This is a genomic window from Aeromonas sp. ANP5, assembly GCF_963870295.1.
Classification (GTDB): domain Bacteria; phylum Pseudomonadota; class Gammaproteobacteria; order Enterobacterales; family Aeromonadaceae; genus Aeromonas; species Aeromonas veronii.
This window is the reverse complement of record NZ_CAWMRY010000038.1, coordinates 1-48,294: the sequence shown is the minus strand read 5'-3', so window position 1 is coordinate 48,294 and position 48,294 is coordinate 1. Positions and strand designations below refer to the sequence as shown.

Genomic DNA, 48,294 nt, shown 5'->3' with positions numbered 1-48,294 from the left:
GCAAAAATGCATTCGTTTGCTGAAAAAGCGAACTGAACGCCCCAAAACAGCCCCTTGGCACCTCTTTTACGCCGCTTTTTTGCTCAACTCTTCGCTTTGTGCCCGGATATAGTTGACCCAGCTGGTTGCCTTCTGCTGCCAGTTATCCTGTTGCTGCAGCTCACGGGCCAGTTCCAGCGCCTGGGCATACTGCTCCTTATTAAGGTGTGCCTGCACCAGCAGCGCTTTGGCACGATTACCTTGCTCGCCTTTTACCGACTTGATGGCGGCGAGCTGGATCATGGCAGCATCAGTCTTGCCCTGTTGCAGCATCAGTTCGGCGGCGCGCATGGCAGCTTTGGGCTGACCGTGCTGGTTGGCGAGCAGCTGCCAGCTATCGACCGCTTGTGACCACTCCCGGGCACCTTCCCACAATTGGGCAAGCAATTGGCGGTTTTCAGCACTTTGCTTCATCTGTCCCTTGGCCATGGCCGCTTCCAGCAGACGGGCACCACGATAAGGCAGCCCTTGCCAGGCATAGAGGCGGATCAGCTGATTGCGGGCAGACGCATCATCCATCAGTTTTCTGTCGATGGCAGTTTGCAGCAATGCCAACGCCTGATCCCCACGTTTGGCGGAGAGGTTGAGCGACACCGCCTGCTGCCACCATTTGCTCTCTGTCGGCTCGTGACGGATCAGCTCGGCCGCCTGATCGGCAGCCACGCCATAACGTTGCTGAGCGGTGAGGGCGGATAGACGAATAATGGCGGCCTGTTTCTGCCAACCCTTTTTCAACAACTGTTCGCTCTGACTGGCGGCGTCACCGTACTGCTTGTTGTGGTAATAGAGGCCGGCCAGACGCAGGCGCAGCCCATCGTCTTGCTTGAGCGCCAGCGCCGCCTTGTAGCTGGCGATGGCACCAGACCAGTTGGATTGCTGGGCCTGAATATCGCCGCGCAGTCGCAGCAGCTGGAGCTGTTGTTGCTCGGGCCACTCTTTATAGGCAAGGGCCTGTTCGACATAACGGCTCGCCTGGGCGGTCTGTTGCAGATTGGCCGCCAGCGAGGCTTGCAACTGCGCCAGCCAGGCACGCTCGGCATCGCTATTTGGCTTGAGGCCGGACGCCTTGCTCTGGGCTTGTTGCCACTGACCGGACTGATAGAGCTTCATCACGGGTTCAAGCTGACGGGAGAAGTGAGGGCTGACCTCCATCGCCAGACAGGCTTGGCCGACCAGGGCCAGCAGACAGATCCAGATCCGCAACATAGTTATGACTCCAGTTTGAATTTGAGCGTGATGACTTGCACCAGCTTGTCGGTGGCGCCCGGTCTCGGCTGATAGCGCCACTTGTTGATCGCCTGAATGGCCGCCCGCTCGAACTGACGCTTGGGCTTGGCCTCGACCACTTCCACATCCTGCACGCCACCTTCCGCATTCACGCTAAAGCGCAGGGTGACGAATCCTTCGATCCCTGACTGTTGGGCACGATAGGGGTAGACCGGCTCGATCCGTTGCAACGGCATCAGCATGTCACCTGCGCCGATACCCGCACCCTGCTGCTGGCCGTGGTAGTTGCCACTCAATACCGGTGCGGTACTGGTCGCCACACCGGGGGCATAGACCTGCACCGCGCTGAGGCTGGAGACCAGATCCAGACTCGGCTCAACGGCCGCCAAGGGGGCCGCGGCAGGCATCGGCAGCGGTGCGGAGGCCAATGCCGCAGGAGGCTCTGGCAGAGGCTCGGGTTCCTGCGGTACCGGGCGCTCGCGTACCTGCACCTCGGTCACCTCGTTCTGCATATTGATGACGATGGGCTTCTGTTCGCTCGCCACCTTCTCGCCCCGGGGCGGTTCAACCAGCGTGGCCATGAACAGCAGGATGCCCAGACTGAGGGCGATCCCCAGCCCCAGGCTCATCAGCTTGTATTTCATTTCGGCGCCACCGCCACGGCGATATTGGCGATACCCGCCGCCTTGGCCTCATCCATCACCCGCACCACCTTGCCATGGGGCACTCGCTCGTCGGCCTGGATCACCAGGCTGGCATCGGGCTGCTCCGCCAGCAGACGGGCGATGGTGGCCTGCACCCGCTCCACATCGATCTGCTTGCGGTCGAGGAAGATCTGACCCTGAGCCCCGATCGCCAGCATGATGCTGGAAGATTTCTGCGCCTTGGCCTGACTGGCCTGGGGCCTGTGTACCTCGAGCCCGGCTTCGCGCACGAAGGAGGTTGTGACAATAAAGAAGATCAGCATGATGAACACGATATCCAGCATGGGGGTCATGTCGATCTGCACTTCGTCACGCTGGCGTTTGGATTGCCGTCTCATTGCATTACCTTCTCTTCTCGCAGGCCGTCCCGGGTCTTGGCCAGCGCACGCTTGGCCTGACTCTCGAGCCGACTGAGTAACAACACGCCGGAGAGCGCCACCACCATGCCTGCCATGGTGGGGATGGTGGCGCGGGAGATCCCGCCCGCCATGCTCTCCGGGTTAAAGCGGTTGGCCGCAGCCAACGCATCGAATACGCCGATCATGCCGGTCACAGTGCCCAGCAACCCCAGCATGGGGCAGAGCACCACCAGGGTGCGGATGAAGATCAGATGACGGTTCAGTTCCAGCTCCGCCTGCGCCAGCCAGCGGCTGCGGATCGCCCGGGCGTGCCAACTGTGGCGTTCGCTGCGGGCCTGCCAGCGACCGAGCAGCTGTTGCTGCAACGGGCCGAAACCCAGATTGAGGTAGAGCAGCCGCTCGATCATCAAAATCCACATCAGCACCAGCAGGGCCAGAATGACCCAGAGCACAGGGCCGCCACGGCCCATGAAGCTCTGCAGCTGTTGCCAGATGTCGAGCATCATGCTGCTCGCTCCATCCCGCAGTTATTGCTCTCGGCACGCTCGGCCAGAATGCCGGCCACCTGCTGCTCCAGTACATTGGAGAGCTCGGTGAAGCGGGACTGCAGCAGGCTGTGGGCCAGGATCAACGGAATGGCCGCCACCAGCCCCTGTACCGTGGTGACCAGTGCCATGGAGATGCCGCCCGCCATGATCTTGGGATCGCCGGTACCAAACTGGGTGATCGCCTGGAAGGTGCCGATCATACCGGTCACGGTACCGAGCAGCCCCAGCATGGGGGCGATGGCCGCGATCACCTTGACCATGCCGATGCCGCGCTCCATGCGAGGAGTCTCCTGCAGGATCGCCTCATCAAGACGCAATTCGAGGGTCTCCATGCTCAGCTCGGGGTGTTTGTCTGCCACCGTCAGCACCCGGCCAAGGGCGTTGTCGGCGTGATACTCGCCGCTCTTGAGTTGGCGGCGCACCCGACCCAGTTCGCGGGAGAGGCTCCACAGCCGTACCGCAGCGATACCCAAACCGATGGCGGCCAGCAGCACGATAATGGCGCCGACCTGACCACCTTGTTGTACCTGCTGCCAGAAGGTGGGCGCCTGTGCCAGCATCGCCAGCAGAGTGCCATGCGAAGGATCCAGCGGCAGCGCTTCCCCTTCCTGACCCTGATAAGCCGCAACGGCAGAGAGCACGCTACCGGGCAGACCCAGTACCGGGCTCAAGCCTTCGGCGGTCGGTTGCAGGAAGCCTTCACTCCCCAGCAGGGCAAAACTGCCAACCCGGGTCAGCGACTGCTCGCTGGCAGCCCCCTGGGCATCGAGCACCTTGCCGTTGAACTGAGCAATCCGGCCAGATTCACGGATCTCCTGCAGCAGCGTGGCGGGCAGCAGGGCGAGAGCTGCGCGATCCGGCACCTGTTTATCCTGTGCCATGGCTTTCAGCGGGGCAAGACGCTCCGGGTACTGGCCCTCGACGGCGGATTCGCTCAGCAGCTTGACCGCATCGCTGGCGCCCTGACGGGTGACCGCGAAGATCTCGTTCATGTCGCCGGAGGCTTGCTCCCACTGGGCGTTGAGCTCGACCAGCTGCTTCTCGTTGCTGGCGAACTTGCCGGCCAGCTCCTTGCTCAAGCGCTGAGCCTCGGCCAGTCTGGCGCGGGCAGTGCCGAGCTCCTTGGCAACGGTCGCCAGATCTTGCTGAGCCTGCTGTTCACGAGCCTGTTCCTGCTGCTGCCACTCATCGGCGACAGCGGCGTTGGTACCGCAGGAGAGGGCAATAAGGAGGGGGAACCACTTCATGGTGACTCTCATGATTGGGCCTCCTGACTGCGGCTGACAGAGAGGGGGACATTGAGCAACTGGGGAACTTTCTTGTCGGCGGCCACATCCATCGCCTCGGCGATAGGGGAGAGCCACTGGCTGTCGAGGGCTTGCCACTGCTTCGCCTCGGCAGACCAGCGCCATGCCTGACTGCGATCGGCCGTCATCGCCAGCAGGGAGACCCGACCCAGCGCCAGCACATCGACCCGACGCGGAGCACCATCCAGCTCCAGCTCGGCGGAATAGCTGTCCATCCGGCTGCCGTACTCGGCTTCAATCTGATAGGCCTGCAGCAGCTGACGGAATTTCTCTGCCTCGCTAACGTCTGCGCGAGCCAGGGTCGCTTTCAACTGTTCAACCCGCGCCAGCCGATCTTCCTTGCGCAGCGGAATGTCATTTTGCACCAGCTGTTCCAGATCTGCCTGCATCTGCAACATCAGCGGGATCAAGCCCTGACGGGTCTCTTGCACCGCTTCCAGCTGCTGGCTCAATTTACCCAGCTCATTTTGCTGATCGGCCACCAGAGATTGCATGTAGCGGTTGTAGGCTTCGAGGTCACGCAGTTGCAGCTGGGCGTTTTGCAGCTCCAGTCGTGCGGCAACGGCGGCATCGGCGGCTTTTTCCACTCGCTGCTGGGAGGCTTTCCCGGCAGCTATGCTGTTCTTGAGGGCGGGAGCAACCAGCTCATCCCCGATGGCAGCAAAGTGGACTGACAGTGGCAGCAGGGCCACACCCCATAATTTGTTCATTGAAATACATCTTACTAATGATAACTATTATCATTATCTCAAATGCAGGGCGGACTGGCAACGAGAGGATTTTCTTGGCCTTTATGCACAAAAACAGGATAATTTTTAAGCACGCACGGAATAAGTGGCGCCAATAGCCACAGCACAAATATAAATAACGATAAAAAATCTTTTCGATCAGTGTGATAGAGATCGAAAAAGGAGAAAGTAATGCTCAACGATGCGATCTGGGAACATATCGACAAGTTCACCAAGGCAACAAAAACCAGCGATATCCAGCAACTGCTGGAGCGCTTCAGTCATCAAATGGGCTTCGATTACTTTCGGCTGCTGATTATTTTCCCCATCAGCATGCAAAAATCCCACGTGGCACTGTTCAACAACTGTCCGACCACCTGGTTTGACGCCTACAGCGAAAACCAGTATCTGACCCAGGATCCGGTGGTCTATCTGGGGCTGAAACAGACCCAGCCGATCTTCTGGAACAAGCTCGACTGCGACTCTCCCTGGCTGCCCAGCGCCAGCCGCGACGTGATGAACCTGGCCGCCGATTTCGGGGTACGCAATGGAGTCTCCTTTCCGCTGCACACCCCGCAGGGGGAGCACGGCATCCTCTCATTCATCACCAAGGAGAAATCCAACTCCGACCTGATGTTTGAAAATGTCCCGCTGCTGTCGTTCTGCGCCAGCTATATCTTCAACTCCGCGCTGCAACTGATCAAAAGCAGACCGGATATGATGAAATACCTGACCGAACTGTCGGACCGGGAGAAGGAGTGCCTGTTCTGGGCCAGCGAGGGCAAGACCTCCTGGGAGATCGCCACCATCCTCGGCATCAGTGAGCGGACGGTCAACTTTCACCTGACCCAGGTGACCAACAAGACCGACTCGAAGAACCGCAGTCAGGCCATCGCCAAAGGGATCACCAGCGGCATCATAGTGCCCTCCCTCGACGAGGTCACCATCACCAACCTGCGGCTGTCGTAACCCCTCAGCAGCAACAAAAAGAGCCGCAATTGCGGCTCTTTGTCATTTGAGAGAGTGACTTACTCTACGGTCACCGATTTTGCCAGGTTGCGCGGCTGGTCAACGTCAGTGCCCTTGATCAAGGCAACGTGGTAGGAGAGCAGCTGCAGCGGCACGGTATAGACGATGGGGGCGATCACCTCTTCCACATGGTTGAGGTTCATGACCCGCATGGTCTCGTCGCTCTTGAAGCCGGTATCGGCATCGGCGAACACGTAGAGGATACCGCCACGGGCGCGCACCTCTTCCACGTTGGACTTGAGCTTCTCCAGCAGATCGTTGTTCGGCGCCACCACAATGATGGGCATCTCGGCATCGATCAGCGCCAGCGGGCCGTGCTTCAGTTCGCCAGCGGCATAGGCTTCGGCGTGGATGTAGGAGATCTCTTTGAGCTTGAGCGCCCCCTCCATGGCGATGGGGTACTGGCTGCCACGGCCGAGGAACAGGCTGTGCTGCTTGTCGGCAAACTCTTCGGCCAGGGTTTCGATATCCTTGGCCAGCGCCAGGCTCTCTTTAATACGCAGCGGCAGGGCTTGCAGCGCCTTGACCAGTTCAGCCTCGGCGGCGGCGCTCAGGTGGCCACGGCAGTGACCGACCGAGGCCACCAGCATCAGCAGGCCAGCCAGCTGGGTGGTGAATGCCTTGGTGGAGGCCACACCAATTTCTGCCCCCGCGCGGGTCATAAAGGCCAGATCCGATTCACGCACCAGCGAGGAGCCCGGCACGTTGCAGATAGCCAGCGAGCTCATGTAGCCGGATTCCTTGGCCAGACGCAGCGCCGCCAGGGTATCGGCGGTCTCGCCGCTCTGGGAGAGGGTCACCAGCAGGCTGTTGGGGCGCACTACCGACTTGCGATAGCGGAACTCGGAGGCGATCTCTACATCGCAGGAGACGCCAGCGATCTCTTCGAACCAGTAGCGAGCCACCATGCCGGAGTGATAGGAGGTGCCACAGGCGACGATCTGCACGTGCTCCACCTTGTCAAAGATGGCGCGCGCGCCGTTACCGAACGATTCGACCACCACGTGATCGCTGCCCAGACGCCCTTCCAGGGTGTTGGTGATCGCTTTGGGCTGCTCGTGGATCTCCTTGAGCATGTAGTGACGGTATTCACCCTTGTCACCGGCATCGTGGGAGAGCTCGGACTCCTGCTCTTCGCGCACCACGGCGTTGCCGTTGGTATCGAAGATATGCACATCGCGACGGGTCACTTCGGCCACATCACCCTCTTCCAGGAAGATGAAGCGACGGGTCACCGGCAGCAGCGCCATCTGGTCGGAGGCGATAAAGTTCTCGCCGATACCGCGGCCGATCACCAGCGGTGAACCGGAACGGGCCACCACCACGCGGCTGTCGTCGCGGCTGTCCATCACCACGGTACCGTAGGCACCGCGCAGCTGCTTCACCGCAGTTTGCATGGCGGCCAGCAGGCTGCCGGCGCTCTTCAGCTCATGATGGACCAGATGGGCAATCACCTCGGTATCAGTGTCGGAGCTGAACACATAACCCAGCGCCTTCAACTCTTCCCGCAGCTCTTCGTGGTTCTCGATGATGCCGTTGTGTACCACCACGATATGCTCGGAGACGTGGGGGTGGGCATTGCGCTCGGAGGGCTCGCCGTGAGTGGCCCAGCGGGTATGGGCGATGCCGGTACCACCATGAACGGACTGCTCGTCGAGCGCCTTGGCCAGCTCGGCCACCTTGCCCAGACGGCGAACCCGCTGCAACGGCTGGTTGGCGCTGAACACGGCCACACCGGCGGAGTCATAACCGCGGTACTCCAGACGGCGCAGGCCCTCTACCAGAATTTCAGCCACATCACGTTGGGCGACAGCCCCGACGATGCCACACATACACTTCTCCTTGAGATGCAAATCGTAAAGTCAGTTGGATGGTTCAGAGCTCGATGTCAGCAAGTGACCGGGGCGCAGATAAGCGTCACCCCCTGGGCTTGAATCTGTTCTCTGGCCTCGCTGGCCAGCCCCTCGTCGGTCACCAGGGTATGGATGCTCGACCAGGGAAGTTCGAGATTGGGGATCTTGCGGCCGATCTTTTCCGATTCGACCATCACAATGACCTCCCGCGACACCTCTGCCATCACCCGCGACAGGCCCACCAGCTCGTTGAAGGTGGTGGTGCCACGCTCCGGGTCGATGCCGTCGGCACCGATAAAGAGCTGGTCAAAGTCGTAGGAGCGCAGCACCTGTTCCGCCACCTGCCCCTGGAAGGATTCGGAGTGAGGGTCCCAAGTGCCACCGGTCATTAACAGGGTAGGCTCATTTTCCAGCTCGCGCAGGGCACCGGCCACATTGAGGGAGTTGGTCATCACGATGAGGCCGCGCTTGTTGCCCAGCATGGGGATCATGGCGCTGGTGGTGCTGCCGCTGTCGATGATGACGCGGTTGTGATCACGCAGCCGCTCGGCCGCCGCACGGGCAATGGCTAACTTTCGGTTCGAAACTTGTTCAGGATTGGCCTCGACCACCATCTCGCTCGGCAAGGGGACGGCGCCACCGTAACGACGCAGCAGCAGACCGCCGGTCTCCAGTACCGCCAGATCTTTACGGATGGTCACTTCGGAGGTAGAAAAGTGTTTGGCGAGGGCGTCGACACTCACTTCACCCTGCTCTTGTACCAGGGTCACTATGGTGTGGCGGCGTTGTTGAGTATTACGTTTGGTCATTTTTAAGTTTCGATTCGAAAGAACATCGAAATGTTAGCCCCTTTTTTGGAAAAATAAAACAGCAAATAGGATCCGATTTGGTTCGATGCCAGAATGGGGTGCCAATTTGCGACGAGGATGCCATGCAAAAGAGAGTCATCTGGCTGGTGGAGGATGAGGCCAGCATCGCCGACACCCTGATTTACGCCCTGCAGACCGACGGGTTCGAGGTGGAGTGGTTCATGCTGGGCCAACAGTTGCTGACACGACTGGAACAGACGCGACCCGACTTCCTGATCCTCGATGTGGGGCTACCCGACATCAGCGGCTTCGAACTCTGCAAGCAGGTGAGGGCGCTGACCGATATTCCCCTGATGTTCCTCACCGCCCGCAGCGAGGAGATAGACCGACTGATCGGGCTGGAGATAGGTGCCGACGACTATGTGGCCAAACCCTTCTCACCACGGGAAGTGTGTGCCCGGGTGCGGGTCATCCTGCGCCGCAGCCAGCCCGTCGCCCCCCAACCCAGCGCCCTGCTGGTACTGGATGAGGAGCGTGCCCGCATCCATTTTCGCGGCCAGTTGCTGGCCCTCACCCGCTACGAATATCTGCTGCTCAAGACCCTGATGCTTGCGCCGGGCCGGGTCTACTCCCGCCAACAGCTGATGGATCTGGTGTGGCAGGATGCGGAGGAGAGTCTGGATCGCACCGTCGATACCCATATCAAGACCATCCGCGCCAAGCTGCGCGAACATGATCCCGAGGCCAACCTGATCCTCACCCACCGCGGGCTGGGCTACAGCCTGGAGCTGGCATGAGACTCGGGTTGCAACTGCTGTGCGGCCTGCTGCTGATCTTCGCCCTGGCCGCCTGGTTCGTGCTGGAAATCTTCGTCGAGGAGATAAAACCCGGGGTGCGCAGCGCCACCGAGGATACTCTGGTAGACATGACCCAGCTGCTGGCACCGCTGGCGCTCGATGATCTGAAAGAGGGCAATATGATGAACGGGCGGTTGGCCAGCGCCTTCGCCCGCCTCAACCAGAATCCCATCAATGCGATGATCGATGGCCACCTCAAGCAGCAGGCGGAGTACCGCATCTATGTCACTGACCAGAAGGGTATGGTGATTTACGACTCCGACGGCACGGATCTGGGCAAGGATTATTCCCGCTGGAACGATGTCTACCGCACCCTGCGCGGCCAATATGGCGCCCGCAGCACCCGCACCGATCCCGACGATGCCGCCAGCTCGACCATGTATGTGGCGGCGCCGCTGCGGGAAGGGGCCGAGATCATCGGCTCCCTCACCGTCGCCAAACCCAATCGCACCCTGATGCCAGCCATCGAGCGGGGGGAACAGGAGCTGCTGCGGGCCGGCGGCCAGATGCTGCTCATCTCGCTGCTGATCGGCAGCCTGCTGGTGTGGTGGCTCAACCGCGCCATCGGCAAGCTGGTGCACTACGCCGACTCGGTCAGCAAGGGGGAGGCGGCACCGCTGCCGCAGTTGCACACCGTCGAGCTGGATCGGCTCGGCCGCTCGCTGGAGACCATGCGCCACCAGCTCGATGGCAAAAGCTACATCGAAGCCTATGTTCACAGCCTGACCCACGAGCTGAAGAGCCCGCTGGCCGCCATTCGCGGGGCAGGGGAGATTTTGGCCGAAACGCCCCCCCCCGAAGTTGCCAAACGGTTTATCGGCAACATCAATCTGGAAACCGCCCGCATGCAGCAACTGATCGAGCGAATGCTGCAACTGGCGCGGCTGGAGTCGGGGCAGGGGCTGGATCGCCAGTCGGTGGAACCGGCAAAACTGGGCAAGCGCACCCTCGACGCCCGCCAGATAATCGCCCAGCGCCGTCAGGTCGAGTTGGTGGCCGAGCTGGCCAGCGCGCCGAAACAGAAGTGGGATCCGCTGTTGGTGGAGCAGGCCATCGGCAACCTGCTGGACAACGCCATCGACTTCTCTCCCGCCAACGGGCAGGTCACCCTAAGCGGCAGCCAGCAGGAGGAGGGCTACTGTTTTCGGGTCACCGACAGCGGCCCCGGCATTCCCGACTACGCCCTGCCGCGCATCTTCGAGCGCTTCTACTCCCTGCCACGACCGGACAAGGGCAAGAGCAGTGGTCTGGGGCTCAGCTTCGCCCATGAGGTAGCCCACCAGCATGGCGGCCGTCTGACCCTGAGCAACCGGCCGGAAGGGGGCGCGCTGGCGGAACTCTGGCTGCCGTTCGCCTAGCCCCCCGCAACTTCACATTCCCCACACAAAGCGGCATTAGACTGCCGCTTTCTCTCATCCATTTGCTCAAGGAAATGCTATGTCCCGCCTGCTTCTCTCCAGCCTGCTGGCTGCCGGTTTGCTCGCAGCCCTGCCTGCCTCCGCCGCCAGCGGCTGCTTTCTCTATGCTGACGGCAACGGCCAGACCCTCTCCAGCGAAGGGGACTGCTCCAGCCAGCTACCGCCCGCGTCCACCTTCAAGATCCCGCTGGCGCTGATGGGTTACGACAGTGGCTATCTGGTGGATGAAGAGCATCCGGCACTGCCTTACAAGCCGAGCTATGACGGCTGGCTGCCCGCCTGGCGCGAAACCACTACCCCGCGCCGCTGGGAAACCTACTCGGTGGTCTGGTTCTCCCAGCAGATCACCGAATGGCTGGGGATGGAGCGCTTCCAGCAATACGTCGACCGTTTCGACTACGGCAACCGGGATCTCTCCGGCAATCCGGGCAAACATGACGGCCTGACCCAGGCCTGGCTCAGCTCCAGCCTCGCCATCAGTCCGGAGGAGCAGGCCCGCTTCCTCGGCAAGATGCTGAGCGGCAAGCTGCCGGTCTCGGCGCAGACCCTGCAGTACACCGCCAATATCCTCAAGGTGAGCGAGATCGACGGCTGGCAGATCCACGGCAAAACCGGCATGGGCTACCCGAAGAAGCTGGATGGCAGCCTCAACCGCGATCAGCAGATCGGCTGGTTCGTCGGCTGGGCCAGCAAACCGGGCAAGCAGCTGATCTTCGTCCATACCGTGGTGCAAAAGCCCGGCAAGCAGTTCGCCTCCCTCAAGGCGAAAGAAGAGGTGCTGTCTGCCCTGCCTGCACAACTAAAAAAGCAGTGAGCTCGCTTCCCGCCAGATAAACCCCCGATAACCACGGTCAGCCCACCAGCGACGGGCTGACCGCCATTCGTAAACGAGACAAACATGAAATCATTTCTATTGCTGCTCTGGCTTCCGGCCAGCATGGCGCTGGCTGCCTGTGATCTCTCCGACCGCCTGACACGGCAGGGAGAAGTCATCCATGATCGGCTAAACCACCTCGAATGGCAGGCGTGCAGTCTGGGCAGCCAGTGGCAGGAGGGGAAAGGGTGCGTGGGCACACCGGCCCTGCTGACGCTGCTTGAAGCCAAAGATGAAGCAGCCCGCCTTGGCGAGGGGTGGCGACTCCCCACCATCGAGGAGCTCTTCACCCTGCTCGACGAAAATTGCCGGATGCCGATGACAGACCCCAACTTCTTTCCGGACATCCATGACAACGGGGAAAATTCAGCCCCCTACTGGACCTCCAGCTCCATTGAGGAGATGCCGGAACTGGTCTATTACATCGACTTTATGCACGGACTCATCGACGGCCACACCGATCGTTTCGCACAAGCCGCTCGGTTGGTGCGCTCCCGCCCCTGAACAATCCCGCGGCGCCTGATGGCGCCGTTTTTCAACAGTTCACCGCCACTTCACACAAGCCCATCACCACTTCACGCCGGACTGACAGACTCACTCCATCCAACAAGGAGACGTGTCATGGTCAAACAGATATTCACTCACAAGATCTTTCTGCTGCTGTTGCTCAGCCTGCTGTTGATGGTGCCGGTGCAATCCATCATGGAGCTGAACCGGGAGCGTCAGGCTTACCGCAGTCAGGCCATTCACAGCATCATGGCCAGCAGCAGCGGCCCGCAACGGCTGATGGGGCCCATTATCGTACAGCCCTATACCCGTTCGGTGACGGTCGAGCAGGAGGGCAAGCGCTTCATCCGTCAGGAGCAGATCTACCGCTACCTGCTGCCGGAGCAGTTGGATATCAAGGCCAACATGGAGGTGACCCCGCGCAAGCTGGGCATCTATCAGGCGCAGGTCTACCAGACCCGACTCACCCTATCGGGCCACCTGCCTACCCGACAGAGTCTGCTGAATGACGCGACCTCACCGCTCGGTGAAACGGCCGAGCTGGTGGCGGGCAAACCCTACCTGAGCCTGGAGCTCTCCGATGCCCGCGGTATCAACAGCGTGCCCGAACTGCAACTCGGCACACAGCGGATCCCGTTTGCCCCCGGCGCCCGCCTCGGTGACGCGCTCGCGGGTATCCATGCCCCACTCGACAACCTGCCACAGCAGGATGGCACCTTCCATCTGGAGCTCAATCTACAGGGGATGAACGCCCTCGACATAGTCCCGCTGGGCAAGGAGAGCACCCTGCAGCTGGCGGGCAACTGGCCCCACCCCAACTTTATCGGTGACTTTCTGCCGGGCAGTCGCACCCTGAGCCCACAAGGGTTTGAGGCCAACTGGCAAACCAGCTGGTTCGCCAGCGACATGGAGACCCGCTTCAACCGGATGATGAACGGGGGCGATAGCCATCTCTCCACCTTCAGCGTCAGTCTGGTGCAGCCGGTGGATCACTATCAGCTCAACGAACGGGCGGCCAAATATGCCCTGCTCTTCATCGGCCTCACCTTTATCAGCTTCTTCATGTTCGAGCTGCTCAAGGGGCTGAGGGTTCACCCGATCCAGTACGCGCTGGTAGGCATGGGGCTGGCTATCTTCTATCTGGTGCTGCTGGCCCTGACCGAGCACCTCGGCTTTGGCTGGGCCTATCTGGTGGCCGCGCTGGCCAGTGTGCTGCTCAACGGCTTCTACCTCAGTCATGTGCTGGGTGGCCCGAAGCAGGGGATCGGCTTCGCGGCGCTGCTCGGGCTGGTCTATGCCATCCTCTACAGCCTGCTGCAAGCCGAAGAGATTGCTCTGCTGCTCGGCGCCCTGCTCTTGTTCGCCACCCTGGCGCTGATCATGATGCTGACCCGCAAGCTCGACTGGTATCAGGTGATGGATTACAGCACACCCGCCACCACATGGGCGGCCCCCCAGCCATCGACCAGTGACCCCAGCCATAAGTCATAAGCCAAAAAAACCGGCGCCATCAGGCGCCGGTTCTATTTTATTGATCGGGCATCACTTCTTCTTGACCGGGCGAGCCCAGTTTTTGATGTGACGCTGGGGCACCCGGGTGATCACCAGCTCGTTCTCAGCCACATCCTTGGTGATGGTAGAACCCGCCCCCAAGGTCGCCCCCTTGCCGATGCGCACTGGCGCCACCAGCTGGGTATCAGAACCGACGAACACGTCATCCTCTATGATGGTCTGGAACTTGTTCACGCCGTCGTAATTGCAGGTGATGGTACCGGCACCGATATTCACTTTGGCACCCACCTCGGCATCCCCCAGATAGGTGAGGTGGCCACACTTGGAACCAACCCCCAGACGAGCCTTCTTCATCTCGACGAAGTTGCCGACGTGGGCATCCTGCTCCAGCACGGCACCCGGGCGCAGACGGGCAAACGGGCCGACCGAGCACTGATCCGCCACCTGAGCCCCTTCAACGATGGAGTAGGGCTTCACTTCGGTGTGATCGCCAATGACACAATCCTTCAGCACGGCACCGGCACCGATACGGACGTGGTTGCCGAGAGTTACCTTGCCTTCGATGATCACGTTGACGTCGATCACCACCTCTTCACCAATCTCGAGGGTTCCGCGCAGATCGAAGCGGGCCGGGTCGATCAGGGTAGCACCGGCGATCATCAGCTTTTCGGCCTGCATCTGCTGGTAACTGCGCTCAAGGGCAGCCAGCTGTACCCGGTTGTTGGCCCCTTCCACTTCAGCGGCGCACTCCGGATGGACCGCCGCGATCGGGCAGCCATCGCTGTGCGCCATGGCGATCACGTCGGTCAGGTAGAACTCCCCCTGGGCATTCTTGTTGTCCAGACGGGAGAGCCAACTGCGCAACTGACCGCCGTTGGCCACCAGCACGCCGGTATTCACCTCACGGATCGCCAGCTGTTCGGCATTAGCATCCTTCTGCTCGACGATGCCGACTACCTGACCATTTTCACGGACGATGCGGCCATAGCCGGTGGGGTTGTCCAGTACCACGGTCAGCAGTGCCATCCCGTTTTCCGCCTTGGCAGCCAGCAGTCGCTGCAGGGTCTCGGGCTGGATCAGCGGGGTATCGCCGTAGAGCACCAGCACGTCGTCTTCATCCTTCCAGAACGGGATCGCCTGGGCGACGGCATGACCGGTCCCCAGCTGCTGCGCCTGCAGCACCCAGTTCACATCGGCCGCCACGATCCGCTCTTTCAGCAGCTCGGCACCGTGGCCATAAACCAGATGCAGCTGCTCGGCACCGACCTGACGGGCAGTATCGATCACATGGGAAACCATGGGTTTGTTGGCTACCGGGTGCAGTACCTTGGGCAGGGAAGAGCGCATGCGGGTACCTTTACCCGCCGCCAGGATCACGACGTTGAGGGACATAAATTGACCTTTGGAACATGAGGAAATACTCGGCGGAGTCTATCCAACGGGTAAAAAAAAAGCGACCCGAAGGTCGCTTTTTACATCACCGTTATTAGCGGTAATTCTTTTTGACGATATCGATGACTCGCAGTTGAGCCATCGCCTTGGCCAGCTCGGTGGCGGCCTGGGCGTAGTCGATATCACCATGGGAGCTGTGGATCCGCTCTTCGGCTGCGCGCTTGGCTTCCTGGGCTTTCGCCTCATCCAAATCGTCAGCACGAATCGCAGTGTCCGCCAGCACGGTCACGGATTCAGGTTGTACTTCCAGCATACCGCCGGAGATGTACAGCACCTCTTCAGTTCCGTTCTGCTTCACCAAGCGGACCAGGCCCGGCTTGATGGCAGTCAGCAACGGAGCATGACCGTGGCGGAGACCCAACTCACCTTCGGAGCCTGATACCTGAGCGGATTGCACGCGACCGGAAAACAGTTTTCCTTCGGCGCTCACCACGTCCAGGTGAAAGGAGATCATCTCTGCCATGGGCCCTCCTGTCGAGGCTTACAGTTTCTTGGATTTCTCGACGACTTCGTCGATACCGCCAACCATGTAGAACGCCTGCTCGGGCAGATCGTCATACTCGCCTTTCAGGATGCCCTGGAAACCACGGATGGTCTCTTTCAGCGGCACGTATTTACCCGGAGAACCGGTAAACACTTCTGCTACGAAGAACGGCTGGGACAGGAAACGCTCGATCTTACGGGCACGGGCTACGGTCAGTTTGTCTTCTTCTGACAGTTCATCCATACCCAGGATGGCGATGATGTCCTTCAGCTCTTTGTAGCGCTGCAATACGGTCTGAACGCCACGAGCGGTCTCGTAGTGCTCTTTACCAACCACCAGCGGATCCAGCTGACGAGAGGTAGAGTCCAGCGGGTCAACGGCCGGGTAGATACCCAGTGCCGCGATTTGACGGGACAGTACGACGGTCGCATCCAGGTGGGCGAAGGTGGTCGCCGGAGACGGGTCAGTCAAGTCATCCGCAGGCACGTAAACGGCCTGTACGGAGGTGATGGAACCGGTCTTGGTGGAGGTGATACGTTCTTGCAGAACACCCATCTCCTCGGCCAGGGTCGGCTGATAACCTACTGCGGAAGGCATACGGCCCAGCAGTGCGGATACTTCGGTACCGGCCAGGGTGTAACGGTAGATGTTGTCCACGAAGAACAGTACGTCACGACCTTCGTCACGGAACTTCTCGGCCATGGTCAGGCCGGTCAGCGCAACGCGCAGACGGTTTCCGGGCGGCTCGTTCATCTGACCGTAAACCAGAGATACTTTGTCCAGTACGTTGGACTCCATCATCTCGTGGTAGAAGTCGTTACCCTCACGGGTACGCTCACCTACACCGGCGAACACAGAGTAACCACTGTGCTCGATCGCGATGTTACGGATCAGCTCCATCATGTTTACGGTTTTGCCTACACCGGCACCACCGAACAGACCAACCTTACCACCCTTGGCGAACGGGCATACCAGGTCGATAACCTTGATGCCGGTTTCCAGCAGATCGTTGCTGTTGGACTGATCTTCGTAGCTGGGGGCAGCGCGGTGGATAGACCAGCACTCTTCTTCACCGATCGGACCTTTTTCGTCGATTGGCTCGCCCAGTACGTTCATGATCCGACCCAGAGTCGCAGTACCGACCGGAACCTGGATGGATTTACCGCTATTCACTACTTCCAACCCACGACGCAGACCGTCGGAGGAGCCCATGGTGATGCAACGAACGACGCCGCCACCGATCTGTTGCTGAACTTCCAGCACCAGACCCTGGCCTTGACCTTCGCTAACGACCTTCAGTGCATCGTACACCTGGGGCACGGCATTCTGCGGGAACTCGATGTCCACCACAGCGCCGATGATTTGGACGATGAAACCGTTACTCATGTCAAATCCTCTAAACCTTTGATAACCCTTGCCTTACACCGCAGCAGCACCGGATACGATCTCTGTCAGCTCCTGGGTAATACTGGCCTGACGGGCCTTGTTGTATACCAGTTGCAGATCGTTAATCAGGTTACCGGCGTTGTCAGTCGCGGCTTGCATGGCAACCATTCGGGCTGCCTGTTCACTTGCCAAGTTTTCCACTACACCCTGGTAAACCTGAGATTCGACGTAGCGAACCAGCAGGGTATCCAGCAGCTTCTTGGGATCCGGCTCATAGAGGTAATCCCAGTGGTGTTTCTTGGCGAGCTTGCTGTCTTCAGTTACGGGCAAAGGCAGCAGTTGATCGACCCGTGGTTGCTGCACCATGGTGTTGACGAACTTGTTGTACACCAGATACAGCTTGTCAATCTCACCGTTGTCGTAAGCCTTCAGCATGACCTTGACTGAACCAATCAGGTCATTGACGCTCGGACTATCGCCCAGTCCTGCGACATGAGCTTTAACCTTGGCGCCGTGCCGTTCAAAGAAGTTGGAGGCCTTGTTACCGATCAGTGCCAGGTCAACCTTGGCACCTTTCGCGCTCCATTGCTTCATATCATTGAGGGCAGCCTTGAACAGGTTGATGTTCAGACCACCACACAGGCCACGGTCGGTGGAGACGACGATGTAACCCACTCGCTTGACCTCACGTTCGATGAGGTAGGGGTGCTTGTATTCCAAGTTCCCCTGAGCGATATGGCCGATCACCTTGCGCATGGTTTCAGCGTACGGACGGCTGGCAGACATGCGTTCCTGCGCACGGCGCATTTTGCTTGCTGCCACCATTTCCATAGCGCCGGTGATCTTCTGAGTGTTTTTCACACTCCCGATCTTGTTACGTATCTCTTTTGCGCCGGCCATCTCTTACTCTCCATCAAGTGGCAGCTCACGCTGCCACACACGCTTACCAGGTCTGGGTTGCTTTGAAGCTATCCAGCAACGCAGTCAGCTTGCCAACGATCGCGTCGTTGTAGTCGGCTTTGGCATTGATTTCAGCCATCAGCTCGGCATGCTGGGTATTGGCGTAAGAGAGCAGAGCGGCTTCGAAGTCGACGATTTTGTTCAGCTCGACATCGGAGAGATAGCCTTTCTCGGCGGCGAACAACACCAGAGACTGGTGAGCCACGCTCAGCGGAGAGTACTGCTTCTGCTTCATCAGCTCGGTCACTTTCACACCGTGATCCAGCTGCTTGCGAGTCGCCTCGTCCAGATCGGAAGAGAACTGGGCGAATGCCGCCAGTTCGCGATACTGGGCCAGCGCGGTACGGATACCACCGGACAGCTTCTTGACGATCTTGGTCTGAGCAGCACCACCTACACGGGATACGGAGATACCCGGGTCAACCGCCGGACGAATACCGGAGTTGAACAGCTGTGAAGTCAGGAAGATCTGACCATCGGTGATGGAGATCACGTTGGTCGGAACGAACGCAGATACGTCACCTGCCTGGGTTTCGATGATTGGCAGTGCGGTCAAAGAACCGGTTTTGCCTTTCACTTCACCCTTGGTGAACTTCTCTACGTACTCGGCGTTAACGCGAGCAGCACGCTCCAGCAGACGGGAGTGCAGATAGAAAACGTCACCCGGGTAGGCTTCACGTCCTGGCGGACGGCGCAGCAGCAGGGAGATCTGGCGATAAGCTACGGCCTGTTTGGACAGGTCATCATAGATGATCAGCGCGTCTTCACCGCGGTCACGGAAGTACTCACCCATGGAGCAACCGGCATACGGAGCCAGGTATTGCAGAGCAGCCGCTTCGGAGGCAGAGGCAACCACCACGATGGTGTTGGCCAGGGCGCCGTGCTCTTCCAGCTTGCGCACCACGTTGGCGATGGTGGAGGCCTTCTGGCCAATCGCAACGTAGACACACTTAATGCCGGAATCTTTCTGGTTGATGATGGTGTCGATCGCGATGGCGGTCTTACCAACCTGACGGTCACCGATGATCAGCTCACGCTGGCCACGACCGATTGGGATCATGGCATCGATGGCTTTCAGACCGGTCTGGACCGGCTGGTCAACAGACTTACGCTCGATAACGCCCGGTGCGATCACTTCGATCGGCGAGAAGCCGTCGTTGTCGATCGGACCTTTACCGTCGATCGGCTGACCCAGGGTGTTCAACACCCGGCCCAACAGACCACGACCTACCGGCACTTCCAGAATACGGCCAGTACCTTTTACTTTCATTCCTTCTGACAGACCGTCATAGGAACCCATAATCACCGCACCGACGGAGTCACGCTCCAGGTTCAATGCCAGAGCGTAGCGGTTGCCCGGCAGCTCGATCATCTCACCCTGCATGGCATCAGCCAGGCCGTGAATACGAATGATACCGTCGCTCACAGAGACGATAGTACCTTCGTTACGCGCTTCGCTCTTTACATCAAACTGCGCAATGCGCTGCTTGATCAGCTCGGCGATTTCAGTGGAATTCAGTTGCATGCTCTAATACCCCAATCAAGATTGCAGCGCGTCAGCCATGCGATCCAGCTTACCGCGGACTGTGCCGTCGATTACCAGATCACCGGCCTTGATGAGCACCCCGGCCATCAAGGACGCATCGATGCTGCAATTCAGCTTCACTTTGCGCGCGAGACGTTGTTCCAGAGAAGCCTGAATATTGGCTTTCTGCTGGTCGGTCAGTTCGATCGCCGAAATCACGTCAGCCTGAACCTCTTTATCCAGTTCAGATTTGAACGCTACAAATTCAGCAACGACCGCCGGCAGCACACCCAAGCGACCATTCTCGGCCATCACCCGGATCAGGTTCTGGCCATGCACGTCGAGTTGCTCACCGCAGACACCGACAAACAGCGTTGCCAGCTCTTCGGCGGCCACAGAGCCGTTTACCAGATTGTGCATGGTCTCGTTTTCCACTACTTGCGCAGCGAAACCGAGCATACCCAGCCACTGGTCAACCGCCTTGTGCTCAACGGCAAACTCGAAAGCAGCCTTGGCGTAGGGGCGAGCGATTGTAGTCAGTTCAGACATAGCCCCGTTCCCGTTACAGTTCTGCTACCAGTTTGTCGACGATGTCGCTGTTGGCAGCCTGGTCGATTTGACGCGCCAGGATCTTCTCTGCACCAGCAATGGCAAGAGCAGCAACCTGCTTACGCAGTTCTTCTTTGGCACGATGACGTTCAGCTTCGATCTCGGCACGGCCCTGAGCCAGGATTTTTTCCCGCTCAGACTGGGCACCAGCGGCAGCTTCATCAATGATCTGGGCTTTACGTTTGTTAGCCTGCTCAATGATTTCAGCAGCCTGCAGCTTGGCTTCTTTCAGCTGATCGGTGGCGTTGGCCTTGGCCAAATCCAGATCTTTCTTGGCACGTTCGGCAGAAGAGAGACCGTCAGCAATAGCTTTCTGACGGGCTTCGATGGCAGCAATCAGCGGCGGCCATACGTACTTCATGCAAAACACTACGAAGAAGAAAAAAGCAATTGCTTGGCCGAGGAGGGTGGCATTGATATTCACAGCCGATGTCCTCTTAAGTTAGTTAATGGGTTATGCCTGGAGAGTCGTAACGACTTAGCCAGCAACCGCAAACATCACGTACAGACCCAGACCAACGGCGATCATCGGGATCGCATCCACCAGACCCATTACGATGAAGAACTGGGTACGCAGAACAGGGATCAGATCCGGTTGACGAGCAGCACCTTCCAGGAACTTGCCACCCAGGATACCGATACCGATGGAAGCGCCGATAGCAGCCAGACCCATCATCATTGCAGCAGCGATGTACAGCAGGTCCATGTTCAAGTTTTCCATGAGGATCTCCAGTTATTTAGATGTAATTGATTGTATAAAAAGGATTATTTGAGTTGCATCAACCATGGTCTTCCTGCGCCATCGACAGATATACGATGGTCAGAACCATGAAAATGAATGCCTGCAAAGTGATGATCAGGATGTGGAAAATTGCCCAAGGCACGGACAGGATCCACTGTGACCACCAGGGTAACAAACCCGCAATCAGGATAAAGATCAGTTCGCCAGCATACATGTTGCCGAACAGTCGAAGACCCAGAGAAACAGGTTTGGAAATCAGCGTAACAGTTTCCAGGATGAGGTTAACCGGGATGGCCGCCGGGTGGTTGAAAGGCTGAAGCGTCAGCTCCTTCACAAACCCGCCGATCCCCTTGACCTTGATGCTGTAATACAGGATCAAGAAGAACACGCCCAAAGCCATGGACATGGTGATGTTAACGTCAGCAGAGGGAACCACACGCAGATAGGGAATACCCATCAATTGTGCAGCGTGAGGGATAAAGTCAACGGGGATCAGATCCATCAGGTTCATCAGGAAGATCCACACAAACACCGTCAGTCCCAAAGGTGCGATGACCTTGTTGCGACCGTGAAAGATGTCTTTGACGTTACCATTCACAAACTCGACCAGCATCTCCACAAAGCACTGCAGCTTACCCGGCACCCCGCTGGTAGCGTTAACGGCTACTTTGCGGAACAGCAGGATAAACAGGGCGCCTAGCACGACGGAAAATACCATTGAGTCGATATTGACCGTCCAGAACCCGGACCCGACTTGAAGGTGGGTCAGGTGGTGGGAGATATATCCCTGAGGAGTCAGGACTTCTCCGGTTGCAGACATGAGTTTTCCTAATAGTGGTTGTTAAGCGTGAATGAAACCATCCACTGTACAACGAGGGCGAGGATATAAGTGGCGAAAAACGAGACGGTAACGACCTCGACTCCCGCACCAAACATCAGGGCGAATAGACCTGTTGTAGAAATGAGCTTAATCCCTGCCCCACCATAAAAGTCCCGCAAAACCAGGCCCACACTCTCGGTTGTCACCTTGCGGCGCAGCACCCAGACAGTAAACAAGGCTTGAGGAACCCAGTACATCCCCCCTCCGTAGAGGGCGGAATAACCGGCGCTGGCACCAGTCAGGTAAAACCAGACGGCACTCATCGCCAGGATCAGGATGAGCTGACAAACGAGCATAACCAAGGCCAGTGTCAAACCTTCCAAGGCTATTTTCTGCTTCACCAACCTACCCCTGAACATTACAGAACTGTAAAAAATCGGGATCCGAAGACCCCATGTTAACAGCTCTTAAAGCCGGTCAAATTATACCCTTGAGGGCAGCTATTGCAATATGACAAAAATCCTTAATTTTTGCGGCTTTCCGCGGCAAATCAGGGTTATGGTCATATCAAAAGGAATGGATGTTTTATTACTACAAAAAGCGTAAAAATCACGATTCCGACACGCCAAAATAGCCCAATATACGGTCCAAATCGGACAAATTCTCGTAACTTATTACTAACTTCCCGCTATCCCGCTTGCCAGGCTGAAGTTGCACCTGATTGCCAATTTTTTCTGCCAGTTGGCGCTCCAGGTAGCCGATCTGCGGATCACGGGCCGGTTCGACCCTGGCTTTTGCCGGTTCGAGCGCTTTTTGCACCAGCTTCTCGGTATCGCGCACGGTCAGCCCTTTCTGGGCAACCAGCTTGGCCAGTTCGGACTGGGCCTGGCCGCTCAGAGCCAGCAGGGCACGGGCATGGCCCATGTCGAGGTCGCCGTGCTCGACGAAACGTTTCACGTCATCGTTGAGCTGGTTGAGACGCAGCAGGTTGGTCACCGTGGTGCGGGACTTGCCCACCGCCTCGGCCACCTGCTGGTGGGTGAGTTCGAATTCGGTCAGCAGTCTTTGTAAAGCGACCGCCTCTTCGATGGCATTGAGGTCTTCCCGCTGAATATTCTCAATCAGCGCGATGGCGACGGCAGCCTCGTCGGGTACATCCTTGACGATGCAGGGCACCACCTCGAGCCGCGCCAGCTGGGACGCGCGCCAGCGCCGTTCACCGGCGATGATTTCGAAGGATTGTTCGCCGAGAGGGCGTACCACAATGGGCTGGATCACCCCCTGGGCGCGGATGGAGTTGGCAAGCTCTTCCAGTGCATCCTGAGACATATCCTTGCGGGGCTGGTACTTGCCGGACTGCAACCACTCCACCGGCAGCTTGCGCAGCTCGCCCTGATTGGTGGGGGCCATGGCCTCTTCAGTACGTTGATCGCTCATCACCTGTTTCTGGCGGGCAGCCGTGCTGGTACTGAGCAGGGCATCCAGCCCCTTGCCCAGTCCACGTTTTTTCGGAGTCATATGCTCTCTCGGTCTGCGATGGTCGCCTGACGTTCCTGCTCCTGGCGGCGCAGGATCTCGCCAGCCAGTGCCAGGTAGGCCTTGGCGCCCACCGATGATTTGTCATAGTGCATGGCCGGGGCACCGAAACTCGGGGCCTCCGCCAGTCTAACGTTGCGGGGAATGATGGTGCGGTAGACTTTGTCGCCAAAGTGCTGTTTTAGCTGATCGGACACATCATTGGCCAGCCGGTTGCGGTGATCGAACATGGTGCGCAGCACCCCTTCGATCTTGAGCTCCGGATTGACCACGGCGGCCAGCTTGCTGATGGTGTCGACCAGGGCGGTGAGCCCCTCCAGCGCGTAATATTCGCACTGCATGGGCACCAGCACGGAGTCGGCGGCGGCCATGGCGTTCACGGTCAGCATGTTGAGAGAGGGCGGGCAGTCGATGAATACGTAGTCGTATTTGTCCCGCACCGAGGCCAGCGCATTGCGCAGGCGGATTTCGCGGGCGAAAAATTCCATCAGACGGATTTCGGCCGCGGTCACGTCGGCATTGGCGGCGATCAGGTGATAACCCCCGGTAGTTTCGGGGATGATCACTTCGCTGATGGGGGCATCCTCGATCAGCAACTCATAGGCGGTGCGCTCGACGTCATACTTGTCGACACCGCTGCCCATGGTGGCATTGCCCTGCGGATCCAGATCGATCACCAGCACCTTGCGCCGGGTGGCAGCCATGGAGGCGGCCAGATTCACACAGGTGGTGGTTTTACCCACTCCACCCTTCTGGTTGGCTATGGCGATGACTTTTCCCACACGATCCCCTAAATGAAACTGCGACCCTATTCGGGCTGGATATGTTTGAATTCCAGCAGATGGCGTTCGCCTTCCAGCTCCGGCACCCGCAACTCATGACAGGCTACCAGACGGATATTGGCAGGCAACTGGGCCAGCTCCTGCTCGGGATATTGTCCCTTGAGTGCCAGGAAGCAGCCCTGTTCTGACGGCAGGTGGTGACACCAGCTCAGCATGTCCTCCAGCGAGGCAAATGCCCGACTCAGTACACCATCAAATCCCACCTCGGGTTGATACTCTTCAACCCGAGATTTGACCGGCGTCACATTGGTCAGACCCAGCTCCTGGATCACCTGACGGATGAAGTTGATCCGCTTGCCCAGACTGTCGAGCAGGACGAACTGCTTGTCCGGATTGATGATCGCCAGCGGCAATCCCGGCAGGCCGGGACCTGTCCCCACATCGATGAAGCGCTCACCGTGCAAGTGGGGGCTTACCACCAGGCTATCGAGGATATGCTTGACCAGCATGGCGTCCGGATCTCGCACCGAGGTGAGATTGTAAGCCTTGTTCCACTTGTGCAGCAACTCGACCAACTGCACCAGTTGGCTCTTTTGGGTATCGGTGATAACAATTTCGGCCTGCTTGAGCAGGCCGTTCAATCTTTCCAGCATGGGATTCCTCAGGCGGTTTTACGCAGCAGGCCGTGTTTTTTCAGGTGAACCAGCAGGATGGAGATGGCCGCCGGGGTGATGCCGGAGATGCGGGAAGCCTGACCAATGGTCTGCGGCTTGGCATCGTTCAGCTTGGCTTTCACCTCGTTGGAGAGGCCGTTCACCTCGCGATAGTCCAGATCCAGCGGCAGCAAGGTGTTCTCGTTGCGCAGCTGCTTTTCCACTTCATCGTGCTGACGCTCGATGTAACCGGCGTACTTGATCTGGATCTCAACCTGCTCGGCCGCGGCAGGATCAGTCACGGAAGGGCCAACCCCTTCGATGGCCATCAGCGCATCATAGGTCACCTCGGGGCGACGCAGCAGCTCTTCCAGACTCTGTTCGCGGGTCAGCGGCGTGTTGACCAGGGCGTTGACCGCCTCCAGTGACGGATGTTGCGGGTGGATCCAGGTTGAACGCATGCGCTGACGCTCCAGCTCGACCTGTTCCATCTTGGCGTTGAATTTGCTCCAGCGCTCGTCATCCACCAGACCCAGCTCGCGACCGATGGCTGTCAAGCGGATATCGGCGTTGTCTTCCCGCAGCAGCAGGCGATATTCGGCGCGGCTGGTGAACATGCGGTAAGGCTCGCGGGTCCCCAGGGTGGAGAGATCATCCATCATCACGCCCATGTAGGCCTGATCCCGACGAGGGTTCCAGGGATCCTTGTCCTGGGCACGCAGGGCCGCGTTCAGGCCGGCCATCAGGCCTTGTGCCGCCGCCTCTTCGTAACCGGTCGTGCCGTTGATCTGGCCAGCGAAGAACAGGTTTGGAATGCACTTGCTCTCCATGTTGGCCTTGAGATCCCGCGGATCGAAGAAATCATATTCGATGGCATAGCCGGGGCGGGTGATGTGGGCGTTCTCGAAGCCGCGCACAGAACGGACGATCTGCACCTGCACGTCAAACGGCAGGCTGGTGGAGATCCCGTTCGGATAGAGTTCGTGGGTGGTCAGGCCTTCCGGTTCGACGAAGATCTGGTGCGCAGTCTTGTCGGCGAAACGGGTGATCTTGTCTTCGATCGACGGGCAGTAGCGTGGGCCGATCCCCTCGATCACCCCGGCGTACATGGGGCTGCGATCCAGGTTATTGCGGATCACCTCGTGGGTACGCTCGTTGGTGTGGGTGACGTAGCAGGGCACCTGACGGGGATGCTGACTGGCATTGCCGATAAAAGAGAAGACCGGACGCGGATCGTCGCCGTGCTGTTCCTGCATGACGGAGAAATCGACGCTGCGGGCATCGATGCGCGGCGGTGTGCCGGTCTTGAGGCGAGCGATGCGCAGTGGCAGTTCGCGCAGGCGCTGGGCGAGGGCGATCGACGGAGGATCCCCGGCACGGCCGCCCTTGTAGTTTTCCATCCCGATGTGGATCAAACCATTCAGGAAGGTACCGACCGTCAGCACCACAGTCTTGCCGCTGATGCGGATCCCGCTCTGGGTGACCACACCGGCAACACGATCCCCATCCATGATCAGATCGTCACAAGCCTGCTGGAAGATCTTCAGGTTCGGGTAGTTCTCCAGCATCTGGCGAACGACAGCCTTGTAGAGCAGGCGATCCGCCTGGGCACGAGTGGCTCGTACTGCCGGGCCCTTGGAGGAGTTGAGGGTGCGGAACTGGATCCCGCCAAGATCGATGGCACGCGCCATGATCCCGCCGAGTGCGTCAACTTCCCTGACCAGGTGTCCCTTGCCGATCCCGCCGATCGCCGGATTACAGGACATGTGTCCCAGCGTATCGATATTGTGGGTCAGCAACAGGGTGTTCATGCCCATACGGGCTGCCGCTGTTGCTGCTTCGGTTCCGGCATGACCGCCACCGACGACGATCACATCAAATTGTTCATGGTATTGCATTGGGATCACCTTGATCTGCACGCCTGAAGATCTTTATTTGCCTGGGCTAAAGGGCGGAACATTCTATCTGTTTCGCGTCCTGAGGGGAACGTCTACTTAACGTTCAGTATGAAGGGAGGATCCACTAATTAGATCTTAAGGATCTTTAGATCGATCTTTTACTGGATCTCTTATTAGGATCCGCCCTTTCTGTTGATAAGCACTTTTTGATCATAAAGATCATTAATTTAAGGACGATCCTAGCTTGTGGAAAAGCTTGGATCCTGGCCCGGTGAACGAGGGGATAACCAGGACTTTTATACACAGAGGTCTGTCGGTCTGGATCTAATACATGGATAACTATAGGTTTTGCAGAGCTTTACACCGTAGTTATGCACATTACCCCTGGGCGTTGTGGGTAACCTTGTAGAACAACTCCCCCGGATCAATCTGTTAATAACATGGTGGATAGTCGATCTGGGGATAAGTGGGGAGATCAAGCTTTTTTTCAGGATCTCCCGCACGCTGATCAGGCGATCATCGTCATCCAGTCGCGGATCCACACTTCTGCGGCATCTTCGGGGATCTCGTGTTGGGTCACATCGATGTCGAGCCGCTCGCCGATCCGGCTGGCACCGCACTCGGCCAGCAGGCGATCCAGCGTCTTGCCACCCTGGCAAAAGGTGTCATAACTGCTGTCACCAAGGGCGATCACGCCATATTTCAATGAATTAAGATCCGGATGCTGCTCGGCAAGATCCTTGGCGAAGGGTTGCAGGTTGTCAGGCACATCCCCGGCACCATGGGTGGAAGTGACCACCAGCAGGATGGATCCCGCATCATCCAGCACCTCTGTCAGCTTGGCCGGGTTGTGGATCCGGGTCTGGTGGCCAGCCTGTTCCAGCAGGTTGGCGACGTGGTCTGCGACATATTCGGCGGCGCCCAGCATGGAGCCGACGACGAGATTGAGTTTGGCCATGGAATGGATCCTGATTTCAGACAAAGAAACGGAAAGCCGGATTCTACCGCCAAAGGGTGTGGATAAATATGGATAAAGCTTGGGGATAATGGATCCAGTCAGATAATGTCGTTGGATCCATCCCGTCGATCTTTTTTCTGCTTCTTTATATTCCTCTCCATTTTCTTCTCCGCTCATAGCTCTCCTGATGGCTCCCATCTCCCGCGAAATCCTGCCAACGATGCAGCTAGATAACAATGTAGATGCAAATGATTGGCAATTATTGAATCGATTCGATCACGGCTCCTGTAGTAGGATTGCGCTGCTTTATTCGCCCATGGAACAGGGTGATGTCGTGACAAGCGACCACAAATAACAATTAAAACAACATAACTCATTGATAAACGAGACTTTAATATGATTGCGCAAAAATACACTACAGGACCCGGCAAGAAGGGCGCCTTCGGCGTGCTTTCGCTCTCCGGTTTGCTCGTCTCCCTGCCGCTGATGGCCGAACAAACCACCGCTGAGCTGCCCAAAGCCAGCGAAACCATGGTGGTGACCGGTACGGCCATGAAGGTGGAAGTGCCTATGGCCGAGACGCCTCGCGCCGTCTCCGTGGTTAACCGGGAGGAGCTGGATCAGCACGCCGTGTTGCAGCTGGATGAAGCGATTCGCTACCGTTCCGGCGTATTGACCGGCCTCTATGGTTCAGACAACAACACCGACTGGTTCAAGGTGCGTGGCTTCGATACCGCCTCTTATCTGGATGGCAACCGCTTGTTTGGCACGGGCTACTACGTCTGGACGCCGGAACCGTTCGGTCTGGAGAGTGTGGAAGTGCTGAAGGGGCCAGCCTCGATCCTTTACGGTGAGGCGCCTCCGGGCGGGGTGATCAATGCCATCAGCAAGCGACCGACCGCCACGCCGCAAGGGCAGGTGGATCTGCAGCTTGGCAGCCGGGATCATCGTCAGGTCGGGGTGGACGTCTCTGACGCGCTCTCCGACAACAGCCGTTACCGCATGGTTGCTCTCTATAAAGAGCGTGATGGGGTGCTTACCGGTACTTACAACGATCGGGTTTATCTGGCGCCGAGCGTCACCTTCGATCTTTCGGATCGTACCAGCCTGACCCTGCTGGCCAGTTTCCTGCACGACGAAGGGGTCCCGACCAACGGCTTCTTCCCGGTCTATGGCACCCTGAATACGTCAGGTGGCCAGATTGATCCCTCTACCAACCTGAGCCAACCGGATTACGATCGCAACCGCAATACCCAGATCTCCACCGGTTACGAGCTGGCCCACCAGCTCAACCAGACCTGGGAGTTCAAGCAGAACGTCCGCTTCAACTACAACGATCTGCTGCTGCGCCAGACCTATATCTTCCCGACCTATGAAGGCACAACTGCCAGTCGTGGCCTGGTTTACCGCGATGGCAATACCAAGAGTGCCACCATGGATAACCAGATGGTGGGCTACTGGAACACCGACAGCACCGAGCAGACCTTGCTGCTGGGGGTAGATCTGCAGCGTCACGTCAATGAAGGGGTCGAGGCCGACAACTACGGTATGGGCACCATCAATACCATGAACCCGGATTACAGCGGCTTCCCCGGTTTTGACGAGTCGACCGCCACTCACCAGAAGAGCAGCAAGGGCCAGAGCGGCCTCTATGCCCAGCACCAGATCCGCTGGGACGATCGCTGGTTGTTGACTGCCGGTGGCCGTTTTGACTATGTGGAGACCCACAACACCAATACCAGCAAGGACGAGCGCCAGTACGATAACGAGCTCTCCCTCTCGGGCAGCCTGATGTATCTGGCTGACAACGGCCTCTCTCCCTACTTTGCCTATGCCGAGTCGTTCGAAGTGCTGCCGGGGATCGATCCTAACACCCGAAACTCCTACAAGCCGCTCAAGGGCAAGCTCTACGAGACTGGCGTGAAGTATGCGCCAGCCTTCCTCGACGGTTACATCAATCTGGCGCTGTTCGATCTGGCCCAGACCAACTCGCTGGTCTCTACCGGTTCCGGCCAGCAGACCCAGGCGGGTGAAGTGACCTCTCAGGGGGTTGAGCTGGAAGGGAGCGTGCAGGTGACCGATGCGCTGCGTCTGACCGCTGCTTATACCTACACCGATGCCAAAACCAACGACACCGGCAGTGGCGATCGCCGTGCCAGCCTGATCCCGCGCCACCAGGCCTCCTTCTGGGGTAACTACAAGGTGCAGCAAGGGGTGGCTTCGGGTCTGGAGCTGGGGACCGGTGTGCGTTATATCGGTTCCAGCGTGGGTATTGGCGCCGTGAATGCGGACTATACCCCCATCTACGGCTCTGCCGAGGTGCCGGCCCATACCGTCTGGGATGCGATGATCGGGTATGACTTTGCCAAGAACTGGCGCGCCCAGCTCAACGTCAACAACCTGCTGGGTGAAACCTACGTGGCCAGTTGTGACTACTACTGCTACTACGGCGAGCCGCGCAGCGTAGTGGGCAGCATCAACTACCGCTGGTAATCGAAGTCGGGCGGGAACCGGGTTCCCGCCCTTCTTTTCACCCGCAGTTGTTCTGATCTCTCTGGAATACCGGTCCGTTATGGAACTCTTGTCTCTGGTTTATCGCCAATATCGTTGGCCTTTTATCACCATTACCCTGCTCAGTCTGCTCAGTGCCGTCAGCGGGATTGGCGTCATTGCTTTTATCAATCAGTCTCTAATCGAATCTATAGGTGATCCGCTGCCGATCCTAGGTCAGCTGGTCGGCCTCATTGTGCTGCTGCTGGTGATCACACTCGGATCTCAGCTGGCCCTGACCACTCTCGGTCACCATTTTGTCTACCGGTTGCGTAGCCGTCTGCTCAAGCAACTGCTGGATACCGATGTCGCTCGCATCCGCCAGATTGGTCAGGGGCCGCTGCTGGCCTCCCTCTCCAGCGATATCGGCCAAATCACCATCGCCTTCGTGCGCCTGCCTGAGCTGGTGCAGGGGCTGGTGCTCACGCTGGGCTCTGCCTTTTACCTCGGCTGGCTCTCTCCGGCCCTGCTCGGGGTGACCGCGCTCTGGGTCACCGTCACCATGGTGGTGGGCTGGCTGCTGGTGAACCGTGTTTATCGCCATCTCTCCCACATGCGTCAGGCCGAAGATCGGCTCTATCAGAACTATCAGGCCATCATCGCTGGCAGCAAGGAGCTGGCGCTAAACCGCGAGCGGGCTCACTTCGTTTACCACCAGCTCTATGAGCAAAATGCCCGTGACTACCGCCAGCAGATCATTCGCGCCGACACCTATCACCTGAGTGCGGTGAACTGGTCGAATATCATGATGCTGGGGGCCATAGGTCTGGTCTTCTTTCTGGCCAACGGCCTTGGCTGGGCCAACACCAATGTGGCCGCCACCTTTGCGCTGACCCTGCTGTTCCTGCGCACCCCGCTGTTGCAGGGGATTGGCGCCCTGCCGACCCTGCTTGCCGCTCAGGTGGCGTTCGACAAGATCGCCGCCCTCAATCTGGCCGAGCCGGATGCGGACTTCCCGCTGCCGCCCGCCATCCGCCCCTGGCAGCGTATCGAGCTGGAGCAGGTGAGCTTTCACTATCAGGGGGAGGGCGGTTTTGCCGTTGGCCCCATCGATCTGGTCATCGAAAAGGGGGAGCAGATCTTCATCATTGGCGGCAATGGCTCCGGCAAGTCGACGCTGGCCATGCTGCTGACCGGCCTTTACCAGCCGGTATCGGGCCGGCTCCTGCTGGATGGTGAGCCGATCACCGATCGCAACGGCTATCTGGCGCTCTTCTCCGCCATCTTCACCGACTATCACCTGTTCCAGCACCTGCTGGGGCCGGAACCCAAGGATGAGCTGGTGGCCGAGTGGCTGGAGCGGTTGCAGATGGGCAGCAAGCTCACCATCGAGGATGGATTTATCGCCGATATCGATCTCTCCCAAGGGCAGCGCAAGCGGGTCGCCCTGCTGCTGGCGCTGGCCGAGCAGCGCGAGGTGATGCTGTTTGACGAGTGGGCCGCGGATCAGGATCCCCAGTTCCGGCGCATCTTCTATCAGGTGCTGCTACCGCGCCTCAAGGAGATGGGCAAGACGGTGATTGCCATCAGTCACGACGATCACTACTTCCCGCTGGCCGATCGCCTGCTGGAGATGCGGCAGGGAAAACTCACCGAACTGACCGGCGCGCGCCGTGCCGCAGTGAGCCGCGATGCGATCGCCCACCTGGATTGCGAGGTGCCGGCTTGATGCCGGCACCGATGAGACTGGCGGCAAGCCAGCACAGGAATTGCTTATGTTCGAGATGAAATCAGCCAGCTTCACGGTCAATGACCGCACGCTGCTGCACCCCACCGACCTGCGTTTCGAGCAGGGACAGGTCTATGGCCTCATCGGCCACAATGGTTCGGGCAAATCGACCCTGCTCAAGCTGCTGGCTCGCCAGCAACCTCTCAGTGACGGCGAGATCCTGTTCGATGGCAAGCCGCTGCCTGACTGGGGCAACCGGGAGTTTGCCCGTCAGGTGGCCTATCTGCCCCAGCATCTGCCGAGCGCCGAGAATCTGCTCGGGCGGGAGCTGGTGGAGATGGGCCGCTACCCCTGGCGCGGCCTGCTGGGCCGGATGGGGGCGGAGGATCACCGTCAGGTCGAGCGGGCCATCGTCCTTACTCATACCGAACGCTTTGCCGATCGGCTGGTGGATACCCTCTCCGGCGGCGAGCGGGGGCGGGTCTGGCTGGCGATGCTGCTGGCCCAGGAGAGCAGCTTCATCCTGCTGGACGAGCCGCTGGCCGCGCTGGATGTGGCCCATCAGGTGGAGGTGCTCACGCTCGTCAAGCAGTTGAGCCGTCAGCTTAACCTTGGGGTCATCATCGTCATTCATGACATCAATATGGCCTCCCGCTTCTGCGATCGGCTGGTGGCGCTCCACTCCGGCCGCCTGCTTACCCACGGCGAACCTGAGGGGCTCATGACCAGTGAGACCCTGCACGCCATCTATGGCATTCCGATGGAGGTCATTCGCCACCCGGCTCATGCTCATCCCATCGCCATCGTCTGACCGGGGGGCTCTCTTGAACCGTTTATTGAAGAAGATGGCACCCTGCCTTATCAGCCTGCTGCTGCCACTTGCGGCGCAGGCCGAAACATCCCCGATCGCCTCTGCACCGCTACCCCGTATCGCCACCGTCGACTGGACCATAGCCGAAACCTTGCTGGCACTCGGGGTGACTCCGCTGGCGGTGGGGGATGCAGGCCCCTATCAGGCATGGGTCGGCGAGCCACGGCTACCTGCCGGGGTGGTGGATATCGGCCTGCGCACCCAGCCCAACCGTGAGCTGCTGGCGGAGCTCAAACCCGATCGCATCCTGATCTCGCCGCTGGCGGCCCCGCTGGCGCCAACTCTTTCCCGCATCGCGCCGGTGAGCACCATCGCCCTCTATGATGGGCAAACCGATCTGTGGCAGCGGCTGCACGAGGTGACCCTGACCCTCGCCCGCATGGTGGGCAAAACCGCCGAGGGCGAACGGCTGCTGGCCGGGCTGGATCGGGATCTCGCCAGAATGCAGGCCAGATTGCCTGCGGATCTGCCGCCCCTGCTGGTAGTGCAGTTTATCGATGAGCGCCATGTGCGGGTGTTTGGTCGCCACAGCCTGTTCGATGCGGTGATGACGCGGCTCGGGCTGCGTAATGGCTGGCAAGAGCAGACCAATGACTGGGGTTTCTCGGTGGTCAGCATCGAGCAGTTTATGACCTTGCCAACCGCGCGGCTGGTGGTGGTCGATCCCATCCCGGTAGGGGTGAGCGAACGGCTGCAGGAGCCTGGGCTGTGGCAGCATCTGCCGCTGGTTCGGCAGGCGCCTGTGCTGCATCTGCCTGCGGTCTGGAGTTTTGGCGGCGTACTTGCCGCTCGCCGTTTCGCCGGTCTGCTCAGCGATGCATTGCTGCAAGATGCCGAGCGTATGGAGGCTAGCCGATGAAGCGACTGCTCACATCACCGCTGCTGCGGCCGGTCTCGATCCTGCTGGGGTTGACCCTCTCGCTCGCGTATTGGGAACTGGCTCGCCAGCTGCCCGGTGCGCTCTGGTGGCAGAGCCTGTTCACCCCCAATCTGGATGATGTCAGCCAAGCGGTGTTGCATTTCAGTTGGCTACCCCGTTTGGCTGTCACCCTGCTGGCCGGGGCGGCGCTCGGGCTGGCGGGTACCCTGATGCAGCAGGTGCTGCGCAACCCGCTCGCATCACCGACCACCTTGGGGGTGGCCTCCGGTGCCCAATTGGCGTTGATGATGGTGACCCTGTTTGCCCCCTCCTGGTTGCTGTTGGGGCGGGAGTGGATCGCCATGGCCGGCGGCAGCCTTGCGATGGCACTGGTGTTTGCCCTGGCCTGGCGTCGCCAGCTCAATCCGGTGGTCATCGTCTTTGCCGGGCTGGTGATCAACCTCTATCTGGCGGCCATCAGCATGGGGCTCCTGCTGTTCTTTCAGGAGGAGCTGAAAGGCTTGCTGGTGTGGGGCAGTGGCTCGCTAGTGCAGAACAGCTGGAGCGGGGTGAGTTACCTGTTGCCCCGCCTGCTGGCAGCCGCTTTGCTGGCCGCAGTACTGGTGCGCCCGCTGGCGGTGCTGGAGCTGGATGATGCCAGCGCCCGCAGTCTGGGGGTCTCCCTTCAGCATCTGCGTTTTGCCGGACTTGGGCTGGCGGTGTTTGTCACCGCTTGCGTGGTGAGCGTGGTGGGGCTGATCGGCTTTATCGGGCTGGCGGCGCCCGCCATGGTGCGGCTGCTCGGGATCCGCCAGCTTGGCCAGCGGCTGCTGTGGGCTCCGATCCTCGGCGCCCTGCTGCTGGCGGCGACCGATCTGCTGCTGCAGAGCCTGAGCCGCTTCTGGCCAGTCTTGATCCCCACCGGCGCTATGACCGCCCTGCTGGGGGCTCCGCTGCTGCTCTGGCTGATCCCGCGCCTAGGTATCAAGTCGGGTACGCCGAAGGCTAACGCCGGCCTGCTGGTGGCCCGCCATCCGGCACCGGCTCTCCTTATTGGCCTGTTGTTGGTCGGGCTGTTGCTGGCCATGGTCGCCTCCCTGCTGGTTGGACAGGGAATGACGGGCTGGAGCTGGCCGAGCTGGCTCCGCTGGCAGGCTCAACTGGAGTGGCGGTTGCCGCGCACTCTGGCGGCGGGGGCGGCTGGCGTGCTGCTGGCGCTGGCGGGTACCCTGTTGCAGCGGGTCAGCAACAACCCGATGGCGAGCCCGGAGCTGCTGGGGGTGAGCGGTGGCACTTTTATGGGGGTGATAGCGACGGCGCTGTTGCTGCCTGCATTGCCCCTGCCGCTGATGCTGTCCGGTGGCCTGCTCGGTGCCTTCGGCTGCCTGTTGCTGCTGGTGCTGGTCAATCGCAAGCACGGCTTCCAGCCGGAGCGGATCCTACTCTCAGGTATCGCCATCACGGCGTTGTTTGAGCCGCTGCAGGCCATCGCGCTGGCCAACGGCGACATGCGGGTGCAGCAACTGCTCTCCTGGATGTCCGGTTCCACCTACTACGTCACCCTGCCGGTGGCCTATGGGCTGGTGGGGCTGGCGCTGTTGATGCTGGCCGCCTGCCTGCTGGTGAGCCGCTGGCTCGATCTGATGCCGATGGGGGCGGCGGTAGCTACCGCACTCGGCATTCGCCTCAACCGTGCCCAGCTCGCCATCCTGCTGCTGGTGGCCGTGCTCACCGCCAGCGCCACCCTGGTGGTGGGGCCGCTCTCGTTCGTCGGTCTGTTGGCACCGCATATGGCCAAGCTGATGGGGCTGGTGCGGGCTCGCTGGCACCTGCTTGGGGCCGCCGCTTCCGGCGCCCTGTTGATGGTATCGGCGGACTGGGTCGGCCAGCAGGTCCTCTTCCCGCAGGAGGTGCCGGTCGGACTGGTCTCCACCCTGTTAGGGGGCGCTTACTTCATGTGGTGCCTGCGCCGCCTCTAGGTTTGCGGACAAAAAACGCACAACAAAAAGCCCGGGATGAACCCGGGCTTTTTGTTGTCTGCTGTGCGGAGAGTTACTTGCCGATGCAGAAGCTGGAGAAGATACGGCCCAGCAGATCGTCTGAGCTGAATTCGCCGGTGATCTCGGAGAGGGACTCTTGCGCCAGGCGCAACTCTTCGGCCACCAGCTCGCCGGCCACGAACACTTCCAGCTGCTCTTTGGCCACCAGCAGGCGCTCGGCGGCGCGCTCCAGTGCATCCAGATGGCGGCGGCGGGCCATAAAGCCCCCTTCGGTGTTGCCCTGGAAGCCCATGCAGGCTTTCAGGTGCTCGCGCAGGGCGGGCAGCCCCAGCTCGGTTTTGGCGGAGATGCGGTAGACGGCGTGGCCCTGCTCCTGGCTCGGTGCCAGATCCTCGCCGGTCAGGTCGGCCTTGTTGCGAATGACGGTGAGGCCGATGTTTTTTGGCAACCGATCAACAAATTCCGGCCAGATCTCCCGCGGGTCGACCGCGTCTGTGGTGGTGCCATCCACCATAAACAGCACCCGATCGGCCTGTTCAATCTCGGCCCAGGCGCGCTCGATACCGATTTGTTCTACCTTATCCTGGGTGTCGCGCAGACCGGCGGTATCGATGATGTGTAGCGGCATGCCATCGAGATGGATATGCTCGCGCAGCACATCGCGGGTGGTACCGGCAATCTCGGTGACGATGGCTGACTCGCGCCCTGCCAAAGCGTTGAGCAGGCTCGATTTACCGGCGTTGGGACGACCGGCGATCACCACCTTCATCCCTTCCCGCAGCAGGGCGCCCTGTTTGGCTTCCCCGCGCACGTCGTCCAGCTCGGACATGATGCTGTAGAGGTCGCCCGCCACCTTGCCGTCGGAGAGGAAGTCGATCTCCTCGTCCGGGAAGTCGATGGCCGCTTCCACGTAGATGCGCAGCCGGATCAGGCTCTCCACCAGTTGCTGGATTTTGCTGGAGAACTGCCCCTGCAGGGAGTGCATGGCGCTACGGGCGGCCTGCTCGCTGGATGCTTCGATCAGATCGGCGATGGCTTCGGCCTGGGCCAGATCCAGCTTGTCGTTGATGAAGGCGCGCTCGCTGAACTCGCCGGGGCGGGCAGGGCGGATGCCGTCGATTTTCAGAATGCGGCGGATCAGCATGTCCATGATGACGGGGCCGCCGTGGCCCTGCAGCTCCAGCACATCCTCGCCGGTGAAGCTGTTGGGAGCTTTGAACAGCAGGGCGATGCCCTGATCCAGTACCTGGCCTTGCTCATCCCTGAACGGCAGATATTCGGCGTAGCGCACCCGCGGGAGCTTGCCGAGCACTATCCCGGCGACCTGTTCGGCGGCGGGGCCGGAGACCCGAACTATGCCGACGCCACCACGGCCTGGCGCGGTGGCCTGGGCCACGATCGTATCTGTTGTCATCTTGCTTGGCTCGTTTGTTCGCTGATAGGAAAACGTAGTGGGGACATTGTAATAAAAAAGGCGGCCCGAAGGCCGCCTCTTTTGTCATCACGGGAAGATTAGCTGCGTGAATGCAGTCCTTTCTTCTCCAGCTGACGATAGATGATGGTCTGCTGGATGATGGAGATGACGTTGCTCACCAGCCAGTAGAGAGTCAGACCAGCCGGGAACCAGAGGAACATGAAAGTGAAGATGATCGGCATGAACTGCATCACTTTCTGCTGCATCGGGTCGGTTACGGTGGTCGGGCTCATCTTCTGCAGATACCACATGGAGGCACCCATGAGGATTGGCAGCACGAAGAAGGGGTCCTTCACTGACAGGTCAGTGATCCACAGGGCAAACGGCGCGTGACGCAGTTCAACGGACTCCATTAGTGCCCAGTAGAGGGCGATGAAGATCGGCATCTGAACCAGGATCGGCAGGCAGCCACCCAGCGGGTTGACCTTCTCCTTCTTGTACAGCTCCATCATGCCCTGAGACATCTTCTGGCGGTCATCGCCGAAGCGCTCGCGCAGGGCCGCAATCTTGGGTTGCAGCATGCGCATCTTGGCCATGGAGGTGTACTGGGCCTTGGTCAGCGGGAACATGATGCCGCGTACCAGCAGGGTCAGCATGATGATGGCCAGACCCCAGTTCTGGACGAAACCGTGGAACACGGTCAGCAGCCAGTGCAGCGGTTGGGCGATGAACCACAGCCAGCCGTAGTCGACGGTCAGGTCGAGGTGGTTAGCCACCTTGGCCATCTGGTCTTGCAGCTTGGGACCGACCCACAGCTTGCTGGTTACTTCAGCCTGTTGGCCGGCAGCCACGTCAACCAGCGGCGCCTTGTAACCGATGATGGCCTGGCCTTTACCAGGGATCACACGGCTGTAGAAGCTGTTGGTATCGTCGGCATTCGGTGCCCAGGCAGAGACGAAGTAGTGTTGCAGCATGGCGACCCAACCACCCTTGGTGGTCTTGTTCAGGTCGGCATCCTTCATCTCGTCGAAGGTGTACTTCTTGTAGCGGGTATCTTCAGTGGAGAAGGCACCACCACGGTAAGCGCTGGCTACCATGGCATGACCTTCCTGATCCTTCGGCGTTGCTACGGTCTGCTTCAGCTGACCATAAAACTGCACCTGAACCGGCTCGGCAGATTTGTTGTCGATCTTGTAATCAACGCCAACGGCATAGTCGCCACGCTTGAGGATGAACTCCTTGGTGAAGACCACGCCCTTGCTGTCGGTCCAGGTCATCGGAACGACGACTTGATCCTGACCATCGGCCAGCTGATAGCTGGTCTGGGCGGCTTCATAGGTAGGACGACCTTCGGCCTGACTGTCCGGACCGTTGCGACCCACCAGACCGCTCTGGGCGATATAGAGGTGCTCAGGCTTGCTGGTCAGCAGCACGAACGGTTGGTCCTTGCCCTCTTCCAGTTTGTGAGACAGCAGTTCGGCAGACACGACGTCACCACCCTGGGTATCCAGGGTCAGCTTGAGCACGTCAGAGGAGACGGTGATCAGCTTGCGTGCGGCAGTCGCGTTGGCTTGCTCGGAAACCTGAGGAATATCACCGGTCTGACCGGCTTCAGGTACGAAATGTTCGGTTTGGGCCACGGTAGTCGGGGCCGGCTTCGGAGCCTTGTCGGACTCCCACTGTTGCCAGAGCAGAAAGCTCACGAACAGCAAACCGATCAGGAGTAGATTGCGTTGTGATTCCATAGTCTTCAGTTTCTTCGCTTTGGTTGCGGAACCGGGTCATAACCACCCTCGGATAAGGGATGGCATTTTAATAGACGTTTGCTAGCTAACCAAACGCCTTTTATGAAACCGTGAAGTCGGATGGCTTCTATCGCAAATTGGGAACAAGTTGGAGTAAAACGGCAGCGCGGCCCGAGCAGAGGGCTAATGATTAGCTGATACAGGCGTATCAGTTTGATAGCTACCCATTGCAACGGCGTGACAGAGTGCGCCATAGCTTTTCCAGTAACTTGAACAGTTCCTCGTTATCCATCTCTTTCACACCGGCTTTGGCGATCACCACGATGTCGATAGCGGGCAGCTGATGTTGTTTGAGGCGGAAACTTTCCCGGACCACCCGTTTGACACGGTTACGCCAGACGGCACGCTTGAGTGCTTTTTTGGGCACAGCGAGACCAAGACGAGAGTGTTCGAGTGAATTGGGGCAGGCGAGAAGCGTAATTTGCGGGGAAGCAGCCCGGACAGGCTCGGCGAAAACGCGTTTGAAGTGTTCGGGAGTTAACAGACGTAACTCCCGAGAGAAGGTGTGCTGGGTAGGCATTAAACTACCAGACGGGCACGACCCTTGGCACGACGAGCGGCCAGAACTTTACGACCGTTGGCAGTTGCCATGCGGGCGCGGAAACCGTGAGAGCGCTTGCGCTTCAGGTTGGACGGTTGAAAAGTACGTTTCATGATTCGATTCCGTATTTCTGTACAGTTTTGATTGTCACACTTAGCCGACGCGCCAGCTATAGCGTGTGACGACTAGCAAAAGAGGCCGAATTCTAAACAGAGTTCGGCTTTTAGTCAATCCGCCGTTCCCTCTCATCCTGCCGTGGTCTTGAAAAGGCCGCTGCCGAGTGTGAGGATCCAGAGGATCAAGGGCTCCGGATTATACTGGCAACCCGGGGTTAAACAAGGGATCCCTCAATAAAAAAGGCGGCCAGGCCGCCAAAGAGAGAGCTATTTAAGGACTTTCCGCAAGAACTCCCGGGTACGGGGATCCTTGGGATCGACCAATATCTGATCCGGCGGGCCCTGCTCGACGATCCGCCCCCCTTCCATGAAGATCACCCGATCGGCAACATCACGAGCAAATTCAATCTCATGAGTCACCACCACCATGGTCTGGTGCTGGCGGGCCAACTCTTTCATCAGTCCCAAAACCTCGTCGACCCATTCCGGATCGAGCGCCGAGGTGGGTTCGTCAAACAGGATCACCTTGGAGTGGGCCGCCATGGCCCGACCGATGCCGACCCGTTGCTGCTGGCCGCCGGAGAGGGAGGCCGGATAGGCATCCTGCTTGTCGGCGAGACCAATGTCCTTGAGGATGCCGAGCGCTGTGGCGCGGGCCTCGGCTTTTGGCTGCTTCCAGACGGTGATCAGCCCTTCGGCGATGTTGTCGAGCGCCGTCTTGTTGGCAAACAGGGCGTAGTTCTGGAACACGAAGGAGGCCCGCTTGCGCAGCTCGATCGCCTGCTGTTCACTGGCCTTGGCCAGATTCAGCTCGAGATCGTCGATGGCAAGGGTGCCCGCATCCGGGGTCTCCAACAGGTTCAGGCAGCGCAACAGAGTCGACTTGCCGGTGCCGGAGGGGCCGATGATGACGACAATTTCCCCCTTTTTGACCTCCAGATCGATACCGTTGAGCACCTGATTGCCGTGATATGCCTTGGAGAGGCCGGTTAGCTTGATCATGAGAGCCCTCCTTTAATAGGCACGGTTGAGACGGACTTCCAGCAGATGCTGCAAGCGGGTAAAGAAGATCACCACTACCCAGTAGATCAGCGCCACCGCCATAAAGCTCTCGAAGAACTTGAAGGAGGAGGAGGCTTCCATCTGCGCCTTGCCCATGATCTCGGCCACTCCCAGGGTGAACGCCAGCGAGGTGCTCTTGATCATGTCGATGAAGTAGTTCATCAGCGACGGGGTGGCGATGCGGGCCGCCTGCGGCAGGATGATCCGCTGCATCGCCTGATAACGGCTCATGCCGATACTGAGCGCCGCTTCCATCTGGCTTTTGTGAATGCCGAGGATGGCTGCGCGGATCGACTCGGCCATATAGGCGGCGAAGTGCAGGGTCAGACCGACGATGGCGGCGGTAAAGGCATCCATCCCCACGAAGATCGGGAATAGTTGCGGCAGTCCGTAGTAGAGCAGGAACAGCTGAACGAGAAGCGGTGTACCCCGAAAGAACGAGATATAGAGCATCGCCAGCCAGTGAATCGCGGGGACGCGAAACACCCGTACTATCGCCAGGGCCAGCGAGAGTACGAGTGCCAGCACGAATCCCCACAGGGCCATTTCCATCGTGGTGCCCAGGTATTTGAGCAGGATGGGAAACAGCCCCAGCGTGTATTCGAGGTCAAATTCCATCATTTATTTGTCGGTGATGTCGGAAGCGAACCATTTCTCGGAGATCTGACGCAGGGAGCCATCCTTGCGCATGGCGGTCAGGGTCTCGTCGACCTTCTTCAGCAGCGCCTGTTTCTCCGGGGTCTTCAGGAAGGGCAGGGCGTTCTCGATTGTCTCGAACGGTGCGCCAGCCTGTTGCAGCGGCAGCTTGGACTCTTTGATCAGCTGGGCGGTGGAGACGCGGTCCATCACGAAGGCATCGATGCGACCCAGGGCGACATCCTGCTCGAAGGCGGAGTCATAGGTGCGGATGTCGATCTTCTTGTTCGGGTCGTTCTTGCGCAGCAGCTCTTCAAAGTTGGAACCCAGGTTCACGGCCACCTTCTTGCCTTCCAGATCCTTGATGCCGTGGATGGTGCTGTTGCCCTTGCGTACCACAATCTGGGCGCCGTCATAGACGTAAGGCTGGGAGAAGTCGTACTTCGCCTTGCGCTCGTCGGTGATGGTGATCTGGTTGGAGATGGTGTCGATGCGGCCGGTTTCCAGCATGCCGAACAGACCGGAGAAGCTGGCAGTCACGAATTCGACCTTGTAGCCGGTGCGCTCGCCGATCTGGTTCCACATATCCACTTCAAAGCCCTGCAGCTTGTCCTGTTTAACGAAGGTGAACGGGAAATATTTGCCAGACATGCCGACCTTGATGGTCTCCTGGGCGATGGCCTGACCGGACAGGGTGGCGAGCAGGATGGCTGCGCCGGAAATCAGTTTGATGGATGTTTTCATGGTGTTTCTCTCTCTCAATGTCTTGTATTTGTAGTTGTAATAACTGGTTTGGCCCTGATGTTATTGGAATAAAATTTAAAAAATAAATGACATTTGGTTATATGAAATAACAGGAGAGAAGCACGGGATCGACCAATCAGGACGGTGGATCAAGCTGTGGGTAACTTTGGGGATGAAATCCGATCCAAAGGCGCTGGATCCTTGAAAGTCAAGGATCTTATTTGCTGGATCCACCGGGCGATGGCTGGAGATCCGGCGGCTAAAAACGTAGAATAGCCGGTCTTTAGTTAATCAATCGACAGGAGTTTAGAGTGACTGCTTCGCTATGGCAGCAGTGCCTTAACCGGCTGCAAGATGAGTTGCCCTCGGCAGAATTCAGCATGTGGATCCGGCCGCTTCAAGCGGAGTTGAGTGACAATACTCTGACCCTGTATGCACCGAATCGCTTTGTTCTGGACTGGGTACGAGACAAGTATCTCATCCGGGTTAACGGCATCATCAACGAACTCTGCGGGGTCGACGGCCCCGCCCTGCGTTTTGATATAGGCAATCGTCCCCATCCTGTTGCTGTCGCCAGAGCGCCGGTACAGGGTGCCGCGCCTGTGAATAACTTGCAGAAGAGCTGGGAAAGCAAGGCTGAAGCCAAGCCCGAGCCGAACCACAAGAGCAACACCAACGTGAACTATACCTTCGAGAATTTCGTCGAGGGTAAGTCCAACCAGTTGGCGCGTGCGGCTGCCCGTCAGGTAGCGGACAATCCGGGTGGTGCTTACAACCCGCTGTTCCTCTATGGTGGCACCGGCCTGGGTAAAACCCACCTGTTGCACGCCGTTGGCAATGCCATCAAGGAGAGTAAAAAAGATGCCAAAGTCATCTATATGCACTCCGAGCGGTTTGTTCAGGACATGGTGAAAGCGCTGCAAAACAACGCCATTGAAGAGTTCAAGCGTTACTACCGCAGCGTCGATGCCCTGCTCATCGATGACATCCAGTTCTTCGCCAACAAGGAGCGCTCCCAGGAGGAGTTCTTCCATACCTTCAATGCCTTGCTGGAAGGTAATCAGCAGATCATCCTGACCTCGGATCGCTATCCGAAGGAGATCAACGGTGTCGAGGATCGCCTCAAGTCCCGCTTCGGCTGGGGCCTGACCGTGGCGATCGAACCGCCGGAGCTGGAGACCCGCGTCGCGATCCTGATGCGCAAGGCAGACGAGAACCAGATCCATCTGCCGGACGAAGTGGCCTTCTTCATTGCCAAGCGTCTGCGATCCAACGTCCGTGAACTGGAAGGCGCCCTCAACCGGGTGATCGCCAACGCCAACTTCACCGGCCGTGCCATCAACATCGATTTCGTGCGCGAAGCGCTGCGCGACCTGTTGGCACTGCAAGAGAAGCTGGTCACCATCGACAATATCCAGAAGACGGTGGCGGAGTACTACAAGATCAAGCTGGCGGATCTGCTCTCCAAGCGTCGTTCCCGCTCCGTTGCCCGTCCGCGCCAACTGGCGATGGCACTGGCCAAGGAGCTGACCAACCACAGTTTGCCGGAGATAGGTGATGCCTTTGGTGGTCGTGACCACACTACCGTTCTTCATGCTTGCCGAAAAATCGAGCAGCTGAAGGAGGAGAGTCACGACATCAAGGAGGACTATTCCAACCTGATCCGTACCCTTTCTTCCTGATAACGGAATGGAGTGGACAGATGCAGCGCGAATATTCCAACCTGATCAGAATCTTTTCCTCCTAATCACAACGGAGAGCACAGATGCAGCTCGAAATTAGCCGTGAGGCCCTGTTACGTCCTCTGCAACTGGTGTCCGGCGCCCTCGGCGGCCGACCGACCCTGCCGATCCTCGGCAACGTGCTGCTTGATGTCAGCAACGGTCTGCTGTCACTGACCGGTACCGATCTCGAAGTAGAGATGATCGGTCAGGTCTATCTGAGCGGGGCCAGCGAAGATGGCCGCACCACAGTACCGGCGCGCAAGCTGCTGGATATCTGCCGTGGTCTGCCGGAAGGCGCCGAGATCCGTCTCAATACCGAAGGCGAGCGCCTGATCATCCGCTCCGGTCGCTCCCGCTTCAACCTCTCGACCCTGCCGGCGACCGAGTATCCGAACATCGAGGATTGGGAATCCGTGCTCGAGTTCGATATCAGCCAGCTGGAGCTGAAGAAGCTGATCGATGCGACCCAGTTCTCCATGGCCAGCCAGGACGTGCGTTACTACCTGAACGGCATGCTGTTCGAGAGCGAAGGTCACGGTCTGCGCACCGTGGCGACCGACGGTCACCGTCTGGCCACCTGCCGCCGCGAGGTAGTAGGGGAATCGCTGCCCGATCATCAGGTTATCCTGCCGCGCAAAGGGGTACTGGAGCTGGTACGTCTGCTGGAAGCGGAAGACAAGCCGGTACGTCTGCAGATCGGTCGCAGCAACCTGCGTGCTGCGCTGGACGGCTTCATCTTCACCTCCAAGCTGGTGGATGGCCGCTTCCCGGATTGGCGCCGCGTCATTCCGCGCAACAGCGACAAGGCGCTCATCGCCGGCCGTGAGGATCTGCGTCAGGCGTTTGCCCGCGCCGCCATCCTCTCCAACGAGAAATTCCGTGGGGTGCGTCTCAATCTGCAGGAAAACCTGCTGCGCATCACCGCCAACAACCCGGAACAGGAAGAAGCCGAAGAGCTGCTTGACGTACAATATGCCGCTGGCGAGATGGAGATCGGCTTTAACGTCTCTTATGTGCTCGACGTGCTGAATACGTTAAAATGTGACCAAATTCGGATTAGCCTGAGCGATTCCATCAGCAGTGCCATTATTGAGGATTTTGAACATCAGGATGCTCAGTACGTGGTGATGCCGATGCGGATCTAGTCGTGTCCCTGGTCAAACTCCAGCTCAGCGACTTTCGCAATATCCAGCAAGCCAGTCTCAAGCTGTCGCCCGGCCTCAACATTCTGGTCGGGTGCAATGGCAGCGGCAAGACCAGCGTGCTGGAAGCCATTCACTACCTTGGTCTGGGGCGCTCCTTTCGCACTCATTTGACCGGGCGGGTTATCCGCCAGGGGGAGAGGGCGTTTACCCTGTTTGCCCAGTGCGAGCTGGAGGGGCGTCAGGTACCGATCGGTCTTGCCAAAGACAAGAGTGGCGAGACCCAGCTCAAGATTGCCGGGGCACAGGCCCAGCGGTTGGCCGATTTGGCGGAGCTGTTGCCGGTGCAGTTGATCCATCCCGATGGCTTCAACCTGCTGACGGGCGGGCCTCAGGCTCGCCGGGCCTGGCTCGATTGGGGCGTTTTCCATCAGGAGCCGACCTTCTTTGCCCTGTGGGGGCGAGTGCGGCGGCTGCTGAAACAGCGCAATGCGCTACTGCGCCAGAGCACCCAGTACCGCCAGCTGGCGTTTTGGGATCAGGAATTGGTGCGGCTGGGTGGTGAGCTGGCCGAGTTTCGCGCCAGTTATTGTCAGGCCATTACGCCCCTGATCAAGGAGATGACGGCGGATTTTCTGCCGGAATTCGATATCAGTCTCGGCTTTTACCGGGGCTGGGAGAAAGATACTCCCCTCGGCGATCTGCTGGAGGCGGGGTTTGAGCGGGATCGGGCGCTGGGCTATACCGGTGTCGGTCCACAAAAAGCCGATGTGCGCCTCAAGGCGAACGGGGTGCCCGCTCAGGATATTTTGTCCCGGGGTCAGCTGAAGTTGCTGGTCTGCGCCATGCGACTGGCCCAAGGGCTCTATTTGAATCAACATAGCAGCCGTGGCTGTATTTTTTTAATTGACGATTTTGCCTCTGAACTGGATGTCGACAAGCGCCGCTTGCTGGCCGCAAGGCTGAAGCAGTGTGCGTCCCAGGTGTTTATCACCGCCATCGACACCGGTCAGCTCGCAGACATGATGGATGCGAATGACTGTAAGTTGTTCCACGTGGAACAGGGTAAAATCTCCGAAACGTTAGAGAAGGCAGAGAGTAAGCTATGAGTGAAAATACTTACGACTCCTCGAATATCAAGGTGCTGAAGGGCCTGGATGCGGTCCGCAAGCGCCCGGGGATGTATATCGGCGATACGGATGATGGCTCGGGTCTGCACCACATGGTGTTCGAGGTCGTCGATAACTCCATTGACGAGGCGCTCGCTGGCTACTGCTCCGATATTCTGGTCAAGATCCATTCCGACGGTTCTGTCTCTGTGCGTGACAATGGCCGGGGTATCCCGGTAGACATGCACGAGGAGGAGGGCCGCTCCGCCGCAGAGGTCATCATGACCGTGCTGCACGCAGGCGGTAAGTTTGATGACAACTCCTACAAGGTATCCGGCGGCCTGCACGGCGTGGGTGTCTCGGTAGTTAACGCCCTCTCTGACAAGCTGTTGCTGACCATTCGTCGTAACGGTCACGTCTACGAGCAGACCTATCATCTGGGTGAGCCACAGGCGCCGCTCAAGCAGATTGGCGACAGCACTGGCACCGGTACCGAAGTTCGCTTCTGGCCGAGCCCTGCCATTTTCAGCGATACCCTGTTCCACTACGAGATCCTGGCCAAGCGCCTGCGCGAGCTCTCCTTCCTCAACTCCGGTGTCTCCATCCGTCTGCAAGACGAGCGTGATGGCCGCGAGGCGCATTTCTGCTACGAGGGTGGCATCAAGGCATTCGTTGAATACCTGAACCAGAACAAGACCCCGATCCACCCGAAGGTGTTCCATTTCACCACCGAGCAGGATGGTATCGGCGTTGAAGTGGCGATGCAGTGGAACGACGCCTATCAGGAAGGGGTCTACTGCTTCACCAACAACATCCCGCAGCGGGATGGTGGTACTCACCTCGTTGGCTTCCGTACCGCGCTGACCCGTACTCTGAACTCCTATATGGACAAAGAGGATTACAGCAAGAAGGCCAAGTCTGCCGCCAGTGGCGACGACGTGCGTGAAGGTCTGATTGCCGTTATCTCCGTCAAGGTGCCGGATCCCAAATTCTCCTCCCAGACCAAAGACAAGCTGGTCTCTTCCGAAGTGAAGACCGCCGTTGAACAGGCGATGGGTGAGAAGCTGGCTGACTTCCTGCTGGAAAACCCGGGCGATGCCAAGATCGTGGTCAACAAGATCATCGATGCGGCCCGTGCCCGTGAAGCGGCCCGCAAGGCTCGCGAACTGACCCGCCGCAAAGGCGCGCTGGATATCGCCGGTCTGCCCGGCAAGCTGGCTGACTGTCAGGAAAAAGACCCGGCTCTCTCTGAACTCTACATAGTGGAAGGGGACTCTGCTGGCGGTTCCGCCAAGCAGGGTCGCAACCGTAAGAACCAGGCCATACTGCCGCTCAAGGGCAAGATCCTGAACGTAGAGAAGGCCCGTTTCGACAAGATGATCTCCTCGCAAGAGGTGGGTACCCTGATCACCGCACTGGGTTGCGGTATCGGTCGCGACGAGTACAACCCGGACAAGCTGCGTTATCACAACATCATCATCATGACCGATGCGGACGTCGATGGTGCGCACATCCGAACCCTGCTGCTGACTTTCTTCTATCGTCAGATGCCGGAAATCATCGAACGTGGCTACGTCTACATCGCCCAGCCGCCGCTCTATAAAGTGAAGAAGGGCAAGCAGGAGCAGTACCTGAAAGATGAAGACGCGCTGCTGCAGTACCAGACCGCCATGGCGCTGGATGGTGCTACCCTGCACGTCAACGAGTCTGCTCCGGCCATCGGTGGCGAGGCTCTGGAGCGTCTGGTCAACCAGCACCGCTCGGTGACTCACCTGATCACCCGCATGTCTCGTCGTGCGCCGGAAGCCGTGCTGACCCAACTGATCTATCAGCCGGAGTTGAACGAAGCGCTGCTGAACAGCGAGAGCGATCTGCTGGCCTGGTGTCAGGGTATGGAAGCCGTGCTCAACGAGAGCAACCACGGTATCCAGTACCAGATCCAGGTTCGTCGTGACGAAGAGCGCAGCCTGTACGTGCCGCACGCCGTGGTACGTCAGCACGGTGTCGATCGCGAATATCCGCTCAGCTACGACTTCCTGCAATCCTCCGAGTACCGTCAGCTGGTCTCGCTGGGTAAGGAGATCGCCAACCTGATCGAGGAAGGCGGTTACATCAAGCGTGGCGAGAAGGTCAAGCCGGTCTCCAGCTTCGTCGAAGCGGTTGAGTGGCTGATGGGCGAAGGCAAGCGCGGCATCTACATCCAGCGCTACAAAGGGCTGGGCGAGATGAACCCGGACCAGCTGTGGGAAACCACCATGGATCCGGAAGCTCGCCGCATGCTGCGAGTCACCATCGACGATGCCGTCGGTGCTGACCAGCTCTTCTCCACCCTGATGGGTGATGCCGTTGAGCCCCGTCGTGACTTTATCGAGACCAACGCCCTGCGCGTAGCCAACCTCGACGTCTAATTCGACGCTGTCAGTTCGATATAAAAAAGCCGCTCCCTATGAGCGGCTTTTTGTTTTTCTGTGTGCCG

46 protein-coding genes are annotated in these 48,294 nt (G+C 59.0%); 15 read left to right on the top strand and 31 right to left on the bottom strand.

Features of this window, described 5'->3' with window-relative positions; all coding sequences use genetic code 11:
• Positions 1 to 66 precede the first annotated feature (66 nt).
• From AACT07_RS18430 to AACT07_RS18405, 6 genes are read right to left on the bottom strand one after another with little or no spacing between them, the layout of a single operon-like run.
• The gene (locus AACT07_RS18430; protein WP_069529376.1) at positions 67 to 1,245 is read right to left on the bottom strand and encodes a hypothetical protein; all 1,179 of its coding nucleotides are present in this window, start codon (positions 1,243 to 1,245) and stop codon (positions 67 to 69) included.
• A 2-nt stretch (positions 1,246 to 1,247) separates the two neighbouring features.
• On the bottom strand, positions 1,248 to 1,910 hold the full coding sequence (locus AACT07_RS18425) for an energy transducer TonB (protein ID WP_042082291.1): 663 nt from the start codon (positions 1,908 to 1,910) through the stop codon (positions 1,248 to 1,250).
• Positions 1,907 to 2,308, bottom strand: coding sequence for an ExbD/TolR family protein (locus tag AACT07_RS18420; RefSeq protein WP_005339369.1), 402 nt, complete (start codon positions 2,306 to 2,308; stop codon positions 1,907 to 1,909). The genes AACT07_RS18425 and AACT07_RS18420 overlap by 4 nt, the downstream gene beginning before the upstream one ends.
• Positions 2,305 to 2,835 (bottom strand): MotA/TolQ/ExbB proton channel family protein, encoded by a 531-nt coding sequence (locus AACT07_RS18415; RefSeq protein ID WP_005339367.1) that lies wholly within the window; start codon positions 2,833 to 2,835, stop codon positions 2,305 to 2,307. Before AACT07_RS18415 ends, AACT07_RS18420 begins: the two co-directional genes overlap by 4 nt.
• Positions 2,832 to 4,136: a MotA/TolQ/ExbB proton channel family protein gene (locus AACT07_RS18410; RefSeq protein WP_069529375.1), complete on the bottom strand. Its 1,305-nt coding sequence runs from the start codon at positions 4,134 to 4,136 to the stop codon at positions 2,832 to 2,834. Before AACT07_RS18410 ends, AACT07_RS18415 begins: the two co-directional genes overlap by 4 nt.
• Positions 4,133 to 4,894 carry a DUF3450 domain-containing protein gene (locus tag AACT07_RS18405; protein WP_005357258.1) on the bottom strand — a complete coding sequence of 254 codons (762 nt, stop codon included), beginning with the start codon at positions 4,892 to 4,894 and terminating at the stop codon, positions 4,133 to 4,135. The genes AACT07_RS18410 and AACT07_RS18405 overlap by 4 nt, the downstream gene beginning before the upstream one ends.
• Positions 4,895 to 5,104: 210 nt before the next feature.
• Between AACT07_RS18405 and AACT07_RS18400 the strand changes: the two genes are divergently transcribed.
• Positions 5,105 to 5,881 (top strand): helix-turn-helix transcriptional regulator, encoded by a 777-nt coding sequence (locus tag AACT07_RS18400; RefSeq protein ID WP_005357256.1) that lies wholly within the window; start codon positions 5,105 to 5,107, stop codon positions 5,879 to 5,881.
• Positions 5,882 to 5,940: 59 nt separating this feature from the next.
• On the opposite strand, the gene glmS is transcribed toward AACT07_RS18400, so the two are convergent.
• Together glmS and AACT07_RS18390 are read right to left on the bottom strand one after the other, a co-directional pair.
• Positions 5,941 to 7,773 (bottom strand): glutamine--fructose-6-phosphate transaminase (isomerizing), encoded by a 1,833-nt coding sequence (gene glmS, locus AACT07_RS18395; protein WP_005355853.1) that lies wholly within the window; start codon positions 7,771 to 7,773, stop codon positions 5,941 to 5,943.
• Positions 7,774 to 7,829: 56 nt separating this feature from the next.
• Complete coding sequence (locus AACT07_RS18390) at positions 7,830 to 8,603, bottom strand: DeoR/GlpR family DNA-binding transcription regulator (RefSeq protein WP_005339356.1); 774 nt, start codon at positions 8,601 to 8,603, stop codon at positions 7,830 to 7,832.
• Between the two features lie 122 nt (positions 8,604 to 8,725).
• Here AACT07_RS18390 and blrA point away from each other — a divergent pair, with 122 nt between their 5' ends.
• The 5 genes from blrA to creD all read left to right on the top strand — a co-directional run bounded on the left by blrA (position 8,726) and on the right by creD (position 13,750).
• The gene (gene blrA / locus AACT07_RS18385) at positions 8,726 to 9,400 is read left to right on the top strand and encodes a beta-lactam response regulator transcription factor BlrA (RefSeq protein WP_069529373.1); all 675 of its coding nucleotides are present in this window, start codon (positions 8,726 to 8,728) and stop codon (positions 9,398 to 9,400) included.
• Positions 9,397 to 10,818, top strand: coding sequence for a beta-lactam sensor histidine kinase BlrB (gene blrB / locus AACT07_RS18380; RefSeq protein ID WP_069529372.1), 1,422 nt, complete (start codon positions 9,397 to 9,399; stop codon positions 10,816 to 10,818). The genes blrA and blrB overlap by 4 nt, the downstream gene beginning before the upstream one ends.
• A gap of 79 nt (positions 10,819 to 10,897) precedes the next feature.
• The gene (blaOXA, locus tag AACT07_RS18375) at positions 10,898 to 11,692 is read left to right on the top strand and encodes an OXA-12 family class D beta-lactamase (RefSeq protein WP_069529370.1); all 795 of its coding nucleotides are present in this window, start codon (positions 10,898 to 10,900) and stop codon (positions 11,690 to 11,692) included.
• Between the two features lie 84 nt (positions 11,693 to 11,776).
• Positions 11,777 to 12,256, top strand: a complete 480-nt coding sequence (locus AACT07_RS18370; protein ID WP_069529369.1) for an Lcl C-terminal domain-containing protein — start codon at positions 11,777 to 11,779, stop codon at positions 12,254 to 12,256.
• Between the two features lie 117 nt (positions 12,257 to 12,373).
• Entirely contained in the window at positions 12,374 to 13,750 is a 1,377-nt protein-coding gene (gene creD, locus AACT07_RS18365) for a cell envelope integrity protein CreD (RefSeq protein WP_069529367.1), read from the top strand.
• Positions 13,751 to 13,801: 51 nt separating this feature from the next.
• On the opposite strand, the gene glmU is transcribed toward creD, so the two are convergent.
• From glmU to mioC, 15 genes are all read right to left on the bottom strand, one after another.
• Positions 13,802 to 15,163: a bifunctional UDP-N-acetylglucosamine diphosphorylase/glucosamine-1-phosphate N-acetyltransferase GlmU gene (gene glmU, locus AACT07_RS18360; RefSeq protein WP_069529365.1), complete on the bottom strand. Its 1,362-nt coding sequence runs from the start codon at positions 15,161 to 15,163 to the stop codon at positions 13,802 to 13,804.
• Positions 15,164 to 15,257: 94 nt separating this feature from the next.
• Positions 15,258 to 15,686 (bottom strand): F0F1 ATP synthase subunit epsilon, encoded by a 429-nt coding sequence (locus AACT07_RS18355; RefSeq protein ID WP_005339345.1) that lies wholly within the window; start codon positions 15,684 to 15,686, stop codon positions 15,258 to 15,260.
• 18 nt (positions 15,687 to 15,704) lie between these two features.
• Entirely contained in the window at positions 15,705 to 17,093 is a 1,389-nt protein-coding gene (atpD, locus tag AACT07_RS18350; protein WP_005339344.1) for a F0F1 ATP synthase subunit beta, read from the bottom strand.
• Between the two features lie 33 nt (positions 17,094 to 17,126).
• Positions 17,127 to 17,993 (bottom strand): F0F1 ATP synthase subunit gamma, encoded by an 867-nt coding sequence (gene atpG, locus AACT07_RS18345; protein WP_005339343.1) that lies wholly within the window; start codon positions 17,991 to 17,993, stop codon positions 17,127 to 17,129.
• Positions 17,994 to 18,036: 43 nt separating this feature from the next.
• On the bottom strand, positions 18,037 to 19,578 hold the full coding sequence (atpA, locus tag AACT07_RS18340) for a F0F1 ATP synthase subunit alpha (protein ID WP_005339342.1): 1,542 nt from the start codon (positions 19,576 to 19,578) through the stop codon (positions 18,037 to 18,039).
• A gap of 15 nt (positions 19,579 to 19,593) precedes the next feature.
• A complete protein-coding gene (gene atpH, locus AACT07_RS18335; RefSeq protein ID WP_069529364.1) occupies positions 19,594 to 20,127 on the bottom strand; it encodes a F0F1 ATP synthase subunit delta in 534 nt (177 codons plus the stop codon).
• A gap of 13 nt (positions 20,128 to 20,140) precedes the next feature.
• Entirely contained in the window at positions 20,141 to 20,611 is a 471-nt protein-coding gene (atpF, locus tag AACT07_RS18330; RefSeq protein ID WP_005339336.1) for a F0F1 ATP synthase subunit B, read from the bottom strand.
• Positions 20,612 to 20,665: 54 nt separating this feature from the next.
• On the bottom strand, positions 20,666 to 20,908 hold the full coding sequence (atpE, locus tag AACT07_RS18325) for a F0F1 ATP synthase subunit C (RefSeq protein WP_005307205.1): 243 nt from the start codon (positions 20,906 to 20,908) through the stop codon (positions 20,666 to 20,668).
• 58 nt (positions 20,909 to 20,966) lie between these two features.
• Positions 20,967 to 21,749 (bottom strand): F0F1 ATP synthase subunit A, encoded by a 783-nt coding sequence (atpB, locus tag AACT07_RS18320; protein ID WP_005342348.1) that lies wholly within the window; start codon positions 21,747 to 21,749, stop codon positions 20,967 to 20,969.
• Between the two features lie 8 nt (positions 21,750 to 21,757).
• On the bottom strand, positions 21,758 to 22,168 hold the full coding sequence (locus AACT07_RS18315) for an ATP synthase subunit I (RefSeq protein ID WP_019445506.1): 411 nt from the start codon (positions 22,166 to 22,168) through the stop codon (positions 21,758 to 21,760).
• A 190-nt stretch (positions 22,169 to 22,358) separates the two neighbouring features.
• The gene (locus AACT07_RS18310) at positions 22,359 to 23,267 is read right to left on the bottom strand and encodes a ParB/RepB/Spo0J family partition protein (protein WP_005342343.1); all 909 of its coding nucleotides are present in this window, start codon (positions 23,265 to 23,267) and stop codon (positions 22,359 to 22,361) included.
• Positions 23,264 to 24,067 (bottom strand): ParA family protein, encoded by an 804-nt coding sequence (locus AACT07_RS18305; RefSeq protein ID WP_005357226.1) that lies wholly within the window; start codon positions 24,065 to 24,067, stop codon positions 23,264 to 23,266. Before AACT07_RS18305 ends, AACT07_RS18310 begins: the two co-directional genes overlap by 4 nt.
• Positions 24,068 to 24,093: 26 nt before the next feature.
• Complete coding sequence (gene rsmG, locus AACT07_RS18300; RefSeq protein ID WP_005339331.1) at positions 24,094 to 24,720, bottom strand: 16S rRNA (guanine(527)-N(7))-methyltransferase RsmG; 627 nt, start codon at positions 24,718 to 24,720, stop codon at positions 24,094 to 24,096.
• Positions 24,721 to 24,728: 8 nt separating this feature from the next.
• A complete protein-coding gene (gene mnmG, locus AACT07_RS18295) occupies positions 24,729 to 26,618 on the bottom strand; it encodes a tRNA uridine-5-carboxymethylaminomethyl(34) synthesis enzyme MnmG (protein ID WP_069529380.1) in 1,890 nt (629 codons plus the stop codon).
• 508 nt (positions 26,619 to 27,126) lie between these two features.
• Complete coding sequence (mioC, locus tag AACT07_RS18290; protein ID WP_069529362.1) at positions 27,127 to 27,576, bottom strand: FMN-binding protein MioC; 450 nt, start codon at positions 27,574 to 27,576, stop codon at positions 27,127 to 27,129.
• A 396-nt stretch (positions 27,577 to 27,972) separates the two neighbouring features.
• On the opposite strand from mioC, the gene AACT07_RS18285 reads away from it, so the two are divergent.
• The 5 genes from AACT07_RS18285 (at position 27,973) to fhuB (ending at position 35,504) form a co-directional block, all read left to right on the top strand.
• Positions 27,973 to 30,069, top strand: a complete 2,097-nt coding sequence (locus AACT07_RS18285; protein ID WP_069529361.1) for a TonB-dependent siderophore receptor — start codon at positions 27,973 to 27,975, stop codon at positions 30,067 to 30,069.
• A 79-nt stretch (positions 30,070 to 30,148) separates the two neighbouring features.
• Positions 30,149 to 31,795, top strand: coding sequence for a multidrug ABC transporter permease/ATP-binding protein (locus AACT07_RS18280; protein ID WP_069529359.1), 1,647 nt, complete (start codon positions 30,149 to 30,151; stop codon positions 31,793 to 31,795).
• 46 nt (positions 31,796 to 31,841) lie between these two features.
• Positions 31,842 to 32,606 (top strand): ATP-binding cassette domain-containing protein, encoded by a 765-nt coding sequence (locus AACT07_RS18275; RefSeq protein WP_069529358.1) that lies wholly within the window; start codon positions 31,842 to 31,844, stop codon positions 32,604 to 32,606.
• 34 nt (positions 32,607 to 32,640) lie between these two features.
• Positions 32,641 to 33,525 (top strand): ABC transporter substrate-binding protein, encoded by an 885-nt coding sequence (locus AACT07_RS18270; protein ID WP_069529378.1) that lies wholly within the window; start codon positions 32,641 to 32,643, stop codon positions 33,523 to 33,525.
• On the top strand, positions 33,522 to 35,504 hold the full coding sequence (gene fhuB, locus AACT07_RS18265) for a Fe(3+)-hydroxamate ABC transporter permease FhuB (protein WP_069529356.1): 1,983 nt from the start codon (positions 33,522 to 33,524) through the stop codon (positions 35,502 to 35,504). The genes AACT07_RS18270 and fhuB overlap by 4 nt, the downstream gene beginning before the upstream one ends.
• A 73-nt stretch (positions 35,505 to 35,577) precedes the next feature.
• Here the strand turns inward: fhuB and mnmE are convergent, their stop codons facing one another.
• The 8 genes from mnmE to AACT07_RS18225 all read right to left on the bottom strand — a co-directional run bounded on the left by mnmE (position 35,578) and on the right by AACT07_RS18225 (position 41,843).
• A complete protein-coding gene (mnmE, locus tag AACT07_RS18260; protein ID WP_005342321.1) occupies positions 35,578 to 36,939 on the bottom strand; it encodes a tRNA uridine-5-carboxymethylaminomethyl(34) synthesis GTPase MnmE in 1,362 nt (453 codons plus the stop codon).
• Between the two features lie 98 nt (positions 36,940 to 37,037).
• Positions 37,038 to 38,684 (bottom strand): membrane protein insertase YidC, encoded by a 1,647-nt coding sequence (gene yidC, locus AACT07_RS18255; protein ID WP_005355794.1) that lies wholly within the window; start codon positions 38,682 to 38,684, stop codon positions 37,038 to 37,040.
• A gap of 5 nt (positions 38,685 to 38,689) precedes the next feature.
• The gene (gene yidD, locus AACT07_RS18250; RefSeq protein WP_010672280.1) at positions 38,690 to 38,938 is read right to left on the bottom strand and encodes a membrane protein insertion efficiency factor YidD; all 249 of its coding nucleotides are present in this window, start codon (positions 38,936 to 38,938) and stop codon (positions 38,690 to 38,692) included.
• Complete coding sequence (gene rnpA / locus AACT07_RS18245; protein WP_005339313.1) at positions 38,905 to 39,264, bottom strand: ribonuclease P protein component; 360 nt, start codon at positions 39,262 to 39,264, stop codon at positions 38,905 to 38,907. Before rnpA ends, yidD begins: the two co-directional genes overlap by 34 nt.
• Positions 39,264 to 39,398 carry a 50S ribosomal protein L34 gene (gene rpmH, locus AACT07_RS18240; protein WP_005307156.1) on the bottom strand — a complete coding sequence of 45 codons (135 nt, stop codon included), beginning with the start codon at positions 39,396 to 39,398 and terminating at the stop codon, positions 39,264 to 39,266. Before rpmH ends, rnpA begins: the two co-directional genes overlap by 1 nt.
• Before the next feature lie 270 nt (positions 39,399 to 39,668).
• The gene (locus tag AACT07_RS18235; protein WP_005339311.1) at positions 39,669 to 40,403 is read right to left on the bottom strand and encodes an amino acid ABC transporter ATP-binding protein; all 735 of its coding nucleotides are present in this window, start codon (positions 40,401 to 40,403) and stop codon (positions 39,669 to 39,671) included.
• A 12-nt stretch (positions 40,404 to 40,415) separates the two neighbouring features.
• Complete coding sequence (locus AACT07_RS18230) at positions 40,416 to 41,084, bottom strand: amino acid ABC transporter permease (RefSeq protein WP_019445518.1); 669 nt, start codon at positions 41,082 to 41,084, stop codon at positions 40,416 to 40,418.
• Positions 41,085 to 41,843: an amino acid ABC transporter substrate-binding protein gene (locus tag AACT07_RS18225; protein ID WP_069529354.1), complete on the bottom strand. Its 759-nt coding sequence runs from the start codon at positions 41,841 to 41,843 to the stop codon at positions 41,085 to 41,087.
• 311 nt (positions 41,844 to 42,154) lie between these two features.
• Here AACT07_RS18225 and dnaA point away from each other — a divergent pair, with 311 nt between their 5' ends.
• From dnaA to gyrB, 4 genes are all read left to right on the top strand, one after another.
• Positions 42,155 to 43,525: a chromosomal replication initiator protein DnaA gene (dnaA, locus tag AACT07_RS18220; RefSeq protein WP_005339307.1), complete on the top strand. Its 1,371-nt coding sequence runs from the start codon at positions 42,155 to 42,157 to the stop codon at positions 43,523 to 43,525.
• Positions 43,526 to 43,608: 83 nt separating this feature from the next.
• Positions 43,609 to 44,712 (top strand): DNA polymerase III subunit beta, encoded by a 1,104-nt coding sequence (gene dnaN / locus AACT07_RS18215; RefSeq protein ID WP_069529352.1) that lies wholly within the window; start codon positions 43,609 to 43,611, stop codon positions 44,710 to 44,712.
• A gap of 2 nt (positions 44,713 to 44,714) precedes the next feature.
• Positions 44,715 to 45,818 (top strand): DNA replication/repair protein RecF, encoded by a 1,104-nt coding sequence (gene recF / locus AACT07_RS18210; protein ID WP_005339305.1) that lies wholly within the window; start codon positions 44,715 to 44,717, stop codon positions 45,816 to 45,818.
• Positions 45,815 to 48,226: a DNA topoisomerase (ATP-hydrolyzing) subunit B gene (gene gyrB / locus AACT07_RS18205; protein WP_069529351.1), complete on the top strand. Its 2,412-nt coding sequence runs from the start codon at positions 45,815 to 45,817 to the stop codon at positions 48,224 to 48,226. Before recF ends, gyrB begins: the two co-directional genes overlap by 4 nt.
• The last annotated feature ends 68 nt before the right edge of the window (positions 48,227 to 48,294 follow it).

Bases quoted from the DNA above. Each gene is read 5' to 3' on its own strand.
- AACT07_RS18430 (WP_069529376.1), bottom strand. From the start codon at position 1,245: ATGTTGCGGATCTGGATCTGTCTGCTGGCCCTGGTCGGCCAAGCCTGT.
- AACT07_RS18425 (WP_042082291.1), bottom strand. From the start codon at position 1,910: ATGAAATACAAGCTGATGAGCCTGGGGCTGGGGATCGCCCTCAGTCTG.
- AACT07_RS18420 (WP_005339369.1), bottom strand. From the start codon at position 2,308: ATGAGACGGCAATCCAAACGCCAGCGTGACGAAGTGCAGATCGACATG.
- AACT07_RS18415 (WP_005339367.1), bottom strand. From the start codon at position 2,835: ATGATGCTCGACATCTGGCAACAGCTGCAGAGCTTCATGGGCCGTGGC.
- AACT07_RS18410 (WP_069529375.1), bottom strand. From the start codon at position 4,136: ATGAGAGTCACCATGAAGTGGTTCCCCCTCCTTATTGCCCTCTCCTGC.
- AACT07_RS18405 (WP_005357258.1), bottom strand. From the start codon at position 4,894: ATGAACAAATTATGGGGTGTGGCCCTGCTGCCACTGTCAGTCCACTTT.
- AACT07_RS18400 (WP_005357256.1), top strand. From the start codon at position 5,105: ATGCTCAACGATGCGATCTGGGAACATATCGACAAGTTCACCAAGGCA.
- glmS (WP_005355853.1), bottom strand. From the start codon at position 7,773: ATGTGTGGCATCGTCGGGGCTGTCGCCCAACGTGATGTGGCTGAAATT.
- AACT07_RS18390 (WP_005339356.1), bottom strand. From the start codon at position 8,603: ATGACCAAACGTAATACTCAACAACGCCGCCACACCATAGTGACCCTG.
- blrA (WP_069529373.1), top strand. From the start codon at position 8,726: ATGCAAAAGAGAGTCATCTGGCTGGTGGAGGATGAGGCCAGCATCGCC.
- blrB (WP_069529372.1), top strand. From the start codon at position 9,397: ATGAGACTCGGGTTGCAACTGCTGTGCGGCCTGCTGCTGATCTTCGCC.
- blaOXA (WP_069529370.1), top strand. From the start codon at position 10,898: ATGTCCCGCCTGCTTCTCTCCAGCCTGCTGGCTGCCGGTTTGCTCGCA.
- AACT07_RS18370 (WP_069529369.1), top strand. From the start codon at position 11,777: ATGAAATCATTTCTATTGCTGCTCTGGCTTCCGGCCAGCATGGCGCTG.
- creD (WP_069529367.1), top strand. From the start codon at position 12,374: ATGGTCAAACAGATATTCACTCACAAGATCTTTCTGCTGCTGTTGCTC.
- glmU (WP_069529365.1), bottom strand. From the start codon at position 15,163: ATGTCCCTCAACGTCGTGATCCTGGCGGCGGGTAAAGGTACCCGCATG.
- AACT07_RS18355 (WP_005339345.1), bottom strand. From the start codon at position 15,686: ATGGCAGAGATGATCTCCTTTCACCTGGACGTGGTGAGCGCCGAAGGA.
- atpD (WP_005339344.1), bottom strand. From the start codon at position 17,093: ATGAGTAACGGTTTCATCGTCCAAATCATCGGCGCTGTGGTGGACATC.
- atpG (WP_005339343.1), bottom strand. From the start codon at position 17,993: ATGGCCGGCGCAAAAGAGATACGTAACAAGATCGGGAGTGTGAAAAAC.
- atpA (WP_005339342.1), bottom strand. From the start codon at position 19,578: ATGCAACTGAATTCCACTGAAATCGCCGAGCTGATCAAGCAGCGCATT.
- atpH (WP_069529364.1), bottom strand. From the start codon at position 20,127: ATGTCTGAACTGACTACAATCGCTCGCCCCTACGCCAAGGCTGCTTTC.
- atpE (WP_005307205.1), bottom strand. From the start codon at position 20,908: ATGGAAAACTTGAACATGGACCTGCTGTACATCGCTGCTGCAATGATG.
- atpB (WP_005342348.1), bottom strand. From the start codon at position 21,749: ATGTCTGCAACCGGAGAAGTCCTGACTCCTCAGGGATATATCTCCCAC.
- AACT07_RS18315 (WP_019445506.1), bottom strand. From the start codon at position 22,168: ATGTTCAGGGGTAGGTTGGTGAAGCAGAAAATAGCCTTGGAAGGTTTG.
- AACT07_RS18310 (WP_005342343.1), bottom strand. From the start codon at position 23,267: ATGACTCCGAAAAAACGTGGACTGGGCAAGGGGCTGGATGCCCTGCTC.
- rsmG (WP_005339331.1), bottom strand. From the start codon at position 24,720: ATGCTGGAAAGATTGAACGGCCTGCTCAAGCAGGCCGAAATTGTTATC.
- mnmG (WP_069529380.1), bottom strand. From the start codon at position 26,618: ATGCAATACCATGAACAATTTGATGTGATCGTCGTCGGTGGCGGTCAT.
- mioC (WP_069529362.1), bottom strand. From the start codon at position 27,576: ATGGCCAAACTCAATCTCGTCGTCGGCTCCATGCTGGGCGCCGCCGAA.
- AACT07_RS18285 (WP_069529361.1), top strand. From the start codon at position 27,973: ATGATTGCGCAAAAATACACTACAGGACCCGGCAAGAAGGGCGCCTTC.
- AACT07_RS18280 (WP_069529359.1), top strand. From the start codon at position 30,149: ATGGAACTCTTGTCTCTGGTTTATCGCCAATATCGTTGGCCTTTTATC.
- AACT07_RS18275 (WP_069529358.1), top strand. From the start codon at position 31,842: ATGTTCGAGATGAAATCAGCCAGCTTCACGGTCAATGACCGCACGCTG.
- AACT07_RS18270 (WP_069529378.1), top strand. From the start codon at position 32,641: ATGGCACCCTGCCTTATCAGCCTGCTGCTGCCACTTGCGGCGCAGGCC.
- fhuB (WP_069529356.1), top strand. From the start codon at position 33,522: ATGAAGCGACTGCTCACATCACCGCTGCTGCGGCCGGTCTCGATCCTG.
- mnmE (WP_005342321.1), bottom strand. From the start codon at position 36,939: ATGACAACAGATACGATCGTGGCCCAGGCCACCGCGCCAGGCCGTGGT.
- yidC (WP_005355794.1), bottom strand. From the start codon at position 38,684: ATGGAATCACAACGCAATCTACTCCTGATCGGTTTGCTGTTCGTGAGC.
- yidD (WP_010672280.1), bottom strand. From the start codon at position 38,938: ATGGCGCACTCTGTCACGCCGTTGCAATGGGTAGCTATCAAACTGATA.
- rnpA (WP_005339313.1), bottom strand. From the start codon at position 39,264: ATGCCTACCCAGCACACCTTCTCTCGGGAGTTACGTCTGTTAACTCCC.
- rpmH (WP_005307156.1), bottom strand. From the start codon at position 39,398: ATGAAACGTACTTTTCAACCGTCCAACCTGAAGCGCAAGCGCTCTCAC.
- AACT07_RS18235 (WP_005339311.1), bottom strand. From the start codon at position 40,403: ATGATCAAGCTAACCGGCCTCTCCAAGGCATATCACGGCAATCAGGTG.
- AACT07_RS18230 (WP_019445518.1), bottom strand. From the start codon at position 41,084: ATGATGGAATTTGACCTCGAATACACGCTGGGGCTGTTTCCCATCCTG.
- AACT07_RS18225 (WP_069529354.1), bottom strand. From the start codon at position 41,843: ATGAAAACATCCATCAAACTGATTTCCGGCGCAGCCATCCTGCTCGCC.
- dnaN (WP_069529352.1), top strand. From the start codon at position 43,609: ATGCAGCTCGAAATTAGCCGTGAGGCCCTGTTACGTCCTCTGCAACTG.
- gyrB (WP_069529351.1), top strand. From the start codon at position 45,815: ATGAGTGAAAATACTTACGACTCCTCGAATATCAAGGTGCTGAAGGGC.